This window comes from Halobellus litoreus (genome assembly GCF_024464595.1).
In the GTDB taxonomy this organism is placed as follows: domain Archaea; phylum Halobacteriota; class Halobacteria; order Halobacteriales; family Haloferacaceae; genus Haloquadratum; species Haloquadratum litoreum.
Genome location: NZ_JANHAW010000001.1, coordinates 729,276 through 781,990, shown reverse-complemented (window position 1 = coordinate 781,990; position 52,715 = coordinate 729,276). Strand labels below are relative to the sequence as shown.

General features: G+C 65.6%; 70 protein-coding genes and 1 tRNA gene (2 of these 71 cut by a window edge). 26 read left to right on the top strand and 45 right to left on the bottom strand.

The window, feature by feature from the left end; translation table 11 throughout:
- The 27 genes from NO360_RS03985 to NO360_RS03855 form a co-directional block, all read right to left on the bottom strand.
- Positions 1-118, bottom strand: partial view of a hypothetical protein gene (locus NO360_RS03985; protein WP_256306180.1) — the 5' portion only. Its footprint begins 89 nt before the window's first position; only the first 118 of its 207 coding nucleotides appear in the window; the start codon lies at positions 116-118; its stop codon lies off the left edge, out of view.
- Complete coding sequence (locus tag NO360_RS03980; RefSeq protein ID WP_256306178.1) at positions 115-348, bottom strand: hypothetical protein; 234 nt, start codon at positions 346-348, stop codon at positions 115-117. Before NO360_RS03980 ends, NO360_RS03985 begins: the two co-directional genes overlap by 4 nt.
- A gap of 459 nt (positions 349-807) precedes the next feature.
- Positions 808-2,277: a preprotein translocase subunit SecY gene (gene secY / locus NO360_RS03975; protein WP_256306177.1), complete on the bottom strand. Its 1,470-nt coding sequence runs from the start codon at positions 2,275-2,277 to the stop codon at positions 808-810.
- 3 nt (positions 2,278-2,280) lie between these two features.
- Positions 2,281-2,781 carry an uL15m family ribosomal protein gene (locus NO360_RS03970; protein ID WP_256306176.1) on the bottom strand — a complete coding sequence of 167 codons (501 nt, stop codon included), beginning with the start codon at positions 2,779-2,781 and terminating at the stop codon, positions 2,281-2,283.
- Positions 2,778-3,242 carry a 50S ribosomal protein L30 gene (locus tag NO360_RS03965; protein ID WP_256306175.1) on the bottom strand — a complete coding sequence of 155 codons (465 nt, stop codon included), beginning with the start codon at positions 3,240-3,242 and terminating at the stop codon, positions 2,778-2,780. The genes NO360_RS03970 and NO360_RS03965 overlap by 4 nt, the downstream gene beginning before the upstream one ends.
- Positions 3,242-3,892, bottom strand: coding sequence for a 30S ribosomal protein S5 (locus NO360_RS03960; protein WP_256306174.1), 651 nt, complete (start codon positions 3,890-3,892; stop codon positions 3,242-3,244). Before NO360_RS03960 ends, NO360_RS03965 begins: the two co-directional genes overlap by 1 nt.
- Positions 3,889-4,443 (bottom strand): 50S ribosomal protein L18, encoded by a 555-nt coding sequence (locus tag NO360_RS03955; protein ID WP_256306173.1) that lies wholly within the window; start codon positions 4,441-4,443, stop codon positions 3,889-3,891. Before NO360_RS03955 ends, NO360_RS03960 begins: the two co-directional genes overlap by 4 nt.
- The gene (locus tag NO360_RS03950; protein WP_256306171.1) at positions 4,443-4,898 is read right to left on the bottom strand and encodes a 50S ribosomal protein L19e; all 456 of its coding nucleotides are present in this window, start codon (positions 4,896-4,898) and stop codon (positions 4,443-4,445) included. Before NO360_RS03950 ends, NO360_RS03955 begins: the two co-directional genes overlap by 1 nt.
- A 2-nt stretch (positions 4,899-4,900) precedes the next feature.
- Positions 4,901-5,605 carry a 50S ribosomal protein L32e gene (locus NO360_RS03945; RefSeq protein WP_256306170.1) on the bottom strand — a complete coding sequence of 235 codons (705 nt, stop codon included), beginning with the start codon at positions 5,603-5,605 and terminating at the stop codon, positions 4,901-4,903.
- Position 5,606: 1 nt separating this feature from the next.
- Positions 5,607-6,143, bottom strand: a complete 537-nt coding sequence (locus NO360_RS03940; RefSeq protein ID WP_256306169.1) for a 50S ribosomal protein L6 — start codon at positions 6,141-6,143, stop codon at positions 5,607-5,609.
- Positions 6,144-6,147: 4 nt separating this feature from the next.
- Complete coding sequence (locus NO360_RS03935; RefSeq protein WP_256306168.1) at positions 6,148-6,540, bottom strand: 30S ribosomal protein S8; 393 nt, start codon at positions 6,538-6,540, stop codon at positions 6,148-6,150.
- A 2-nt stretch (positions 6,541-6,542) separates the two neighbouring features.
- Positions 6,543-6,719 carry a 30S ribosomal protein S14 gene (locus tag NO360_RS03930; RefSeq protein ID WP_049985035.1) on the bottom strand — a complete coding sequence of 59 codons (177 nt, stop codon included), beginning with the start codon at positions 6,717-6,719 and terminating at the stop codon, positions 6,543-6,545.
- 1 nt (position 6,720) lies between these two features.
- Positions 6,721-7,245: a 50S ribosomal protein L5 gene (locus NO360_RS03925; RefSeq protein ID WP_256306167.1), complete on the bottom strand. Its 525-nt coding sequence runs from the start codon at positions 7,243-7,245 to the stop codon at positions 6,721-6,723.
- Positions 7,242-8,003, bottom strand: a complete 762-nt coding sequence (locus tag NO360_RS03920) for a 30S ribosomal protein S4e (RefSeq protein WP_256306166.1) — start codon at positions 8,001-8,003, stop codon at positions 7,242-7,244. The genes NO360_RS03925 and NO360_RS03920 overlap by 4 nt, the downstream gene beginning before the upstream one ends.
- Positions 8,000-8,362, bottom strand: a complete 363-nt coding sequence (gene rplX / locus NO360_RS03915; protein ID WP_256306165.1) for a 50S ribosomal protein L24 — start codon at positions 8,360-8,362, stop codon at positions 8,000-8,002. The genes NO360_RS03920 and rplX overlap by 4 nt, the downstream gene beginning before the upstream one ends.
- Before the next feature lie 4 nt (positions 8,363-8,366).
- Positions 8,367-8,765 (bottom strand): 50S ribosomal protein L14, encoded by a 399-nt coding sequence (locus NO360_RS03910; protein WP_256306164.1) that lies wholly within the window; start codon positions 8,763-8,765, stop codon positions 8,367-8,369.
- The gene (locus NO360_RS03905) at positions 8,765-9,091 is read right to left on the bottom strand and encodes a 30S ribosomal protein S17 (RefSeq protein WP_256306163.1); all 327 of its coding nucleotides are present in this window, start codon (positions 9,089-9,091) and stop codon (positions 8,765-8,767) included. The genes NO360_RS03910 and NO360_RS03905 overlap by 1 nt, the downstream gene beginning before the upstream one ends.
- Complete coding sequence (locus NO360_RS03900; protein ID WP_256306161.1) at positions 9,082-9,633, bottom strand: ribonuclease P protein component 1; 552 nt, start codon at positions 9,631-9,633, stop codon at positions 9,082-9,084. The genes NO360_RS03905 and NO360_RS03900 overlap by 10 nt, the downstream gene beginning before the upstream one ends.
- A 4-nt stretch (positions 9,634-9,637) precedes the next feature.
- Positions 9,638-9,844, bottom strand: coding sequence for a 50S ribosomal protein L29 (rpmC, locus tag NO360_RS03895; protein WP_103990657.1), 207 nt, complete (start codon positions 9,842-9,844; stop codon positions 9,638-9,640).
- A 3-nt stretch (positions 9,845-9,847) separates the two neighbouring features.
- The gene (locus tag NO360_RS03890) at positions 9,848-10,777 is read right to left on the bottom strand and encodes a 30S ribosomal protein S3 (protein ID WP_256306159.1); all 930 of its coding nucleotides are present in this window, start codon (positions 10,775-10,777) and stop codon (positions 9,848-9,850) included.
- Positions 10,777-11,247 (bottom strand): 50S ribosomal protein L22, encoded by a 471-nt coding sequence (locus NO360_RS03885; protein WP_256306157.1) that lies wholly within the window; start codon positions 11,245-11,247, stop codon positions 10,777-10,779. Before NO360_RS03885 ends, NO360_RS03890 begins: the two co-directional genes overlap by 1 nt.
- 3 nt (positions 11,248-11,250) lie before the next feature.
- On the bottom strand, positions 11,251-11,673 hold the full coding sequence (locus NO360_RS03880; protein WP_256306155.1) for a 30S ribosomal protein S19: 423 nt from the start codon (positions 11,671-11,673) through the stop codon (positions 11,251-11,253).
- The gene (locus tag NO360_RS03875; protein ID WP_256306153.1) at positions 11,673-12,407 is read right to left on the bottom strand and encodes a 50S ribosomal protein L2; all 735 of its coding nucleotides are present in this window, start codon (positions 12,405-12,407) and stop codon (positions 11,673-11,675) included. The genes NO360_RS03880 and NO360_RS03875 overlap by 1 nt, the downstream gene beginning before the upstream one ends.
- A gap of 2 nt (positions 12,408-12,409) precedes the next feature.
- The gene (locus NO360_RS03870) at positions 12,410-12,664 is read right to left on the bottom strand and encodes a 50S ribosomal protein L23 (protein WP_256306152.1); all 255 of its coding nucleotides are present in this window, start codon (positions 12,662-12,664) and stop codon (positions 12,410-12,412) included.
- Complete coding sequence (rpl4p, locus tag NO360_RS03865) at positions 12,661-13,407, bottom strand: 50S ribosomal protein L4 (protein WP_256306151.1); 747 nt, start codon at positions 13,405-13,407, stop codon at positions 12,661-12,663. The genes NO360_RS03870 and rpl4p overlap by 4 nt, the downstream gene beginning before the upstream one ends.
- Before the next feature lie 3 nt (positions 13,408-13,410).
- Entirely contained in the window at positions 13,411-14,427 is a 1,017-nt protein-coding gene (locus tag NO360_RS03860) for a 50S ribosomal protein L3 (RefSeq protein WP_256306149.1), read from the bottom strand.
- Positions 14,428-14,431: 4 nt separating this feature from the next.
- Positions 14,432-15,265 (bottom strand): RNA methyltransferase, encoded by an 834-nt coding sequence (locus NO360_RS03855; protein WP_256306148.1) that lies wholly within the window; start codon positions 15,263-15,265, stop codon positions 14,432-14,434.
- Positions 15,266-15,497: 232 nt separating this feature from the next.
- Here NO360_RS03855 and NO360_RS03850 point away from each other — a divergent pair.
- The 6 genes from NO360_RS03850 (at position 15,498) to NO360_RS03825 (ending at position 18,807) form a co-directional block, all read left to right on the top strand.
- Positions 15,498-15,568 (top strand) — tRNA-Gly (locus NO360_RS03850).
- Between the two features lie 547 nt (positions 15,569-16,115).
- The gene (locus NO360_RS03845; protein WP_256306147.1) at positions 16,116-16,562 is read left to right on the top strand and encodes a hypothetical protein; all 447 of its coding nucleotides are present in this window, start codon (positions 16,116-16,118) and stop codon (positions 16,560-16,562) included.
- A complete protein-coding gene (locus NO360_RS03840) occupies positions 16,563-16,823 on the top strand; it encodes a site-specific integrase (RefSeq protein ID WP_256306145.1) in 261 nt (86 codons plus the stop codon).
- Positions 16,824-16,959: 136 nt separating this feature from the next.
- Positions 16,960-17,118, top strand: a complete 159-nt coding sequence (locus NO360_RS03835; protein ID WP_256306143.1) for a hypothetical protein — start codon at positions 16,960-16,962, stop codon at positions 17,116-17,118.
- Positions 17,119-17,180: 62 nt separating this feature from the next.
- On the top strand, positions 17,181-17,705 hold the full coding sequence (locus NO360_RS03830; RefSeq protein WP_256306141.1) for a hypothetical protein: 525 nt from the start codon (positions 17,181-17,183) through the stop codon (positions 17,703-17,705).
- A 172-nt stretch (positions 17,706-17,877) separates the two neighbouring features.
- Complete coding sequence (locus NO360_RS03825) at positions 17,878-18,807, top strand: hypothetical protein (protein WP_256306139.1); 930 nt, start codon at positions 17,878-17,880, stop codon at positions 18,805-18,807.
- A gap of 794 nt (positions 18,808-19,601) precedes the next feature.
- Here the strand turns inward: NO360_RS03825 and NO360_RS03820 are convergent.
- Positions 19,602-20,336: a Yip1 family protein gene (locus tag NO360_RS03820; RefSeq protein ID WP_256306137.1), complete on the bottom strand. Its 735-nt coding sequence runs from the start codon at positions 20,334-20,336 to the stop codon at positions 19,602-19,604.
- Positions 20,337-20,457: 121 nt separating this feature from the next.
- Here NO360_RS03820 and NO360_RS03815 point away from each other — a divergent pair, with 121 nt between their 5' ends.
- The 6 genes from NO360_RS03815 (at position 20,458) to NO360_RS03790 (ending at position 24,192) form a co-directional block, all read left to right on the top strand.
- Positions 20,458-21,621, top strand: a complete 1,164-nt coding sequence (locus tag NO360_RS03815) for an AI-2E family transporter (RefSeq protein ID WP_256306135.1) — start codon at positions 20,458-20,460, stop codon at positions 21,619-21,621.
- 130 nt (positions 21,622-21,751) lie between these two features.
- Positions 21,752-22,171 carry a CBS domain-containing protein gene (locus NO360_RS03810; RefSeq protein ID WP_256306134.1) on the top strand — a complete coding sequence of 140 codons (420 nt, stop codon included), beginning with the start codon at positions 21,752-21,754 and terminating at the stop codon, positions 22,169-22,171.
- 120 nt (positions 22,172-22,291) lie between these two features.
- A complete protein-coding gene (locus NO360_RS03805; protein ID WP_256306133.1) occupies positions 22,292-22,606 on the top strand; it encodes an MTH1187 family thiamine-binding protein in 315 nt (104 codons plus the stop codon).
- A 292-nt stretch (positions 22,607-22,898) separates the two neighbouring features.
- Entirely contained in the window at positions 22,899-23,330 is a 432-nt protein-coding gene (locus NO360_RS03800) for a type IV pilin domain-containing protein (protein WP_256306131.1), read from the top strand.
- Between the two features lie 3 nt (positions 23,331-23,333).
- Positions 23,334-23,756: a type IV pilin domain-containing protein gene (locus NO360_RS03795; RefSeq protein ID WP_256306129.1), complete on the top strand. Its 423-nt coding sequence runs from the start codon at positions 23,334-23,336 to the stop codon at positions 23,754-23,756.
- A 4-nt stretch (positions 23,757-23,760) separates the two neighbouring features.
- On the top strand, positions 23,761-24,192 hold the full coding sequence (locus NO360_RS03790) for a type IV pilin domain-containing protein (RefSeq protein WP_256306128.1): 432 nt from the start codon (positions 23,761-23,763) through the stop codon (positions 24,190-24,192).
- Positions 24,193-24,284: 92 nt separating this feature from the next.
- Here NO360_RS03790 and NO360_RS03785 read toward each other — a convergent pair whose 3' ends face one another.
- Positions 24,285-24,473: a DUF8178 family membrane protein gene (locus tag NO360_RS03785; protein WP_256306127.1), complete on the bottom strand. Its 189-nt coding sequence runs from the start codon at positions 24,471-24,473 to the stop codon at positions 24,285-24,287.
- 116 nt (positions 24,474-24,589) lie between these two features.
- Between NO360_RS03785 and NO360_RS03780 the strand changes: the two genes are divergently transcribed.
- Positions 24,590-25,360, top strand: coding sequence for a competence/damage-inducible protein A (locus NO360_RS03780; protein WP_256306126.1), 771 nt, complete (start codon positions 24,590-24,592; stop codon positions 25,358-25,360).
- A gap of 72 nt (positions 25,361-25,432) precedes the next feature.
- Here the strand turns inward: NO360_RS03780 and NO360_RS03775 are convergent, their stop codons facing one another.
- Positions 25,433-26,608: a CBS domain-containing protein gene (locus NO360_RS03775; RefSeq protein ID WP_256306125.1), complete on the bottom strand. Its 1,176-nt coding sequence runs from the start codon at positions 26,606-26,608 to the stop codon at positions 25,433-25,435.
- Between the two features lie 147 nt (positions 26,609-26,755).
- Between NO360_RS03775 and NO360_RS03770 the strand changes: the two genes are divergently transcribed.
- On the top strand, positions 26,756-28,813 hold the full coding sequence (locus tag NO360_RS03770) for a DEAD/DEAH box helicase (RefSeq protein ID WP_256306124.1): 2,058 nt from the start codon (positions 26,756-26,758) through the stop codon (positions 28,811-28,813).
- An 89-nt stretch (positions 28,814-28,902) separates the two neighbouring features.
- On the top strand, positions 28,903-29,991 hold the full coding sequence (locus tag NO360_RS03765; protein WP_256306123.1) for a hypothetical protein: 1,089 nt from the start codon (positions 28,903-28,905) through the stop codon (positions 29,989-29,991).
- Positions 29,992-30,045: 54 nt separating this feature from the next.
- Here NO360_RS03765 and NO360_RS03760 read toward each other — a convergent pair whose 3' ends face one another.
- Complete coding sequence (locus tag NO360_RS03760) at positions 30,046-31,257, bottom strand: sensor histidine kinase (protein WP_256306122.1); 1,212 nt, start codon at positions 31,255-31,257, stop codon at positions 30,046-30,048.
- A gap of 123 nt (positions 31,258-31,380) precedes the next feature.
- On the bottom strand, positions 31,381-32,472 hold the full coding sequence (locus NO360_RS03755) for an aminopeptidase (protein ID WP_256306121.1): 1,092 nt from the start codon (positions 32,470-32,472) through the stop codon (positions 31,381-31,383).
- A gap of 142 nt (positions 32,473-32,614) precedes the next feature.
- Between NO360_RS03755 and NO360_RS03750 the strand changes: the two genes are divergently transcribed.
- Positions 32,615-32,965, top strand: a complete 351-nt coding sequence (locus NO360_RS03750) for a HalOD1 output domain-containing protein (protein WP_256306120.1) — start codon at positions 32,615-32,617, stop codon at positions 32,963-32,965.
- 7 nt (positions 32,966-32,972) lie between these two features.
- On the opposite strand, the gene NO360_RS03745 is transcribed toward NO360_RS03750, so the two are convergent.
- Together NO360_RS03745 and NO360_RS03740 are read right to left on the bottom strand one after the other, a co-directional pair.
- A complete protein-coding gene (locus NO360_RS03745; protein WP_256306119.1) occupies positions 32,973-33,671 on the bottom strand; it encodes a helix-turn-helix domain-containing protein in 699 nt (232 codons plus the stop codon).
- Between the two features lie 87 nt (positions 33,672-33,758).
- Positions 33,759-34,331 carry a DUF1684 domain-containing protein gene (locus tag NO360_RS03740; protein WP_256306118.1) on the bottom strand — a complete coding sequence of 191 codons (573 nt, stop codon included), beginning with the start codon at positions 34,329-34,331 and terminating at the stop codon, positions 33,759-33,761.
- A 194-nt stretch (positions 34,332-34,525) separates the two neighbouring features.
- On the opposite strand from NO360_RS03740, the gene cmk reads away from it, so the two are divergent.
- Positions 34,526-35,140 carry a (d)CMP kinase gene (gene cmk, locus NO360_RS03735; RefSeq protein WP_256306117.1) on the top strand — a complete coding sequence of 205 codons (615 nt, stop codon included), beginning with the start codon at positions 34,526-34,528 and terminating at the stop codon, positions 35,138-35,140.
- A 92-nt stretch (positions 35,141-35,232) separates the two neighbouring features.
- Here the strand turns inward: cmk and NO360_RS03730 are convergent, their stop codons facing one another.
- Positions 35,233-36,162: a DMT family transporter gene (locus NO360_RS03730; RefSeq protein WP_256306115.1), complete on the bottom strand. Its 930-nt coding sequence runs from the start codon at positions 36,160-36,162 to the stop codon at positions 35,233-35,235.
- Between the two features lie 218 nt (positions 36,163-36,380).
- The gene (locus NO360_RS03725; protein ID WP_256306113.1) at positions 36,381-36,902 is read right to left on the bottom strand and encodes a CBS domain-containing protein; all 522 of its coding nucleotides are present in this window, start codon (positions 36,900-36,902) and stop codon (positions 36,381-36,383) included.
- Positions 36,903-37,016: 114 nt separating this feature from the next.
- On the opposite strand from NO360_RS03725, the gene NO360_RS03720 reads away from it, so the two are divergent.
- Positions 37,017-37,709, top strand: coding sequence for a ribonuclease H family protein (locus tag NO360_RS03720; protein WP_256306112.1), 693 nt, complete (start codon positions 37,017-37,019; stop codon positions 37,707-37,709).
- A gap of 157 nt (positions 37,710-37,866) precedes the next feature.
- Here the strand turns inward: NO360_RS03720 and NO360_RS03715 are convergent, their stop codons facing one another.
- The 3 genes from NO360_RS03715 to NO360_RS03705 form a co-directional block, all read right to left on the bottom strand.
- The gene (locus tag NO360_RS03715; protein ID WP_256306111.1) at positions 37,867-38,211 is read right to left on the bottom strand and encodes a carboxymuconolactone decarboxylase family protein; all 345 of its coding nucleotides are present in this window, start codon (positions 38,209-38,211) and stop codon (positions 37,867-37,869) included.
- Positions 38,212-38,349: 138 nt separating this feature from the next.
- A complete protein-coding gene (locus NO360_RS03710; RefSeq protein ID WP_256306109.1) occupies positions 38,350-40,593 on the bottom strand; it encodes an NADP-dependent malic enzyme in 2,244 nt (747 codons plus the stop codon).
- A 172-nt stretch (positions 40,594-40,765) separates the two neighbouring features.
- On the bottom strand, positions 40,766-41,923 hold the full coding sequence (locus tag NO360_RS03705; protein ID WP_256306108.1) for a M24 family metallopeptidase: 1,158 nt from the start codon (positions 41,921-41,923) through the stop codon (positions 40,766-40,768).
- Positions 41,924-42,120: 197 nt separating this feature from the next.
- On the opposite strand from NO360_RS03705, the gene NO360_RS03700 reads away from it, so the two are divergent.
- From NO360_RS03700 to NO360_RS03685, 4 genes are all read left to right on the top strand, one after another.
- A complete protein-coding gene (locus tag NO360_RS03700) occupies positions 42,121-42,984 on the top strand; it encodes a COX15/CtaA family protein (RefSeq protein ID WP_256306107.1) in 864 nt (287 codons plus the stop codon).
- Between the two features lie 155 nt (positions 42,985-43,139).
- Positions 43,140-44,036: a basic amino acid ABC transporter substrate-binding protein gene (locus NO360_RS03695; RefSeq protein ID WP_256306106.1), complete on the top strand. Its 897-nt coding sequence runs from the start codon at positions 43,140-43,142 to the stop codon at positions 44,034-44,036.
- A 33-nt stretch (positions 44,037-44,069) separates the two neighbouring features.
- On the top strand, positions 44,070-44,897 hold the full coding sequence (locus NO360_RS03690) for an amino acid ABC transporter permease (RefSeq protein WP_256306105.1): 828 nt from the start codon (positions 44,070-44,072) through the stop codon (positions 44,895-44,897).
- A complete protein-coding gene (locus NO360_RS03685; protein WP_305149077.1) occupies positions 44,894-45,634 on the top strand; it encodes an amino acid ABC transporter ATP-binding protein in 741 nt (246 codons plus the stop codon). Before NO360_RS03690 ends, NO360_RS03685 begins: the two co-directional genes overlap by 4 nt.
- Positions 45,635-45,682: 48 nt before the next feature.
- Here NO360_RS03685 and NO360_RS03680 read toward each other — a convergent pair whose 3' ends face one another.
- Positions 45,683-45,904, bottom strand: a complete 222-nt coding sequence (locus NO360_RS03680) for a hypothetical protein (RefSeq protein ID WP_256306104.1) — start codon at positions 45,902-45,904, stop codon at positions 45,683-45,685.
- 194 nt (positions 45,905-46,098) lie between these two features.
- Between NO360_RS03680 and NO360_RS03675 the strand changes: the two genes are divergently transcribed.
- Positions 46,099-46,638: a hypothetical protein gene (locus NO360_RS03675; protein ID WP_256306103.1), complete on the top strand. Its 540-nt coding sequence runs from the start codon at positions 46,099-46,101 to the stop codon at positions 46,636-46,638.
- Positions 46,639-46,739: 101 nt separating this feature from the next.
- On the opposite strand, the gene NO360_RS03670 is transcribed toward NO360_RS03675, so the two are convergent.
- Positions 46,740-48,221, bottom strand: coding sequence for a replication factor C large subunit (locus NO360_RS03670; protein ID WP_256306102.1), 1,482 nt, complete (start codon positions 48,219-48,221; stop codon positions 46,740-46,742).
- A 120-nt stretch (positions 48,222-48,341) separates the two neighbouring features.
- On the opposite strand from NO360_RS03670, the gene NO360_RS03665 reads away from it, so the two are divergent.
- Both NO360_RS03665 and NO360_RS03660 read left to right on the top strand, forming a co-directional pair.
- Complete coding sequence (locus NO360_RS03665; protein WP_256306101.1) at positions 48,342-48,794, top strand: pyridoxamine 5'-phosphate oxidase family protein; 453 nt, start codon at positions 48,342-48,344, stop codon at positions 48,792-48,794.
- 152 nt (positions 48,795-48,946) lie between these two features.
- On the top strand, positions 48,947-49,543 hold the full coding sequence (locus tag NO360_RS03660) for a DUF7978 family protein (protein WP_256306100.1): 597 nt from the start codon (positions 48,947-48,949) through the stop codon (positions 49,541-49,543).
- A 45-nt stretch (positions 49,544-49,588) separates the two neighbouring features.
- Here NO360_RS03660 and NO360_RS03655 read toward each other — a convergent pair whose 3' ends face one another.
- Together NO360_RS03655 and NO360_RS03650 are read right to left on the bottom strand one after the other, a co-directional pair.
- Positions 49,589-50,161, bottom strand: a complete 573-nt coding sequence (locus NO360_RS03655; RefSeq protein WP_256306099.1) for a GNAT family N-acetyltransferase — start codon at positions 50,159-50,161, stop codon at positions 49,589-49,591.
- Positions 50,162-50,230: 69 nt separating this feature from the next.
- Positions 50,231-50,935, bottom strand: coding sequence for a metal-dependent hydrolase (locus tag NO360_RS03650; RefSeq protein ID WP_256306098.1), 705 nt, complete (start codon positions 50,933-50,935; stop codon positions 50,231-50,233).
- 158 nt (positions 50,936-51,093) lie between these two features.
- Here NO360_RS03650 and NO360_RS03645 point away from each other — a divergent pair, with 158 nt between their 5' ends.
- Positions 51,094-51,801, top strand: coding sequence for a helix-turn-helix domain-containing protein (locus NO360_RS03645; protein WP_256306096.1), 708 nt, complete (start codon positions 51,094-51,096; stop codon positions 51,799-51,801).
- A gap of 37 nt (positions 51,802-51,838) precedes the next feature.
- On the opposite strand, the gene NO360_RS03640 is transcribed toward NO360_RS03645, so the two are convergent.
- Positions 51,839-52,543, bottom strand: coding sequence for a hypothetical protein (locus NO360_RS03640; RefSeq protein ID WP_256306095.1), 705 nt, complete (start codon positions 52,541-52,543; stop codon positions 51,839-51,841).
- Positions 52,544-52,589: 46 nt separating this feature from the next.
- Positions 52,590-52,715, bottom strand: partial view of a hydroxymethylglutaryl-CoA synthase gene (gene hmgB / locus NO360_RS03635; RefSeq protein ID WP_256306093.1) — the 3' end only. The gene runs 1,212 nt beyond the window's last position; only the last 126 of its 1,338 coding nucleotides appear in the window; the start codon falls outside the window, past its right edge — the gene reads right to left on this strand; its stop codon occupies positions 52,590-52,592.

Here is a 52,715-nt window from a genome sequence, read left to right as displayed (position 1 = left end):
CGGGCTCCGCATCCGGAGCGACCTCGAGCACGTACTCGACCGTGATCGATCCGGGACTGTCGGCATCGAACAGAATGATCCCACCACCCTCCGAAAAGTGTTCGAACGACGGCGTCATTCTCTGCTCGTCACCCCGGCTCTGGACTCTCCCTCGGGGCTGAATGTCCACACCGACTCCCCCGTGGCGGCGTCGACCGCATACACCCTCTCCCCTGCCCCGAAGTAGACCGTTTTTTCTGTCGCGACGCTGTCGGAGTCCGGAGTCGCACCAGACGCCGTCCCGGTAAGTACGGCCCCTCCAGCGACCGTTTTCAGCAGCTTCCGACGGTTTACGGGGACGTGGCTCACGCAGTCACCTCGCTTCGACTACGGTCATAGTTGACGTTCGCCGGTTCATTGATCTTGAAATTCTTTTCAATTGACTTGTTCTTTTCGTATTTTAATTTTCTAGAGGGGATCATAGAACGGTTCCCATACTTCTCATCGTAATAGAGGCTCACCGTCCGATGACACCCTCGTACGTCGATTACATCTGGAGACCACTCTCATGACTGAACTCGGGGGTGCTTTTGAGGTTCTGTAACCGACGATGCGACAGTGTGAAGGTATGGACAGTCAGCGCGCCCTCGGATGGGAAGCACAAATTGGCCGTCGGTGCGGCAGTGATAGACGACATCGCCGTTTTCGGTGTTGCAGATGACGTGTTACTACTCGGTGGAAAACCACAACAGCGTATACGATTGAGTAGTTGAAGACGGAGCAGCCGCTGGAGGCTTATAAGGAATATAAAGAAGTGTAGCGCCGAGATTAGTTGTTGAACATCTCGCGCATCATCGGGTGCATCTCCATCAGCTGCTCCTCTGCGATCTCCTCGTACAGCTTGTACGTGATAGAGACCGTAAGCAGCAGCCCCGTTCCGGAGACGCCGCCGATAGTGCCGAGCATATTCGCCAAGACGGCCAGCAGGCCGACCAAGGCACCGCCGATGACGGTCACCTGCGGGATGTACCGTTCCATCACCTTCTCGATCACCTGCGGGTTCCGCCGGAAGCCGGGGATCTGCATCCCCGAGTTCTGGATCTGCTTGGCCGTCGCTTCGGGGCCCATCCCCGTCGTTTCGACCCAGAAGATCGCGAAGATCGCACCGCCGATGATCATAAAGATCAGGTCGATCGCGACCCGGGCGGCGATCGCCGCCGGCTCCTGGGAGGTGAACCCGAGGAACCACATCCAGTCCTGTCGGGACTGGATCGGCGCGAGGTACCAGAACAGGCCGCCGGTGACCTGTCCCTGGGTATACTGCCCGAGCCAGGCCGGCATCCCCGCCCACCAGTTGTTCAGGATCTGCCCGAGGAACTGGAGGTTCGCCTGCAGCGCGCGAACGAGGATCATCGGCAGGACGCTCGCGTAGATGAGCTTCACGGGGAAGCGCCCGCGGGCGCCCTTCACGTTGGCGTGCGAGAGTGGGATCTCGACCCGGACGCTCTCGGCGTAGACGACGATCCCGAAGATGAGAAGCGTCGTGATCAGCGCGAGGATCTGTCCCTGGCCGAGGAAGAGGTCCGAGAGACCCCCGGGCGTCAGCGGCGAGCCGATCTCGACCGCGCCGGTGACGATTCCGATCCAGGTGGGGAAGAAGCCGCTCTGTCCGCCGAGGCTCTGCCAGCTGAACAGCCCGGCGACGAGCTGCTGGCTCACGCCGGCGATGATGAACAGCCCGACACCGGAGCCGACGCCCCACTTGCTCACGATCTCGTCCATGAACAGGATGAGGACGCCGCCGACGAACATCTGTGCGAAGATGATGCCCTTGACGCCGGTGGTGCCGATCCCGAGCGACTGCCCGAGCGCCTCACTCGCCGGAAGGAAGTTGCCGGCGAACACCATCGGAAGCCCCGTCAGGCAGATCATCACGACCACCAGGAGCTTCTGGAGGCCCTGATACAGGATCTGGTCGCGAGGGTCGTTGGTGTCTAACCCGAGCAGATCCGCACCGCCGAGCAACTGCAGCACGATGCTCGCGGTGACGATCGGGCCGATCCCCAACTGGAGGATCGAACCCTGCGCACCCGCGAGGATGCTACGGAACTGCCCGTAGAAGTCACCGCCCGCACCGCCCGTCTGCAGACCGAACATCGTCACGTTCGTCAGGAAGAAATACAGCACGAGAATCCCAGCAGTCCAGCCGAGCTTCCGGCGGAACGGGACGTGCCCCTCCGGACGCGCGACTGACGGCATCCGCGTCAGCACCGGTTCGGCGGCCTCCTTCCATCCCATAGATTACTCCTCGTCGTCGTCTTCGTCTGCTTCGTCGGCTTCGGCCTCGGCGAGGAGTTCCTCGCCGCGCTCGGTGAGTTCGACGCTGCCGCCGGCGTCCTCGATGAGTTCGACGGCGCCCTCGGAGAAGGCGTCGGCGACGACGTGCAGTTCCTGTCGGACCTGCCCGCCGCCGAGCACCTTCACGAGGTCGGCGTCCTCGCCGTCCTCGGCGACGTCACGCACGTCGATGTGGTAGGCGTCGCCCTCGGTTTCGGCGAGACCGTCCGCCGCGAGGAGCGCCGCGTCCTCGTCCAGCGTCCGGACGTTGACCTCGGAGACAGTTCGCTGTGCGTCCTCGGGACGCTTGAAGCCGTGTTTGCCGATCGGTTCGTAGTTGTGGAACTCGTGTTTGTCCCGACCCGCGCGACCGCGGCCGCCGCGGTGACCGGCACCGCGCCGGTTCTTGTGTGTGCCGCCGCCGTGGGTCCGGGAACCGCGCTGGCGTCGCTTCTTCGACGTCATCGCATATCCTCCAGGAGTTCGTCGATGTCTTCGGTCTGGTGCTTGCCGATCTGACCGCCCTCGGTCGTCGGGTGCTTCTGACCGCGGTGACCGCCGCGCGGCGGGTGCAGTCGAAGCACCGGCGAGAGACCCTGCTCGCGCAGCGTCGTCTCCTCGTCGACGAGCGCCGACGCCAGCGCGCCGAAGTCGTCGTAATCGGTGTGCTCGGACAGCCACGCCTCGTCGACGTCGGCGTCGCCCTCGGCGGGTTCGGCGCGCGTCCGGAGCACCGTCTCGACGGCGTCGACGCTCGGCTCGCCGTGCGCGACGTAGTCGTTGACCTTCGTGATCATCCCGCGGTACGTCTCCGTCTCCGGGACGAACGCGCAGTGGTTCACGTGGTGGATGTTGAGCATCTTGAGCGTGTCGTGGACGCCCGTGCTCATATTAACGTCGCCGCGGAGCTGAACGACCGCCTGCATCACTCGCTCACCTCTTGCTCACGCTGCTTGGCGGCGGCGCGGCGCGGCGTCCGCGACTGCGACGCGTTCCGCAGCGCGTTGTACGTCGCCTTCGCGAGGTTCACCGTCGTCCGCGTGTTCCCGTTCGAGCGGGTCCAGGCGTCCTGGACGCCCGCCAGTTCGAGGATGTTGCGGACGGTCGGCGCGGCCGCGAGGCCGAGGCCCTGCGGCGCGGGCATCACTTCGACGGTCACCGACCCGGCCTTGCCCTCTGCCTTCCGCGTGAGGGAGTTGAGGCCGCCGGCGGAGTCTTCCCACGAACCGGAGCCGCGGTCCACCGAGATGATGTTGAGCTTCGCGACGTCGATCGCCTTTTGGATCGCCGATCCGACCTGGTCGTCCCGTCCCTCGGCGTAGCCGAGGAAGCCGTCGCGGTTACCGATCGCGACGACGCAGCGGAACTTCACCCGACGGCCGGAGTCGGTCATCCGCTGGACCATATTGATGTCCAGCACCTCGTCGTCCAGCCCCGGGAGGAGCTGATCGACGAGTTCCGGCTCTTTGAGCGGCAGCCCGGATTCGAGGGCCTGCTCCATCGTCGTGATGTCGCCGTCCTGTACCATTCGGCCGAGCCGCGTGCGCGGCGTCCAGCCATCGTTGCGTTGGCTCATGCGTCCTCCTGTAGTTGCTCGAGCACTTCGTCGAAGTGCTCAGGGAGTTTCGTGGCGTCGAAATCCCCCGAATAGAGGGGCTCGTCGAGCTGCTCGGCGTACTCGGCGATGTGCTCGCCGCGGTTGCGCGACCAGTCCGCGAGAACCGACTCGCTGTGCGGGATCTCGAGGCCAGCGTCTATTGCTCCTTCCTGCACCGCGAACACCTTGTTACCGGGCGTCGCAGTGTTCAGTCCGATGTCGAGGACGGCCTCTTCGAGACCGGCCTCGACGGCTCGCGTTCCGGCGAGGAATCCCGTCAGGTACGCGCTCGGCAGGTTCCCAGTGGGAGCCTCCCAGCCGTACTCGGCGAGGTCCTCGGAGGACGCGGCCGCGTGCGTTTCGTCTCCGTCGGGTCCGGGGGTGATCAGCTGCGCCCTGACGTGCTTGTTGCTCGTGCGAGCAACGAGGCGGGGCTTGCCCGATTTCAGCAGGCGCAACCTCTGGTGGTAGTCCGTCCGGACCTCGCGGCGACGCCGCATCGGCACCTTGTACCGTGGTCCTGTTGCCATTATTCTATCTCCACGTCGTAGTTGTTCCGAATGTATGCTTCGAGCCGTGCCACGTCGTCGAACTCGCCACCCGACGCCTTGTTGTACACTTCGCGGTACTGCGTCGCGGTGAGCGGGCCGTCGTCGCGCAGTTCCTTCAGGCGACGACGCTGTGCGCGGATTCGGCTGACCCATTCGTCTTTCGAGTTCTTCCGACCGCCGGACTTCCCCTTGCGGGAACCGGGGCCCTTGCGGTGGCCGTACGCGCGCTTCTCGGCGCGTTCGCGGGCGCGACCCTTGGAGTTGCCCTTCGCGTCTGTCGCGCGAATGGTCCCCTGATCGACCAGGTCACGGATGTCCTCGCGGGTGATGGCCTCCGCAATCTCGGACTGTTCGTCTGGATCGAACCAGACGCGGCTTTTGCCGACGTCGAGGACGTCGGCCGCCATACGCTTCTGTGCTCTCAGATCCGTCATCGTTATTCTTCGACCTCCACTTCGACGTAGGTCGGGTTGAGGACGCGGATCTCGCGGTCCTCAGCCACTTCCTCGATTCGTTCGCGCTTGCGCGCGCCGACTTTCGAGGCGATGCGAACGGCCTGGGTGTCCCCGTCGACGCCGTCGAGATCGTCGACGTTGTGGACGCGAACCTCCTCGAAGCCCGAGGGGTGCAGGCCGCGTGCGGCCTTCGGCGAGCGGAAGCCCGCCTCGACCATATCGCCCTTTCCTTTGATGCCGCGGCGCTGCTTCGAGAGGTTGCCGCGGGGCTTCCGCCAGGATTCGGGCACGCGCTTCTTCGCGTGGTACTTCTGCCGACGGAACGCGGGCTTGCCCTCTCGGTGCTTCTGTCCGAGGGCGCGCGCGGTCTCGTCGTCGAGTTCGGGCGTCTTGTCGGCGTGGCCGCGGGGACGGAGTTCGGTCTCGACGTCCTCGTCGGCCTCCTCTTCCTCGGTCTCGTCTTCGACTTCGGCCTCGGTCTCTTCGGAGACCTCGAGTCCGCCCACGTCGGCCTTGATACGGGCCGCGAGCGCGTTCCCGACGCCGTCGACCTCGGCGAGTTCCGACTGGCTGGCCGCCTTGACGTCGTCGACCGACTCGTAGCCGGCCTCTCGGAGCGCGTCCGCCTTCGAGGGACCGACGCCGCTGATGTCTTCGAGTGTTTCGATGTCGTCTTCGTCAGCCATCTCAGGCACCTCCGGTCTGCGGCTTCTGCGTGATGTAGACGCCGTCCTGGAAGACGCGCGTGTCCTTGTCCGTCACGCGAGTGAGCTGTTCGATGTCGGCGGCGGTCTGCCCGACATCCTCTTTCGAGGGACCCGTCAGGGTGACCACTTCGCCGTCGATCTGTACCTCTGTGTCTCCGCGGATCGGCGTCCGTCGCGAGGACTTCTCGCCGAGGAAGTTCGTGATGACGACTTCGTCGTCCTCGACGTCGACCTGCATCGGGAAGTGGGCGTAGTAGACTTCCATCTCGTACGTCCAGCCTTCGGAGACCCCGTGGATCATGTTCGACACGTGGCTCTCGAAGGTCCCGACGGTGGCGTTCGTCTTGGCGTCCGCCTCCTCGGAGGCGATGACGACCTGATCGTCCTCAACGCTCACGCTGACGGAGGGGTACCACAGCGTCCGGGTGACGCTGCCCTCTGGTCCCTCGACCGTCAGATCGAGGTTGGACACCTCGGCGGAGACCTCGTCCGGAATTTCGATTTCTACTCTGGTCATGGTCTCAGTACACGTAGGCGATTACTTGGCCACCGATTCCCGCTTCGCGGGCCTCGTAGTGGCTCATGACGCCGTGGCTCGTCGTGACGATGAGCGTCCCGTAGTCACGGGCGGGGAGGTATCGCTTCTCCCACTTCTCGAACTCGTCTGCGCCCGCGGAGTAGCGGGGCTTGACGGCACCACATTCGTTGATTGCGCCGCTCAGTTCGACCTCGAAGCGTCCGGCCTTGCCGTCGTCGACGAACTCGAAGCCGTCGATGTACCCGCGGTCGTAGAAGACCTCGAGGACGGAGCCGATGACGTTGGAGGCGGGCTGTATCTCGTGGGACAGGTGCCCGACGCTCTCGGCGTTGTCGACGCCGGCGAGCGCGTTGGCGAGTGGATCGTTTCCTGCCATAGTTATCGGTACTTCTTGAATCCCATCTCGCGGGCGACCTCGCGGAAGCACTGTCGGCACAGGTAGATCTCGTACTTACCGACGAGTCCCTGGTTACGACCGCAGCGGCGGCACTCGTGGCTCTGGCCCGTGCGCCGGCTCGCGTGTTCGCCCGTCTGTTCGGTCTCTGATTCGCTCATTTTAGTCTGTGACCTCCACGTCGACGTCGAAGGCGTCTTCGACGAAGACGATCGCGTCCTCGGGCGTCAGTCGGTGTCGGTTCGGGATCGACTGCGACGCCTTGTCGCGCTTTTTCACCCGGTAGCCGGGACGGACGAGGTTGACCGTCACGTCCAGTCCGTAGATCCCGATCTGCGGGTCGTACTCCTGAGAGGGGAAGTCGGTGTGTTCTTCGACACCGAAGCTGAAGTTCCCCGTCTCGTCGAACTGCCGCTCTTTGAGGTCGGCGATCGGCAGCGACTTCTCCAGGAACGCCTCCGCGGCCTCGCCGCGAAGGGTTACTTTCGCACCGACCGGGTCGCCGACGCGGGACCCGAACTGGGTCGCCGCGCGGGTCGCCTGCGTCCGAACGGCCTCCTGGCCGGCGATCTCTTCGAGGATCTCCTCGGCGTTCGCGAGTTCGCGACCGCCCTCGCCGACGCCCATGTGGACGACGACCTTCTCGATCTGCGGTTCGCGCATCTCGTGGAACTCCGCGTCGCTCATTCGTCGTCACCCCCGTCGGCGGACCCCTCGTCGGCGTCCGCTTCGGTGTCGGCGGCGGCGTCCTCGTCGTCGACGAACTGCTCGTCGATGACGACGACGTACTCCTCGATCGTCTCGAAGGAGCCCTCGTCGCCGTCGACGACGACGGTGTTGTTGCCGCTACCGGCCGTCACGACGATCTCGTCGATCTCGCCGATCTCGCCCGAGTGCGAGCCGTCGACGGCCGTGACCAGGGCGCCCTCCTCGTAGGAGAAGTGGGCGACGATGTCCTTCGTCTCGTTGTCGACGACGAGCGAGTCCTTCGTGGCGTACTCGCTCGCGTCGTCGACGCGGAGGTTCGAGCCGTCGTGCAGCGTCAGTTGCGTGTCGCCGCCGCTGACGTCCTGCTTGTTGACGATCTTGCCGAGTCGACCGTCTGCCGCGTCGGCGTCGATGGGCGTCAGCGCCAGGCGTCCGCCCTCCTCGGGGAACACGCGGTAGTACTCTTCGCGCTCGGTGAACGCGAGGATGTCGAACATCCCCACCGGGCGCTGCTCGTCGGAGACGGCGTCGCCGTTGACGAGGACCGAGCCCTCGTTCAGGGCGTAGCGCGCCTCCTTCTTCGAGTCGACGTAGCCGAGCACGTCCCGCAGGAGGATGAGCAGGGGAACCCCCGCCTCTCCGTGCGGACCCGCGCCGGCCTTGACCGTGAACGTGCCCGTCTTCCGCTCGACGGGCCAGGCGTTCGGGGCCGAAAGTCGCTTCTGGTGTCGGGTCATTCTTCGTCCTCCGTCGCTCGCAGTCGCGCCTCGCGGCGGTCGTCTTCCAGATCCAGTTCGGTCACGCGGAGATTCGAGGCGTCGAGCGGACGAGGCACTTCCTCGCCGTCGGCCTTCTCGACCGTCACGTCTTCGACGTGCACGACCGTGTCGCGGAGGTCCACCTCGACGACTTCGGCTTCCGTGCCGGCGTAGTCGCCGCGGAGCACCTCGACGGTGTCGCCCGCGTTGACGCGAACGTTCCGCTGTCCGTACTCCTCGCGGAGGTCGTCGGACAGCGTCGCGCGGACCTGGTTCTGCCGTTCGTGCAGGGGCGCGTTCTGCGTCCGTGTTCGCTGTTTGCGTGGTTGTTCGGTCATTGATTCAAACGATCATCGTCGCCGTCGAGGCGATGCTCCCGAAGCGCTCGGCCACTTCGCGCGCGATGGGACCCTTGATTTCGGTCCCGCGAGGCTCGTCCATCTCGTCGATGATGACGGCGGCGTTGTCCTCGAATTTCACGCGCGTCCCGTCCGGCCGGCGGATCGGCTTCCGCTGGCGGACGATGACGGCCTGCAGCACCTGGCGGCGCATCTCCGGCGTCCCTTTCGTCACCGAAACGGTGATCTGGTCGCCGATGCCCGCCTTGGGGTGTCGGTTCTTGGTTCCTGAGGAACCCTTCACGCTGATGACCTTCAACTGGCGCGCGCCAGTGTTGTCGGCACACGTGATGAGCGAGCCCCGTTCGAGGCCTTTCGTGACGTCGGCTTTCAGGGCCTCCATCACGCCTCACCTCCGAGGGTCTCGACCACGACGTGCGCCTTGGTCTTCGACAGCGGTCGGGTCTCTGCGATACGCACCGTGTCGCCTTCCTCGAGGTCCACGCACGGTGGTGCGTGGGCCGGAATACGACTACGCCGCTTCATATAGCGGTCGTACTTGGGAACGTGAACGTCGTATTCACGCTCCACGATGACGGTTTTCTCCATGTCGGTGGAGGCGACCGTTCCTTCGAGCGTCTGTCCGCGTACGGAAAGCGTTCCGTGGAAGGGACAGTTCTCGTCGGAGCAGGTCTCCTCCGGTTCTTCTACGTTCAGTCCTATCGCCATAATGTGTCACCTGCCTTCTCGGTCCGCAAGGCGGGTCGTGAGAGCAGTCGTGTGCCATCCACCGTAACGTAGGCCACGTCCTCGCAATTCCCGGCGGAACGCCGAGAAGCCGCCGCGGTGTCCGCAGCGGGCCGACCAGACTGACCGGCATCGAATCCGCCGGCAGTTTCCGATCGAAGTTTGGACGCGGTCCCCGACGCCTTCGCGGCGTCGGCGGCTTCATCTGTGCGTCCGGGCCTTTCATCCCGGGTGGGGAGCGCGAACTCGAACGTCGTGCCTCCCTTCGGCACCTGTTTCACCCGAGCGCGACGCGCCTCGGTCGGGTCGGCGTCGCTTCCGACAGCGACCGCGTCGGTGTCGGCGGTCGCGTCGCTCTCGACGTCGACCGCCTCGCACTCGCTGACGTCCACGTGGAGCGTCCGCATCGTCTCGACGACGACGCGCCCCTCGATCCCGACGAGGTCGGGGTTGGGCGCGTCGACGACGGCCACGCGGAGGCCGTTGAGTTCGTGTCGCGTCAGCGTCTCGGGTGTCAGTGCCATTGGTCTATTCGAGGTCGCCTTCTTCGGCCTGGATCGTCTTGATCCGCGCGATAGTCCGCTTGAGTTCGCCGACGCGACCCGGGTTCTCCGGGGCGCCGCCGGCGGCCTGCACGGCCTTCGTGTTGAGCAGTTCGGTCTCGAGCTCTTCGAGCTCGGCCTCGCGCTCTGCGGCCGTCATGTCGCGGATCTCTTCGGGGTAGAGGATCGCCATCGGTTACTCCTCCTCCTCTTCGTCGGCGTCGTCCGACTCGTCGGCTTCTTCCATCTCGTCGAGGAGCTCCTCGGCTTCCGCCTCGACCTCCTCGTCGAGTTCGTCGAGTTCCTCCTCGACGGCCTCGTCCTCGGCGTCGCCCGTCTCGACGGGCTCCTCCTCGGTCTCGTCGATGACTTCCTCGACGACGTCCTCGTCGATGACCTCTTCGGGGGCCTCGTCGGGGACTTCGACCTCCTCGTCGGCCTCGCCGACGTCGGGAACCTCCTCGGGCTCCTCTTCGAGGAGCGATTCGACGCCCTCGCTCTCGGCGACCTGCTCGACGGGCTCGACGTCGACGTCCTCGTGAATCTCGAAGTCGTCGGGCAGCTCCGCGCCCGGCGGGATGATCTTCACGGTCACGCCGATCGTGCCGAGTTTCATCACGGCGACGCCCTGGCCCTCGTCGACGATCTCCTGGGCGGGTTCGCCGTTGTGCTTGATGTAGCCGCGGTTGAACTTCTCGACGCGCGAGCGCGCACCCGTGACCTTCCCGCTCAGGACGATCTCGGCGCCGAGCGCGCCGGACTCCATAATGCGGTCGATCGTGGTGTGGCCCGCCTTGCGGAAGTACCAGCCGCGTTCGAGAGCGTTGGCCAGTCGGTCCGCGACGATGCGCGCGTTCAGGTCGGGTTCGTCGACCTCCTGCACGTCGATCTGGGGGTCGTCGAGGTTGAAGCGCTCCTCGAGTTCGCGGGTGACCTTCCGGATGTTCTTCCCGCCCTTGCCGATGACCATCCCGGGCTTTTCGGCCTTCAGGACGATCTGGGTGCCCATCGGCGTCTTCGCGACGTCCATCCCGCCGTAGCCGGCGCGACCGAGTTCGTCGGCGAAGAACTCGTCGATCTGAGAGCGCTGCAGTCCGTCCTCGATGAACTGGTGTTCGTCGGCCATTAGGCTTCGACCTCCTCGGGTTCTTCGACGATGAGTTCGACGTCACAGACCGGCGTGTTCCACGGATCGGCGCTGCCGAACGCGCGGGGCTTCCGGCCCTGTCGTTCGCCGACCTTGTGGGCGGCGACGTGTTTGATCGTCATCTCTTCGGCGTCGAACCCCTGCTCGTCGGCGTTCGACGAGACGTTCTCGAGGAGTTCGAGGAACGCCTTCGAGGCCTTCTCGGGGTAGCGCCCCGCGTCCCAGCCGTCGATGTCGGAGCGGTGTCCGACGCCGGTGTTGTGCTGTTTGAACGGGACCGAGCGCTTCTCGTCGACGACGTCCTGGAGGTAGTCCTCCGCGTCCGCGACGGTGCGGCCCTTGATTTCGCGCGAGATGGCCTTGCTGTGCTTCAGGCTGATGGGCCGATCGCGGAGCATCCCCTTGGCGGTGGTCTCCGGGTCGGCCTCGACGCTGTAGTTGATACCCATGGTTTATTTGAGCGGCACGAACTTCGAGGACCGGGTCGCGCCGATGCCGGCCTGACCGTGTTCGACCGACGTGCGTGTCAGCTGGAACTCGCCCAGGTAGTGCCCGATCATCTCGGGCTCGACGCGGACGCGCTCGAAGGACTGCCCCGTGTAGACCTCGAACGTCTTCTCGACGAATTCGGGCAGGACGGGCATATCCCTGAGGTGGGTCCGGATCGGATCGTTGGCCGTCTCCTGGACGCCGGCCTCGCGGGCCGTCTCCAGCAGTTTCTCCTGTTGGACCGAGAGTCCTCGTTCGATGGTTCGCCGCTGTCGGGCGGGGAGCAGTTCTGCGACCTCGTCGAGCGACAGCTCCTGCAGCTCGTCGAGCGTGTGACCGCGGTAGGTGAACTCACCCTCGCGGCCGGTGCGGTATTCCGAACTCATTAGTTATCCTTGCCTCCTTTGCCACCGCGACCGGTGCGCTTCGAGGCGATGTCGCCGACCTTCCGTCCCGGCGGGGCGTCCCGCGAGACGGACTTCGGCTGCCCGGGGTGCTGTCGGCCGCCGCCACCGAACGGGTGGTCGACGGCGTTCATCGCGACACCGCGGACGCGCGGCCACTTGATGCCGCGCGCTTTCATCTTGTGGTGCTTCTTGCCGGCCTTCACGAACGGCTTCTCCGTCCGACCGCCGCCGGCGACGACGCCGACGGTGGCGCGGCACTGCGGGTTCAGCCGCTTGACCTCCCCGGAGGGGAGCTTCACGACCGCGACGTGGCGGTCGTGGGTCATCAGCTGTGCGCTCGTCCCGGAGGCGCGAGCGAACTTCCCGCCGTCGCCGGGCTGGCGCTCGACGTTACAGACGGGAACTCCCTCGGGGATCTCCGAGAGCGGGAGCGTGTTACCGGGTTTGATCTCCGCGCTGACGCCGACCTGAATCGTGTCGCCGACGGCGACGCCCTCGGGCGCGAGGACGAGTCGCTGGTCGCCGTCCTCGAACTCGACGGCGACGACCGGCGCGCTGCGGGCGGGGTCGTGCTCGATGTCGACGACCGTCCCGGAGATGGTGTCGCTCGATTCGTCCTTCTTGTGCGAGAGCTCGGCCTTGTAGCGGTGCGACGGCGCCCGGAACGTGGACGTGCCGCGCCCGCGACGCTGGCCCTGAATTCGTCGTCCCATGTTCAGAACACCCCGATCCGCGAAGCGACTTCCTGCGCGTCGTCGTCCTCGTGGAGTCGGACGGTCGCCTTCTTCTCCGCTCTCGGTGTCACCTGCGTGTTCACGTTCACGACCGACACCTCGTAGCGAGATTCGATCTCGTCTTGGATCTCCGCCTTCGTGGCGTCGAGGTCGACGATGAACTGGAGCTTGTTACTGTAGTCCATCTCGTCCATCGCCTTCTCGGTGACGAGCGGGTGCTCGATGAGCGAACTCATCGGTCGGCCACCTCCGCGACCGCGCTCTCGGTGAACAGCGTGAGCCGACCGGCCTGCGTGCCGGGGGCGAGGTCCTCTGCGCCCACGTTGGCCGCAGTGACCACGTCGGCACCGGGAAGGTTCCGCGCCGCCTTCGAGGGCTCCTCGCTCGTGACGAAGAGGATCGACTTCGGCCGCGTGTACTTCCGTCCGCGGGTCTTCCCGCGGCCGGCCTTCACCTTCTTGTTCTCGTCGGAGTGCTCGACGTCGGCGTGGACGCCGAGCGATTCGAGCAGGTCGACGACCTCGCGGGTCTTCACGAGGTCCTCGAAGTCGTCGGAGACGACGAGCGGCAGTTCGACGTCGTCGTCGAACCGATGACCGCGCTCGCGGGCGAGTTCCGCGTCGGTGGTGGCGGCGATCGCCGAGCGCACGGCGAGTTTCCGCTCCTTGTCGTTGATCTCCTTGCCCTGGTCTTTCTCCGCCTTCGGCGGGTGCGCCTTCCGGCCCTTGATCGCGTGCGGAACGCGTCGGGCGCGCCCGTTCTCGCGTGGGACGTGCGCCATCCCGCGGCCGCTGCCGAACGATTCGGCCGGAGTTCGCAGCCCCGCGTAGGGGTCGGCACCGTACGCCTGTTTTCGATTGGCCTGCGCGGCGACCACGGCGCGCTCGATGAGGTCCGGACGGTAGACCGTCTCGAAGACCTCCGGGAGGTCGAGCGTGCCGGCGTCGTCGCCGTTCAGGTCGCGAATTGTTGCCTTCATTGGTTATCCCTGGTTCGATTCCGTCGACACGTAGCGCACCTCGGGGTCGAGACGCGGCTGGTCGCCGGGGCGGACGGCGGGACGGAACCGCAGGAGGCGCTTGTCCGGCCCCGGGAGGGAGCCCTTGACGAGCGCGTACGGTCCGTCGACCTCGCCGTAGCCGACGAAGCCGCCGTCGACGGTCGGTTCACTTCCCTCACCGATGTCGATGAGGCGCTTGTTCAGTTCGGTTCGCTGGTGGTAGCCCGTCTGCCCCTGCTGGGGGACGGTCGAGCGCACGCGGGAGGGGTTCCACGGACCGAGGTTGCCGATCCGGCGCCGCCATCCCTGGCGGGCGTGTTTGCCCTTCCGCTTCTGGACGCCCCACCGCTTGACGGGACCTTGGGTCCCTTTCCCCTTCGTGACGCCCGCGACGTCGAGGTACTCGCCGGCGCGGAAGACGTCGGAGATCTCGTGCTCGCCGCCGTCGCCGACGAGGTCGAGCGCGAAGTCGACGCGCTCCTCGACGGAGCCGCCGCCGACGCGAGTCTCCATCACGTCGGGCTTCTTCTTGGGGACGTTCTGCATCTCGCTCGGAACGGTGTGGGTGATGAGGCGGACGTCGTCGATTTCGCCGGCCTCGAGGGCCGAGCGAAGGTCGTCGGCGTCGTTCTCGAACGTGTCCTCGTTCGGGAGGTCGAGGGTGCGGTCGAGGTGCTCCTCGAACTCGCTGCCCCACACCTCGGTGAGCGGCTTTGCTCCGTACGGCGTGTCTTCGTAGGCTCGAAGGGCGACGGCGCGCATCGGCGGCGTCTCGACGACGGTCACCGGCACGGCCTCCTCCATCCCTTCGCGGGGGGAGTTGGCCTCGTCGTTGACCATCATCACCTGGGTCATTCCGGCCTTGTAGCCGGCGAAACCCTGGATTCCCGGGGACCCGTCGTCGTCGGGCCACGACCGGATGCGTGGGACCTCCTTGGCCGCACGCTTACGCGGGCTGAAGCCCATCGAACCTTTTCGTGGTCTGCTTGGTTGTGGCATATGATCACTCCGTGAGTGTCAGGGGCGAGAGGGAGGCGAACATCGCTTCCTCGGTTCGCACCACCTCGCTGCCCTGTCGCGGAATCGTATTCAGCCAGAGATCGAACCCCGGACCGTCCACGGGTTCGACCGCATCCTCGACGTCGACGCCGAGGATTGCCGGAAGCCCACGACCGGGCGACCCGAACGCGACTGTCGCGCCCTCGCGCTCGATACGCGAGGCGAGCTGCGGCAGCCACGAGGTGGTCAGCGCTTCGCCGTGGCGGGACGTCGCGATCGCGACGCCCGCGTCGGCGCGGCCGAGTGCTTCCTCGAGGTCCGTGCGGGACACGTCGAAGCCCGGAACGGGCTCGTCGACGATCCGCGCACGGACCGGTTCTCGCGAAGAGATCCTGATGGCGACGCGCGTCCCCTCCTCGACCTCCATCGACGGAGGCACGAGCAGCGAGACCGGGTGTTGCAGTTCGCAATTGACCCGAACGCGGCCGTCAGGTCCGACCTCGGTCACGATTCCCTGTGTTAACGACCCCGAACCGTCTGATTCGGAGCCGGTCATAGACGGGACGCGGAGGGGCGGGAGGACGCCGACGTACTCGAGTTCGTCGCGTCGACCCCACAGATCCTTTCGGAGGTGTGGGGGCGTGGCGGCGTACCGCAGCACCGTTTCGACGAACTCGCCCCCCCAGCGTCGCTCGCCTTCCCGGTCGGGGAAGACGGCGAGCCGATCCGCCCGGAACACCGTCGCCGCGCGGGCGACGTAGCCGAGTTTGCGAGTTGCCTCGCGTTTGTCTTCGGCCTCCCGGACGAGAGAGGACGGCACGAGTACGGTCAGCGTCATACCGGTCCCTTCAGCGTCACGTCTAGACTGTATCTCCGATACCGGAGCGGCCCGTAAAAGAGTAGCGAAAGCTAGCGGGGGCTGTGAGCCGTTCACACGGCCGTCAACGGCGGTTTCGTGGTCCGTCGACCCGTGGTAGATTTCCCCACGCCATCCGGCGGTTTTGCTCCCGGTTTCGCAAGTCTTATTTACGAATCCCGTCTTCTCAGGAATGCAGACGCAGACCACACACGCGCTGGTAGTGTAGTGGTATCACGTGACCTTGCCATGGTCACAACCTGGGTTCAAATCCCAGCCAGCGCATAATCGCTGCTACGCGGCGTTTACGCCTTTTTCCGTTGTCTTCAAACCTGAAAGAAGACAACGATGATTCCCTCGATTCGACTACAATGTTTCGGCCGTATAGGGGCTGAAAAATACACGCAGGAGGCCCGGGAATGAACTTTGAGCGGGGAGCGCGTAGTGCTTCCTTCGATTTCCCACTCGTCGCACAGGAAACCATCGAAGAGCTTGACGAACAGCACGCACGCGCACGGAGTGACTACGAGACGTGGAAGCGCGATCTCTTCGAATGGCTCTCCGTGGAAGGCAAAGACCCCGACCGACTACGCGGGGTACTCCGAAGACACCCTCCGGAACACCATCTACAAGATTGACCAGATTATGCGGTGGCTGTGGAACCAGCGCGGGTACACTACGGAACTCTCGCCGGAGGATGCCGACCAACTGATGCGGGAACTCGGTCGCTACACCGAGTACACCGACTCGAACCTCAACAACTCCGTGAAGACAATCAAGCGACTGTTCTCCTACTACAACCACGAGAAGGGCACGAACATCGAGTGGGAGTGTGGTCTCACGCTCACCGAACCGCGACTACTTCAAGAAAGGGGAGTTCCGGTTCCTATACGGAGCCGCGCTCGCTCACGGCACGGTCAAACACTACAACGCTTGTGAACCCGACGAACGAGACGAACTGAAAGCCCACCTCGCACAGCGTCTTGAGAAAGCTAAGGAACAGGTTGGGCCGGAAGATTTCCAGAAGGCGAACTCGATGAAGATGCCCTCCATCGTCTCAGTCTCGCTCGACTGTGGACCCCGTCCCGTCGAGGTCGGGCGAGCAAAGGTCGATTGGGTGAATTTCGAGGACAATACCCTCGATATTCCTCGTGAGGAATCCAGCAAGAACGAGGACAACTGGAAGTGTGTCCTCTCGAATAAGAGCGTGCGTGCGCTACGGACGTGGCTTGACGAGCGTTCGAGCTACGAAGTGTACAACGGACGCGATGAACTCTAGTTGAACGGGAAGGGCAACCCCTACGGTTCGACCTCGCTGAATTATCTGCTGAATCAACTCATCGAGCGTGGGAGCATCAAACCGGCCGGCCGCGACCTATCTTGGTACTCGATTCGCCACGGGTGCGCGACTGTATGGGTCGATGAGGAGAACGTCCACGATGCCCGCGAACAGTTCCGGCACAAGAAGGTCGAAACAACGCTCGGGTACGCGCCCTCGCGGGCGGAGAGTCGCCACAACAAGGTGAACTCGAAATGGTAGCGAAACGGGTGACGAGTCTCGCGTAAAACGTATTGTTACACTCCACCATCCCCCCACATCGAGGGGTCTGGAACCAACGCCGTGAACCTGGGCTGACCGCTACACGTAAGACCAGCTACGGTAGACGATCGGTTGGATGGCAGGAGACATTCACGCCGAACTTGACACGCTTGCGCTCCGAATCGAACGCAGTATCGTCGAGAACGAGCGGATGCTTGACGAGCTCCGGCAGGCCGAACCCTTCGGGGTGGGTTCAACCACTACGGAAGTTGACACCGAAGAACTGTTCGGCTAAACTGCTATCCGGTGGGTGAACCCACCATAATATTTTGTTGACCCGTTGATATTCTGTCACCGATGATTCAGACACAGATTGGCGAACTCATCGTCGGTGCGCACTTCCGACTCATCGAGGACTGCGAGTTCGTTTCCTACAACCAGCGATCAAAGGAGGCTGGCCGACAGATGGAGATAGACCGTATTCCCTCGCGCTTGGCGAAGGCTGAAATGTCTCTCGCGAAAACGCTCGTCAATTTCTACACAGACTTTCATGGGTGGCGTATCTTCGCCGAGGAGTATCTCGACGTCACGCTCGACGAGTTCTTAGCCATTATCCGCCCGCCCGAAGCGGCCGATTCCCCCCTCGACCCTTTCGCCCGGCCGGGTGGTGTTCCAGCGGTCGACGAGGAGCTCTGTGAAAATACTCTGTCGTACTATCGCGATCACCTCGAGGCGTATCAGTCTCTCCGCGAGGAGTACGCCGACCGCGCCGGGATAGACCGCCCCGACGCCCCGCCTCTTGATCTCGACGAGCGCGCCGAGGCGGTCGCTCAGGCGATAGGCGAGGCGGGTGTCGGACAGTATGAGGTGATTCAGCTATGAAACGACTAACCGACCTCTAGCGGGACGTCAAGAACGTACAGGACACCGTCCTCGCCGATTTTCGGCCCGACAAGCGGGTGTTACCGTTTCTGGGCGGGTTTGGAAATATGTTGGTTTTGATACATTCGTTTTTCCCTCTTGTCATCATCTACTCATATGAGAGCGTTAAGGGGTGAAGGAAGTGATCAAGAAAATAAAAAAAGGGCTTCGAAACCCGACTGAGGCTTATCAATTCGTAAGGAATAGAGCCAGAACCGTTAGAACCCACGACGCGGCCAAAATATACCACGACATTGTAACCGGACCTGAACGGTCTATCTGGGACGACAAATGGGACCTTCTGATCATATTAGATGCGTGTCGCCCAGACGTCCTCACTGAGTGTGCTTCCGACTTTGATTTCTTGCCGTCAGACATTCCAATACGTCGCTCTAACGCTGCGCAATCGCTCGAATTTATGAATACGAATTTTGTCGACAAGTACTCTGATCAAATGAGCCAGACGGTATATGTTACTGGAAACGTGTATACATCTTACGACGAAGTAAATACCGAAGCATTCGCTCAGCTACACGAGGTTTGGCAGACGGGGTGGTCAGACGAGTTGGGAACCATCCCACCTGAACCTCTTACTGACCGTGCAATAACTGTCGGACGTCGTGATGCCCCTAAAAAACTAATTGTCCACTATATGCAGCCTCACTATCCGAGCATACCTGTTGACCTCAATACTGGTATCGACATAGATCAATTCGGTGAAGGCGGGAGTACAGATGTATTCAAGCGTCTTAAAAATGGAGAGCTAACGCACGAGGAAGCGTGGTACGCTTATCGGGAGAACTGCCGCGTTGTGCTGGATAGCGTTAGGACACTAATATCAAACTATGACGCCGACAAAGCCGTGATTACGGCTGACCATGGTAACGGATTTGGGGAGAGTGGGGTCTACCGTCACCCCGCCGGCTGTCAAACCGCTGCCGTTCGGATGGTTCCTTGGGTTGAGATAACTGGTGTGGATCATAGGAATTATTATCCAGCGGAGACAGTTAATCACACTAACCGTAACGTTGAGGACCGGTTGGAAAGTTTGGGATATAAATAGCCGTCAAAAATTCACAGCTTGATTTGATTGACGAGGAGGTTCTGCCGTACTTCGGTAGAATGGTAACCCATCTTATTGAGTCCCACCGAAGAAATTATATCAGATGAGTGAAAAAAATCCGAATCTACACTTTTAGAAATTAAAACACCCTCTGAAAATGGCGATTGAGTTCGACGACGCGATTTGTTTTCACCTCGGGACGAGGTGGCTGTATATTTGGTCGGTGGTCTGATCGGTTCGTATGTCGTAACCGGAGTTGTACGTCCTCGAGGCGGTCGCCGTCGACCTGGATAATCCTTTCAGTGTTTTACCGCATCGAGTCGTTTGTCCAACTGGGAGTTAACCCCCGCTCGATACGTTAAACCACTTGGAGTCGGACTGCGATGTGAAACTCTTGGTGTGGCCCAGCCAGTGCATTTCTCTGAATTCCACACGGAGAGCGACCGCCCTGCGTGTCGCTCGCCACGTCGGATTCAGTGTGGCGGCACGCGGGGATTTGACCCCGACGAGTCGCAGCCCGCGCAGCGAGCGAAGTGAGCGAGCAGGACCGTCTCGGTTCGGTTCACAATCCCCGCCAGCGCACTTCCACCGTTTTCCGCCTCGGGTTCGCTTCGCGAACCACTCGGCGCAAAAACCTGGAGGGAAAAAGAGCCGCGAGGCTCGCTACCGTCGCCGGCGCGGAGCGCCGGCTTCCAGCGGGACCTCCGGTCCCGCCCGGCTCGCCTCGCGGTACTACTTCTGGAATTGTTGTCCAGTCAGCAAACGTTGCTCTGTTTTGTCTCCGCGCCGAACGCTCACAGCGCCCCTACCACGAAGAAGATCACGAGCGGAACGCCGACGGCGACGGCGGCGGCACCGCGGGAGATGTCCGCGTCCTCGCTGAGTCCGGCGGAGAGTATCGACCACTGCCAGCCGAGCGTGAGAAGCGAAACGACCAGCAGGATCGGTTCGACGGCCGCGAGCGCCGTCTCCAGAACCGCGGCCCCCTGTTCGGGACCGGTGATCGTGAGATCCCGGAGGGCGTACCAGAGCCCTGCGAGGCCGGCGACGACCCGTAGGAACTCCGGGAGCGCCGCCCATCCCGCGAGCGCCGCCGTGCCGGCGAAGGAGGGGTCGCCGGCCGCGAGCTGTCCGCCGGCGAACAGGACGAGGGTCCCGAGGAACCACAGGACGAACGGGCTGACAACCCCGATCCAGAGGTAGTCGTTGACGGCCTCGCGGAGCAGTTGCCCGGCGTCCCGTTCGACCGTCACCGGTTCGTCGCAACCCTCGCCGAACGGCGAGTCCGGGTCGTCTTCGTACTGCTCGCAGAAGGTCTCGGGCGGCCGGTCCGGGTTGTCCATCGTGACCGTGGCGTCGACCGCGCCGGCGAGCATCGAACCGACGAGGAGCAACGCGGCGGTGAGGGCGACCGCGAAGAAGACGACCAACCCCGCGGCGACGGGAAGCGTGTCCGACGGCGGACGCTCCTCGAAGAACCGCGTCGGCGACACGGCGAGCTGTCGGAGGGGGCGAACGAGGGAGACCATCTTGGCTACGCGTTGGGTCGGATGACTGGTAAATGTCTTTCCGCCTCCGAATCTGACTCAGTTACTCGTCGCGCTCTACAGAGCTACGTTTTAGTACCGAACCGTGGAAACGTCAACGCGTATGAACGGAAACCGCTTCGCCGTCGCCCTCTTCGGTCTCCTCGTCGCAGTCGTCATCGGCTTCCTCGCGTACCAGTTCATCGCCCCGCTGACCATCTCGGTGTTCCTGTACTATTCGACCCGGCGGTACCACCAGGCGCTCAGGCGGTTCCACCTTCCCGCGAACGTCCGGGCGGCCATCGTGATGACGTCGCTCGCGGTTCCGTTGCTCCTCCTCGTGAGTTACGCCACAGTCCTCCTCATCATCGAGGCGCGGCAGTTCATCGAAGACTACGCCCTGATCGACGTCGCGAACGAGAACCTCGAGTGGTTCGGCGGGGTCAACGGGCTCCCCGAACTCACCGTTCAGGGGCTCTACGAGGCGTACCAGTCGGGCGATCTGGCACCGTTCATCGATTTCGCCACCCAACACGCGGAGTTCCTCACGACGCTCGTCTCGGGGTTCTTCCTGAATATGTTCATCGTCGTCATCGTCACGTACTACCTGCTGGTCGACGGCGACAGGATCAGAGCGTGGCTGCACGGATTCGGCGAGGACGCCATCGTTCGGGAGTACCTCGACGCCGTCGACGAGGAACTGGAGGCGGTCCTGTTCGGCAACCTCCTGAACGTGCTCGCCGTCTCGCTGATCGCTATCGGCTCGTTCAGCGTCTACAACACGTTCGTCCCCGCCGCCGCCGAAGTCCCGTATCCAGCCCTCGCAGGGGCGCTCACCGGTATCGCGAGCCTGATCCCCGTCGTCGGGATGAAGATCGTCTACGTCCCGGTGACGCTGATCACCGCGATCCCGATCGTGCTCGGCGGCGACCCCGCGAACCTGGCGTACGTCGGGGCGTTCTTCGTCGTCGCCGTCGTCGTCGTCGACACGATCCCCGATCTGGTGTTGCGACCGCTGCTGTCCGGCAAGCGGACGCACGTCGGCCTGTTGATGCTCGCTTACACCCTCGGCCCGGTAGTTCTCGGCTTCTACGGGCTGTTTTTCGCGCCCATCGTCCTCGTGATCGGACTGACGTTCGCGGACACGGCGCTCCCTCCGCTCCTCGACCCGGAGAAACGACCGAACGCATCACAGCGGGCGAACAGCGGGCGAGAGCCCGAAGCGGCCGCCGCAGGAGAGGAGGGCGGAACGCCGGGTGCCGGTGACGACGTCGGAGATCCACTGTGAACGAGCGAGACTTCACTCGACTACCCCAGTACCCACCCCGAGGTATAGTTTCTTTTCTAATTCTCAACATATAGGAAGAACGGGCGGGAAATTAGCTCGCCGAGCCCGGTGGTACATACGGTGGGAGCCAATGCCAATCGAAGACCTCGCCCGCAGCGACGTCGTAACGGCCGACACTGACACACCGGTCGCCGCGCTCGCGACCACGATGGAGGATCAGGAGGTCGGGAGCATCGTGATCACCGACGGCGACACGCCGGTGGGGATCGTCACCGATCGAGATCTGACGGTGCGCGTTCTGGGGGCCGGGATCGACCCCGCAGGACAGACGGCCGCAGACGTGATGACAGAAGACCTCTGTCTGATCGATCGCGGCGCCGGGTTCTACGAGGCGGCCGACCTGATGAGCGAACACGGGATCCGACGGTTGCCCGTCCAGGACGGGGATTCGCTCGTCGGTATCATCACCGCCGACGACCTTACCGAACTGCTCGCCGACGAGCAACAGAAGCTCGCGGAGGTCATCCGGGGCCAGCGACCGGCCTACTGATTCGGAGCCGCGGAACGGTTCGCCGCGTCCTGCCCGGAGTCACGGACCGGTCCGTCGCGTTCCCGCCGAATCACCGATCTCCGAGCAAACGTTTTGCGCCCGGACGTCGAACCGGCGGGTATGACCGTCGTCGCACTGCTGAGCGTCGCGCCCGTGATCGAGGGGAGTATGTCCGCGGAGGTCGCCAAAGCCGTCGACGTCTTGGAGGCCTTCGACGTCGAGTACGAGACAAATCCGATGGGGACCGTGATCGAGGCCGACGACGTCGGGACACTCTTCGCGGCCGCCGAAGCGGCCCACCGGGCCGTCGACGCCGACCGAGTGAGCACCGTGCTGAAGATCGACGACAAGCGGGCGAGCGACGCCCGGGCCGGAGAGAAGGTCGAAGCCGTCGAGAGGCACCTCGGACGACCCGCCCGCAGCGACGGCGAGTGAGCGCACGCGATTGACTCCGCTGGGGTTTCTCGGGCGCGTGTCGACGGCTATTTGCACACCTGCCCATTCTGGCGACGTAGCGATCCGTAGCGGACCGACCGCGATCCCGTAATCGTCCGCGAGAGGCGATCTAACGTTATAGAATTTGATAATTAGGACAGTAGGTTTATTAGAGGGAACTGGTAATCGCGAAGTAGGCGTCTCACGACGAACTCGCGAATCCGGGCGATACGCGAACTGGGGGGGAGGGGAAACGAACCGCCCTGTCGTGGGATGGCATCCAAGATCAAATATGAAACTAAAACAACTGTTCACGGACGATTCGGCTGTTTCACCGGTCATCGGTGTCATCCTGATGGTCGCGATTACGGTCATCCTCGCGGCCGTCATCGGTACCTTCGTGCTGAACCTCGGTCAGGGGATCAACCAGAGCGCACCGCAGGCCAGTTTCGGCTTTGACTACGATGACGCGGAGAGCAACGTCACGATCACACACCAAACCGGTGACTCGATTGAGGCCAACCAATTAAATACAACCGGCGTTGGGTGGAATGACGGCAATTCTGAGGTGTGGTCAAGTTACGACACGGTCAGCGCCGGGGATGCGATAACTAAAAATGCTGATAGTGGGTTCTCTGGACAAACGATCCGCGTTGTCTGGACCTCCCAGAACGGCGAAACGTCCGCAACCTTGAGTCAATCGACCGCTCCGGGGGGAACATAGCGTATGAGACTCAAAGAATTCTTCACTGACGATGACGCCGTTTCACCGGTTATCGGCGTCATTCTGATGGTCGCGATTACGGTCATCCTCGCGGCCGTCATCGGTACCTTCGTGCTGAACCTCGGTCAGGGGATCAACCAGAGCTCACCGCAGGCCAGTTTTGGTTTCGACTACAACGATACCACTGAGGTCATAGTGACGCACCAGACCGGTGACTCGATCGACAGTAACCGGCTCAACGTCACAGGGTTCTCGGATGGAAACCCAGAGCCGTGGGGTGGGGACGTGACCGTTTCTGCTGGCGATAGTGAGACGTTCAACAACGACGGTAATTGGGAAAGCGAGACCCTCCGCGTCGTCTGGACTTCCCAGAACGGCGAAACCTCAGCGACGCTGAGTCAGTCAACCGCACCCGATAATTCGTAAAGTGATGAAATTTAAACAACTGTTCACGGACGATTCGGCCGTTTCACCGGTCATCGGTGTCATCCTAATGGTCGCGATTACGGTCATCCTCGCAGCCGTCATCGGCACGTTCGTGCTGAACCTCGGTCAGGGAATCAATCAGAGCGCACCGCAAGCGAGTTTCGGCTTCGACTACAATACGACTCCGAGCAGCAACGGAAACGTCACCATTACCCACGAAACTGGTGATTCACTAAACAGTGATCAAGTCAACGTGAGTGGATTCTCAGTAGATAGTCCACAAACGTGGCCTAATGATGAGACAATTTCCGCAGGCTCCAGTGGAACCTTCGAAAATGGTGAAGATTGGGGTGGAGAAACTATCCGCGTTGTCTGGACTTCCCAGAACGGCGAGACTTCCGCGACCCTGAGTCAGTCTACCGCACCGACCGAGTAATCCCGCGAACGCACCTCAGCTCGGCATTTTTTACGATTCCACTACTGACGAGTCGAAATCGTTCGCAACCGCGCAGAAAACGATGTCCCGCTTCAGACCGCCGGTGCGCCTTCGGACGTCCCGACGAGCCACGTGCCGTACGTGAGCAGTCCCGAACCCAGGACGAGCGCGTAGGTGAAAAGCTCCGTTGCGGTCGGCAGGGCGGCCGGCAGGAGTAGCAGCGACCCGACGATCATGAGCGCGATCCCCGCGAGCACGCGAGTGCTATCGATCAGTCCCATAGTCGAGTCTACGCCCCGCGGAATATGGACTTTCCGTTTCTCGCCGTGGGCCGGAGCGCGGCCCGCCCCGACGCTCCGGGACGGCGCTTAAGCCGTCGGGGCGCGAGTGTTCGGATATGAACGCGGCGATCGTCACCGTGGGCAACGAACTCCTCGCGGGCGACATCGAGAACACGAACGCGACGTGGCTCTCCGAGCGACTCACCGCTCGCGGCGTCGACGTCGTCCGGATCATCGTGATCCCCGACGACGAGCGCGTCGTCGCGGAGACCGTCCGCGACTGGAGCGAGCGCTTCGACGCCGTCGTCGTGACCGGCGGCCTCGGCGGCACGCCCGACGACGTGACGATGCCCGCCGTCGCGGCCGGGCTGGACAGGGAACTGGTGGTCGACCCCGTCGCCGAGGCCGACGTCCAGGACACGCTGGACCGCATCTTCGAGGAGAATCCCGACCTCGACTTCGAGTTGCGGGCGGAGTGGTACGCCTCGATGCCCGCGGGCGCGACGCCGATCCCGAACCCCGAGGGCCTCGCGCCGGGGTGCGTCGTCGAGAACGTGTACGTCCTCCCGGGCATCCCCGACGAGATGGAGGCGGTCTTCGGCAACGTCGCGGGCGACTTCGACGGGACGGTCGCCACGCGGACGCTGTACTCGCCCGAACCCGAGGGCGCACTCGCCGAACACCTCGGCGAGGTCGCGGACCGCTTCGGGGTCCGCGTCGGGAGCTATCCGAACCGCGCGGCCGAGGAGACGCGAATCAAACTCACCGGCGACGACGAGGACGTTCTCGGCGAGGCGGTCGCGTGGCTCAGGGAGACGGCCGACGTGTCGCTCGACGCGTCGCGCGGCGAGTCCACCGAGTCGGAACCGCCCCGGTCGGACGGGTAGAGCGTCCGGTATCGGTTCCGATTCCCGCTGCGGCCGCGGACTTCGTGTACCCGACTCGCGCGTCGAGGCGGTTCAGCGCGCGTTCGGAAGGCTGGACCGGTCGCTCGGCGTGATCGAGGAGAGCGCGCCGCGGGACTGGATGATGTTGAAGGCCGTGACGAGGTCCGAGCGGGAGATGAGCCCGACGACCTCGCCGGCGTCGTCGACGACCGGGAGGCGACCGACGTTGTTCTTTTGCATCGTCTCGATGGCCGCCATCGCGTCCGCGTCGGGCGAAATCGTCGTGAGATCGTTCGACATCACGTCGCCGACGCGGTAGGCGTCGCGTTCGACTTCCTTGATCGACCGGGCGTCGTCGAGCGTCACCATCCCGACGAGCCGGCCGTTCTGCATCACCGGATAGCCCGTGTGACGTTCCGTGAACATCCGTTCGAGCAGTTCGGCGACGCTCGTGTTCTCGCTCACGACGTCTAAGTCCTCCCGCGGCGTCATCACGTCTCGGACCGTCACGTCCTGGAACGCCGCCTTCATCACCGTCTGCTGGGCCTCCGAGGAGGCGCCGATGTAGATGAAGAAGGCGAGTGCGATGAGAAAGAGGTTGGTGAACAGCCCGAAGATGGCGAGCAGGAACGCGAACACCTTGCCGACCTCCGCGGCGATCTGGGTCGCTCGCGCGTGCGGTCGCGTCCGCGCGAGAAGTGCACGAAGGACCCGACCGCCGTCCATCGGGAACCCGGGGAGCATGTTGAACACCGCGAGGACGACGTTCGTCAGCGCGAGGTAGCCGACGACGAACTTCACGGGATCGAGCGCCGCTGGGAGAACCAAGAAGACGAGATACGAGAGCACCCCGAGCGCGACGCTGACGATCGGCCCCGCGACGGCGATCCAAAGCTCCTGCTTCCAGTCTTCGGGCATCTCGGTGAAGCTCGCGACGCCGCCGAAGAGCCACAGCGTGATCGAGTCGATCTCGTAGCCGTACCGCATCGCCACCAGCGAGTGGCCGAACTCGTGGAGCAGGACGCAGACGAACAGCCCGATCGCCGCCGCCGCCCCCAGGATCCACTGCATCGAGCCCGTCGTGAGCGGACCGGCGTCGATCGCCGACCCGAAGAGGTCGTTGACGACGACGGCGAGTTGGCCGACGTCGGCGCCGATGAGCCACGCGAACAGCGGCAGAACGATGAGGAACGTGAGATCGAGCTTGATCGGGATCCCGAAGGCGCTGCCGATGCGGATTCCTCGCATACCGTGCCGTAGTCGGGCACGGGACTTAAGTCCAGCCGCGGCACCGCCCGCGGAACCCCGTTCCGTCGTCGCTGGCGCGACGCCGACCGACCGAGGGCGGCGGTCGGAGACGAACCGCTGAAATACCTCCTCGACGTATCCCCCAGCGTGTCAAAACAGGTCGGCCGCGTCGACACGCTCTTCCTCCACGAGTCCGGCGACGACTTCCTCGTGGTCGTCGAGCGGGACGGCGAGCGCGTCTTCCGCGCGGTGCTCGAACTGAAGGAGACGGACGCCGGCCCTCGCCCCGCGAAGTTCCGCGTCAAACGCGGCTCCTCCGAGGAGCCACGTGACCCGAGTCAGTTCGTCGAACTCGCCCGCCGCGCCTCGCGGATCCGCATCTCCCAGCAGACATCCAAGCACCGCCGGAACGAGCTACAGGCGATGCTCGACGGCTACCAGCTGGAGGCGCTCGTCGTCCGGACGTGTCGCTACTGCGCTTCGGACGGCCGCTACTCGCCGATCACCGAGGACACGGCGATCAAGACCGACAGAGAGTACATCTGTCCGGACTGCGCCAAGCGGGAGTTAGAGCGCGAACTCGACTTCTCCGCGTCGGGGCGGCTCACCGGCGCGGCCCAGGACCGACTCGAAGACCTGCTGCTCGAAACGCAGGACCTCGATCGGATCTCGAACCTCCTCTCGGGCGGTCTCGACCCCGACCTCACGAAGTTCGACACTGTCAGCGCGACCACCGACGAGGTCGATCCCGTCGAGACGTCGACGCTGGACCTCCACCCCGAACTCCAGCGCCGCGTCGAGGACCGGTTCGATTCCCTGCTTCCGGTCCAGTCGCTCGCGGTCGACAACGGACTCTTCGAGGAGCGCGACCAACTCGTCGTGAGCGCGACCGCGACCGGAAAGACGCTCGTCGGCGAACTCGCCGGGATCGACCGGGCGCTGAAGGGGGAGGGCAAACTGCTCTTCTTAGTCCCGCTGGTCGCGCTGGCGAATCAGAAGCACGAGGACTTCGAGGAGCGCTACGGCGACGTCCTCGACGTGACGATCCGCGTCGGCGCGTCGAGAATCAACGACGACGGCAACCGCTTCGATCCGAACGCCGACGTCGTCGTCGGCACCTACGAGGGGATCGACCACGCGCTGCGGACCGGAAAGGACCTCGGCGACGTCGGCACCGTCGTCATCGACGAGATCCACACCCTGAAAGAGGAGGAGCGCGGCCACCGCCTCGACGGCCTCATCAGCCGGCTGAAGTACTACAACGAGGAGCGGGCGAGGCGGCGAGAGGGGTACGACGGCGCGCAGTACGTCTACCTCTCGGCGACCGTCGGCAACCCCGAGTCGCTGGCCGAGCGGCTCCGCGCGACGCTCATCGAGTTCGAGGAGCGCCCGGTGCCGATCGAGCGGCACGTGACGTTCGCCGACGGGCGGGAGAAGCCCGACATCGTCAACAAACTGGTCAGACGCGAGTTCGACTCGAAGTCCTCGAAGGGCTATCGCGGACAGACTATCGTCTTCACCAACTCGCGGCGGCGCTGTCACGAAATCTCCAGGAAGCTGGAGTACGACGCCGCACCGTACCACGCCGGCCTCGACTACGGCCAGCGGAAGCGCGTCGAGCGGCAGTTCGGCGACCAGGACCTCGCCGCGGTCGTCACGACCGCCGCCCTGGCCGCCGGCGTCGACTTCCCCGCCTCGCAGGTGATCTTCGACTCGCTGGCGATGGGCATCGAGTGGCTCTCCGTCCAGGAGTTCGAGCAGATGCTGGGCCGCGCCGGCCGCCCCGACTACCACGACCAGGGGAAAGTCTACCTGCTCGTCGAACCCGACTGCGTCTACCACAACTCGATGGAGATGACCGAGGACGAGGTGGCGTTCAAACTCCTGAAAGGCGAGATGGAGGACGTGCTGACCCACTACGACGAGACCGCCGCCGCCGAGGAGACGCTCGCGAACGTCGTCGTCGCGGGCAAGCGCGCGAAACGGCTGAACGACCGGATGGTCGGTGACGTCCCAACCAAGCACGCTCTCGGCAAACTCCTCCAGTGGGAGTTCATCGACGGCTTCGAGCCGACGCCGTTGGGGCGAGCGGTCTGCCGGCACTTCCTCTCGCCATCGGACGCCTTCCGCATCCTCGATCTGATCCGCACCGGAACGGACCCGTACGACCTGGTGGCGGAGATGGAACTGCGAGAGGAGTTCTGAGCGCTGTCCCCACCACCGCACGACGGCACCCGTCGATCGTGCACCACTCGACGGGACGCTTTTGCCTGTGACGCGCGAAACAGCACCCGATGAGTGCTCTCTTCGACGCCGTCGCCGACCTCCCGCTCGCTGTCGAATCGAGCGAGCGGACGCGACGCGAGCGCGACACCTCGAGCGGCTTCGTCCGGACGACGACCACGTTCCACCTCTCGGGGCCGGCGTCTCCGGACGCCGAAGCGAGCGGCTCGGCTCACACCGGCCGCGGCGAGGACGTCAGCTACGACACCGAGGACCACGACGCGCTCGCGGAGGCACCGGCCTTCGACTTCGCGGGCGAGTACACGTTCGCCGAGTTCTCGGCCCACCTCGACGACGTCGACCTGTTCCCGACGCGGGACCCCGAACGCGAGACGGCGCGGCACTACCGCCGCTGGGCCGTCGAGTCGGCGGCGCTGGACCTGGCGCTCCGGCAGAACGACCTGTCGCTCTCTACCGCCGTCGGTCGCGACCCCGACCCGGTCCGCTTCGTCGCGTCGATGCGACTCGGCGACCCGCCGACGACCGACCGGCTCGACGCGGTCTTGGACGCCTATCCGGACACCGAGTTCAAACTCGATCCGACGCCCGAGTGGGACGACGAGGTCGTGGACGCGGCCGCAGCGACGGATGCCGTTCGGATCCTCGATCTGAAGGGCCTGTACGAGGGCACCGAGGTCGACGCCGACCCGGACCCGGACCTCTACGAACGCATCCTGGCGGCGTTCCCCGACGCCGTCATCGAGGATCCGGGACTGACGCCCGAGACGCGCCCGCTCTTCGACGGCGAGGAGGGCCGGATCTCGTGGGACTACCCGATCACTGGCGTCGAATCCGTCGAGAATCTGCCGTTCGAGCCGGAGTGGCTGAACATCAAGCCCTCGCGGTTCGGGACGGTCGAATCGCTCTTCGAGACGATCGAATGGGCGGAGAAGCGCGACGTGGCGCTCTACGGCGGCGGCCAGTTCGAACTCGGCGTCGGCCGCGACCACATTCAGTTGCTCGCGTCCCTGTTCTACCCCGACGGACCGAACGACGTCGCTCCCGGCGGATACAACGATCCGGAGGTAGCTCCCGGGTTGCCGACGAGCCCGCTCGACGCGCCGTCGAATACGGTCGGGCTCTCGTACGACGGCGACTGAAGACGGAGCGTCACGGTGGAGAGACACTTCGCTCTCCGCTCGCGACGACGGTCCCTATGTGGCGGCGAACTCGACGTCCGTGATCTCGAACCGCGCCCCGCCGGCAACTCCGTCACGGGCTCGAATCGACCACCCGTGGGCGTCGACGATGCTCCGAACGATCGGCAGTCCCAACCCGGTTCCACCGTCGGTCGTGTACCCCCGGTCGAACACCGACTCGCGCCGTTCTTCCGGAATGCCCGCGCCGTCGTCCTCGATGTAGAACCCGTTCTCCACTGCCCCCGCGCGCACCGTCACGTCGTCGCCGCCGTGCTCGACCGCGTTCCGGAACAGGTTCTCGAACGCCTCCCGGAGTCTGTCCGGGTCGGCGTACACGGTCGCGTCGGATTCGAGTCGGATCTCGGCCGCCGGCGCCTCGACCGTCGCCCACGCGCTCTCGACGACTGTCCCGAGTCGTATCCGACGGGTGTCGCCGATGTCTCGGCCCTGCTGGGCGAGAGTCAACACCTGTTCGATGAGGTCCTCCATTCGCTCAGCGGCGCGCGTCGCACGGTCGATGTGCTCGGATCCGCCGCTCGCGTCGGCGAGTTCGAGTGATCCGGTCACGACGTTGAGCGGGTTCCGGAGGTCGTGAGAGATCACGCTCGCGAAGGTTTCGAGACGCTCGTTCTGTTGCTTGAGCAGCTTCTCGCGTCGAACGCGAGACAGCGAGTGGGCGATCATATCGGCGACGCTTCGGAGGATATCCACCTCCGACTCGTCCCACTGGCGCGTCGACTCGGCCAGATCGAACCCGACGAACCCCTGGAGTGACCAGTCTTCGACCATCGGCAGGAACACGGCGGATTTGACCTCTTCGGCGCGCAACGCCTCCCGGAGAGTCGACGTCGTCGGGAGGTCCCTCACGCTCGGGACGACCGCGTTCTCGAACTGCCTGAGGCGGCCGCCCAGCCACTCGAATCCGTCGAGCGCGAGGTGCTGGACCTCCCAGGGGTCGACTTCCTCGTCCGTCCACCCGGCCGTGCGCTCGAATCTCTCGTTCCGCGACTGGAAGACGTACCCTCGATCGGCGTCCACGTGCGACCCCACGCTTTCGAGCCCCCAGCGGAGTTTCGTCTCGAACTCGTCGGGTTCGGCGCTCATCAGACTCGTCGAGGTGTCGAGAGCGATGTCGTACAGGGTGCCGTACTGCGACGCGTCCGTCTGCCGGACCGCGCCGGCGAATCCCGACCGGTCGTCGCCTACCCCCTCGGGAAGCCCGTCCATACGAGCGATGAGCGACTACGTACCTATGACTTCTCGCCCCGAGTATCAACATTGAGTCTCGGAGGCGGACGAATTCAACCCCCGACGGCGTGGTTTCCGGGTACGCGGCTGGGTCCGCCTGGCTTATGCCTGGTCGAACCCGTCCTCGAAGACGAACGTCCCGTTGCGCTGCACCACTTCGCCGTCGACCTCGATGACCGAGTCCTCGCTCATATCGACGATCATATCGACGTGCTCGGCGCTCTCGTTTCGCTCGTTCTCCTCGCCGACCGTGTCGGGATAGGCCGAGCCAACGGCCATGTGGACGGTGTCGCCCATCTTCTCGTCGAACAGCATGTTGTACGTGAACCGGTCGATCTCGCGGTTCATCCCGATGCCGAGTTCGCCGAGGTAGCGCGCGCCCTCGTCGGTCTCGAAGATACCGTCGAGCACGTCCTCGTTGCGGCCGGCGCTGTAGGACGCGACTCGCCCGTCCTCGAAGCGGACGCGCACGTCCTCGATCTCCCTGCCCTGCCGGTACAGCGGCATATCGAAGTAGACCTCGCCGTCGACTTCCTCTCGCACGGGCGCGGTGAACACTTCGCCGCCCGGCAGGTTCTTCTCGCCGAAGTCGTTCAGCGTCTTGTTGCCCGCGAGGCTCATCGTGACGTCGGTCTCCTCGCCCGATCGGATCCGGATCTCGTCGGCGTCGTCGAGGATCTCGACCATCTGTTCCTGGTGTTCGCGCTGGGCCTCCCAGTCGAGGCCGACGGCGTCCCAGACGAAGCCCTCGTAGCCCTCCGTGCTCATCCCCGCGAGCTGGGCGTTGCCGGAGGTGGGATACTGCGTGAGACACCACGTCTTCGAGAGGCGCTCCTGCAGCACAGGCTTCATCGCGCGGCGGTAAGCGGCGTTCCGCTCGGGATCGACGTCCGAGGTCTCGGTGGCGTTGACGTCGCCGCGGACGGCGATGTAGACGTCCATCTCCTCGTACATCGCGAGCAGGTGTTCGGGCGTCTCGAAGTCGCCGTCGTGGTTCCGGAGGAACGCCCGCGTCGCCCGAGAACCGCTGTCGAGCGAGACCGGGTGCGCCCCGCGCTCGGCGCACTCCTCGTGGAGTGCGACCACCAGGTCTTCCGCCGCCGCCGGCGCGCTGATCACGACGCGGTCCCCGGATTCGATTCCCGTGGAGTGGTCGGCGATGGTCCGTGCGTGTTCGCGTATTCGCGGGTCCATACCGGACGGTCGTCCGTGCGGACCAAACGCCTTTCGCCCGTCCCGTCTCCGCGGGACGGACCGCTCCGCGCCCACCGTCCCTTGATGTGTAGGGACGTCTCCTAAACCGTTTCCGTGCTAAGGTTTGCTTATCGTTTCTAATATGATAAATCATTCCGACCCGCGGCCGCCCGACGACGCGGACGCCGACGCCGGAGTCGACAGCGAAGGGGCCGACGCTGACTCCGTCGTTTACAGGCGTTCGGATGGGGAATCGCCCGCCCACAGCGTCGTCCAAGCGGTCGCCGAAGCGACCCAGCGGGACCCGACGGAGCTCCGTCCCCTGTACGAGGTGATCGACACCGACGCCCTCGACGATCTGATCGACGGCGGCTCCGAACGGGTCCAGGCCCCCGACGAACTCCGTATCGACTTTCAGTTCGAGGGCTGCCAGGTGGCCGTCTACGCCGACGGTCGGACGGTTGCGTCGCGGCCGACGTCTGCCCCTCGGTGAGGGCCGCTCACTCCGTGTCCTCGAGCAGCGCCGCGAGGAGTTTGCGCTCGGCGGCGTGGATCTGTTCGGAGAACGTCGCGGACGCGATCCCGAGCTCCTCGGCGACCTCCTCGCCGGTCGCCTCCCGCGGCCACTCGTAATACCCCGCCTCGAAAGCGGTCTCGACGACCTCCCGCTGCTTGTCGGTCAACTGCGTCGACAGCAGTTGCCGGTACGTTCCTCCGCTGAACATCGGATCGATTCCCGCCTTCTCGCGCTTCCCCGTCAAGTCGGCGTCCGGATACGCGTCGAGGAAGTCGTCGACGATCGATCCGGTGTCGTACTGCGCCGGGACCTCCGCAACGATCCGACCCTCGCCGTCCGTCGCTCTGGCCGTCCGCGGGAGCCCGCCGAGCGTCCCGAGATACTGCGCTGGACAGCCGTCGGAGACGAGAAACTCGAAGAGAGCGATGTCGTCGTAGGCGCTGAGCAGCGAGGCTTCGACGGTCTCGTACTCATCGACGAGCGCGAGGACGCGCTGGGGGTCCGCCCCGTTCACGTTGAAAAACTCCGCGTACCGGTCGCCCTCGCGGGGGAGCATCCCGACGAGTTCGACCGCGCAGTTCTCGGCGTCCGAAAGGGCGACGAACGGGTACTTCGAGCCCCGGAGAGCGAACTCGATTTCGGAGACCGGGGCGTCTCGGTCGGCGGGAGGGTTGTTAGCCATCGACGATCTACCGGGAGTACTTCGAGCGACGTTATGTATTTTCGGTAGCAGGACGCGCTTCCGACGGATTTCACATCGGGTCCGGACTTACGGCTGCCACTCTTTCTCGCCGGCGCGGACGGCCGTCTCCAGCCAGTTCTCTTCGGGCGGCAGCGGACACTCGAACGTCTCGCTGAACGCGCAAAAGGGCGTGTACGCGAGGTTGAAATCGAGGAGGACCGTCTCGCCGTCTTCGAGTTCGCCCGCCGGATGGAGTTCGAGGTAGCGGCCGCCGCGGTAGGTCTCCTGCCCGGTGGTCTTGTCGCGGAACGGGACGAAGACCGGCTCCTCGTCGTCGTCCGGACGCTGCTTGTAGCCGTGCACCCGATGGGTCTCGTCGGCGAGGTCGAATTCGAAGGTGACGACGCGCACGTACCGAACCTCGTTGCCGGCGGTCGTCTCCATCGGCACCGGCTCCGGGTCGGCGTGCGTTTCGACGGTGGCGTCGACGCGGTACTCGGGCGCGGGCGCGAAGTACTCCAGGCCGTCGAACTCCTCGCGGTGCTCCGGCGGAACCGGCGACTGCGGGTGTGAGCCGAAAAAGTCGTCCTTCTCCTCGCGGTTCGTCCTGAGTTCCGAAACGTAGTCCTCGTCTGTCGACCCGGACTCGGCGTCGGTCATACCGGGTCCACGCGCGCCGCGCCGTAACGTTTGACGGTTCTTCGCCGCCTCGAACGCGTACGCCGGCCGCTGCCCACGCCCACCTGAAGCGGTCCGCGATCACCCGATGCGATAGTCCGTGAACTGCTCTCATCCGGCGAAGCGACGCTCAGTCCAGCGGCTTTTTGTATTTCGGTGGTAAGTCCTCAACGTCTATGACAGACGACGACGTCCCGACGGCGCGGTCGGTCGACAGCAACCTCTTCATCACCGTCTCGGGACCGCCAGGCTGCGGCGCGACGACGCTCTGTGATGGGCTCTCGGCCGCCCTCGACTGCGGGTACGTCTCCGGCGGGGACATCTTCCGCGACCTCGCCGAGGAGCGGGAGATGTCGCTCTCCCAACTCATCGCGAAGACCGACGAGACCGACGAGATCGACCGCGCGCTCGACCGCCGCCTCCGGACGATCGCGGAGAAGTGGGGCGCGGCGAACAAGCCGTTCGTCCTCGAATCGCGGCTCGCCGGCTGGCTCGCCGGCAACCGCGCCGACCTCCGGATCTGGCTCGACGCCCCGGACGAGGTCCGCGTCGACCGCACGCGTGACCGCGACGAGATGGAAGCGGAGATGCGCGTCCGCGAGGTCAGCGAAGCCGGGCGGTACAAGTCGTACTACGACATCGACGTCTCCGATCAGTCCTTCTACGACCTCTCGATCAACACCGCGCGCTGGAGTCCGGAGGCGACCCTGGAGATGGTCCTCACGGCGATCGAGGAGTACGACCCGGAGGTCGACGAGGGCGCCTTCCCGACCGAAGACGTCGAATTATAATCGCCGCTTCGCCGCCCCGACCGCCGTTCGTCGCAGCGACCGCCGCTCCCGAGCGGCCGCTGGGTCGCTTCACCGGCCGTTTCTCGTCGCCGCTACGGGCGCGACACCAACTTCCTGATCCGCGGCACCTCCGCGCGGATTGCGCGTCGCTTCAGGAGCAGGAAGCCGACGAAAATCACCATAAAACCGACCACCGTGTGGACGGTCGGCACCTCGTCGAGGACGGCCCACCCCGCCAGCGCGGCGGAGACCGGCGCGACGTAGGAGACGAGGTTGATCTCGATGGCCCCGAGTCGTTCTAAGAGGTCGAAGTAGATGAGGAAGCCGAGGGCGCTCGCGACGACCGAGAGGTACGCGAGCGCCGCCAGCGACTCGACGGTCCAGACGACGTCCGCGAGCGACTCGCCCAGCCCGAAACTCACGACGTGCATAATCAGCGCGCCGCCGACCATCGACCACGCTTCCATCGTCTCGATCGGGAGTTCGGCGTCGACCCGCCGGGTCAACACCGACCCGAGCGCGAACGCCGCGGCGGCCCCGAAGATCAGAAGCTTCGCGACCGCCCCACCGGTCAGGAGGTTGTCCGGATCGGGGTTCGAGAGGATCACCACGCCGACCAGCCCGAGTAGCAAGCCCGCGATTCCGACGGCCGTGAGGCGCTCCGTGGGGAGGAACAGCCGCGCGAAGCCGGTCGTCAGCACCGGACTGAGGCTCACGATGACCGCCGCGGCTGCCGAGGTGACGGCCGGGTCGGTCTCGCCGATGAAGAGGAGCGTGTGGTAGCCGGCGATGAGGAGCGTCGCCCCGATGGCGACTAGCGTCCACTGCCCGCGCGTCCGCGGGATCGGGTCGTCTGTGGCGTAGAACGCGTACGCGAGCATCAGCACGCCGGCGACGTCGTAGCGGAACGCCGCGAAGAGCACCGGCGGAATGTACGCCAGGCCGGCCTTGATCGCCATAAAGGCCGAGCCCCACGCGGCGGCGAGGAGGAGGAACAGGAGCAGGTTTCGATACCGGGTCACAGCGAACCTGTGGCCCCGTGTGTCCTCAACGTTTCGTTCGCCGACACGGTTGTCCGTCCGCGGCGCGCACGCCACGACCTTTTTTGAGGCCGACTGTTGCCTCTTCGGAGGCCGACTCCCCCGCTCTCTTCCAGGACGACACCTCACCCGCGAACGGCACGACCACCGAGCGGCCGGACGAATCGGTCCTGTGTGATGGTCATCCGAGTCCGAATCCGCTAGCTCGCTCCGCCCTCCCGACGCTCGTCCCGGATCGCGCGGATGACGTCCTGTCGGGCGACGATGCCGACGAGTCCACCGTCCTCGACGACCGGCAGCCGGTTGATGTCGCGCTCCTCGTCGGCGAGGAGGTCGAGAATCTCGTCCAGCGACGCCTCGGGTGCGACGGTCACGACGTCCTCGGTCATCACCTCCCGGATCGGCCGGTTCGTGTTCCGCAGGAGGTCGATCCCGAGGTCCAGGTCGTCCCAGGAGATGTCGACCGCGTACGTGAGCGTCTCCAGGAACGGCGGGAAGCCGACGGGGATCCACAGCGTCCGATCCTTCGTCTGGAACAGACCGACGAGGTCGTGCTGGGTGACGATGCCGACGACCGCGTCGTCCTCGTCGACCACGGGGAAGCCGTTGAAGTCCGCGCGGGCGAGCCGGCCGAGCACCTCGCTCACGTCGTCGTCGGGCGAGACGGTCTCGACGTCAGTCGTCATCAACTCCCGCGCCGTCAGCGACTGGATTCGGGCCATACGCGTCGGTTCGTCGCCCGGCGGTCTAATTATTCCGCCCGAATGGGGGACGCGGCGGTATTTCGGGGGTGTCGGCTGAGTTATCTTTAAGAACGCGCGCGAACTAGCGGGGGTATGGCCGCTCACGGCCGTCCGACGCTCCGTGACCTGTTCGACGACTCGCCGACGCCGCACATCGCGCACCCGCCGCGCACCCACCACCGACACTTCTACGTCGCGACCGACGGGTCGTATCGCCGCGACGGCGGCGGACTGGGCGCGGTGATCGAAACGCGGGACGGCACCCGCGTCGCGCGCATCTCCGTGCCCGACGCCGCCCCGAACAACAACGTCGCGGAGTATCGCGCGCTGCACCTCGGTCTCGACGTCCTCGCGGCCAGAACGCCGGCGAACGCGCGCGTCGGCGTCCTCGTCGACCACGACCACCTCGCGGCCGCGGTGAACGGCGAGGTGCTCGCCGCGTCGGGCGGCGACACCGAGTGGCGACCGAACGGCCGCCAGCGGGTCCCCTCGGGCAGCGAATCGCACTGGCGCGGCATCCGCGCCCGCATCGCCGGCTTCGAGGAACTCCGCGCGGCCCGCATCGACGGCCGCGAGAACCCCGCGCACCCGCTCGCGAACGCCCCGGGCGACTACGCGCACGTGAACCGTCGCGCCGACCACTGCGTCCTGCCCGATCCGATCGACGCCGGAACGGGGCGGGCGAACGGGGCAGCGACGGACTCGGAGGCGCCGGGAACGGGCGCCGAGGAGCGCGACCCGCAGTATCCGCCGCCGTCGCGGTTCGAGGGACGGGCCAGCGACTGAGTGCTCGCGGGCGGCCGGCGACGCGGGAGTCGCGAAAACGCGGACGCGACACCGGTACGGCGGTACGCCGGTCGGACCCCGGAAACCGTGCGGGACACCGAGCCTTACTACGCGTCCCGAAAATTCGTTGTCGATATGCTGTCGATCGGCTTCGAGGCTATTCGGCCCGTTCCGCTTCGAGCGCTTCGAGCGTTCGGTAGGCCTCGACGGCATAGGTCATCGCCGGGCCACCGCCCATCACGACGGCGATTTTCAACGCGTCGACGATCTCCTCGTGCGTCGCACCGGCGTCCAGCGCCGCGTCGGTGTGCCAGAGGATGCAGTGATCGCACCTGACTACCACCGAAATCGCCAGCGACATCAGTTCTTTCGTCTTGTTGTCGATGGTCTCAGTCGCCTCTGCGGACTCCACGAACCCGACGAACGATTCGAGTTCCGGTGCTTCCTCGATCAGGTCGCCCAACGCTCCCTTGAGGTCGGCGAGGTCTTCCGTGCGTGACATCACCGAGGAGTTCGCACATATCGTGTATATATTCTAACTGAAATTCCCACGGCGTGACAACGGACTGGGGTCACTCCTCCCTCTCACCGTGCTCCCGCTCCACCCTTCGCGACTGTTCTGCAGGGGTTGGGGGCGTCGTTACTCCTGCGCGTCGACGACGGCGACGCCGGCGAGGTTGACGATGTCCTTCACCTCGTCGCCGCGCTGGAGGACGTGGACGGGCTTGTCCATCCCGACGAGCATCGGGCCGATGGCCTCCGCGCCGCCGAGGCGCTGCAGCAGTTTGTAGCCGATGTTCCCCGCTTCGAGGTTCGGGAAGACGAGCACGTTCGCGGGCTCGTCGAGTTGCGAGAACTCGTAGGTGCCTTCGAGGATGTCCTCGACGACGGCGGTGTCGGCCTGCATCTCGCCGTCGACCGGGAAGTCGACCTCCGCGTCGCCGTGGAGTTCGGAGACGGCGTCGCGGATCTTCCGCGTGCCCGCGTTGTCGACGCTCCCGAAGTTCGAGTACGACAGCATCGCCGCGCGCGGCTCGACGTTGAACCGTCGGGCGAGGTCCGCGGTGTGTTTAGTTATCTCCGCGAGCACGTCCGCGTCGGGGTCGAGATTGACCGTCGTGTCGGCGGCGAAGATGACCCGGTTCTTGAACGTCAACATATAGACGCCGGCCGCGTAGTCGGCGTCAGGCGCGGTGCCGATGATCGACAGCGGCGGCCGCAGCGCCGAGGGGTAGTGGTGGGTCAGCCCCGTCAGCATCGCGTCGGCGTCGCCCTGCTCGACCATCACGCTCGCGAGGTAGTTGCTGTCGCCGCGAACCAGTTCGTGCGCCTCGCGCTTCGTGACGCCCTTGCGCTGTTGCAGCTCGTAGAGGCGGTCGGCGTAGTGGTCCCAGTCGCCGGCCCAGGGGTCGGCGACCTCGGGGGCGAACTCCAACCCGAGGTCTGCGGCGGTGGCGGCGATCTCGTCGGCGTCGCCGACGAGGACCGGCTGGGCGATCCCCTGCTCCTGCATCTGATAGGCCGCTCGGATCATCTTCTCGTCGCCGCCCTCCGCGAGCGCGACCCGCTTGGGGTCGGACTTCGCCTTGTTGAGGACGACGCGCATCATCTCCCGGGACTTGCCGAGCCGCGCCTCCAGTCGCTCCTCGTAGTCGTCGAGGTCGACCTCGGTCCGGGCACAGCCGGAGTTCATCGCCGCCTCCGCGACCGCGGGCGCGACCTCGAAGAGGACCCGCGGGTCGAGCGGCTTCGGGATGACGTAGTCGGGGCCGAACTGCAGCGGTTGGTCGCCGTAGGCCTTCACGACCGCGTCGGGGACGTCCTGGCGCGCGAGATCCGCCAGCGCCTCCGCGGCGGCGCGTTTCATCTCCTCGTTGATCTCCGTCGCGCGCACGTCGAGCGCGCCGCGGAAGATGAACGGGAACCCGAGGACGTTGTTCACCTGGTTCGGGTAGTCAGAGCGTCCCGTCGCCATGATGACGGTGTCGTCGCGGGCGGCCTTCGCCTCCTCGTAATCGATCTCCGGATCGGGGTTGGCCATCGCGAAGACGATCGGGTTGTCGGCCATCGAGGCGACCATCTCCTGGGAGACGATCCCGCCGACCGAGAGGCCGACGAAGACGTCCGCGCCCGCGAGCGCGTCCGCCAGCGTCTCGTCTTCCGTCTCGGAGGCGAACTCGGCTTTGAACTCGTTGAGCCCCCCGCGATCGGTCCCGATGACGCCCGAGGAGTCACACATCACGATGTTCTCGCGCTGCACGCCCAGCGAGGTGTAGAACCGCGCGGTCGCGATGGCCGACGCGCCGGCCCCGGAGAAGACGACGTTCAGGTCGTCGAGCTCCTTGTCGACGACGTCGGCGGCGTTCAGGAGCGCCGCCCCGGAGATGATCGCCGTCCCGTGCTGGTCGTCGTGGAAGACGGGGATGTCGACCTGCTCGCGGAGACGGGATTCGACCTCGAAACACTCCGGCGCTTTGATGTCTTCGAGGTTGATGCCGCCGAATGTCGGCTCCATCGCCCGCACCGTGTCGACGATGTCGTCGGGGTCCGCCAAGTCGAGCTCGATGTCGAAGACGTCGATGTCCGCGAAGCGCTTGAACAGGACGCCCTTCCCCTCCATCACGGGTTTCGAGGCCTGCGCGCCGATGTCGCCGAGACCCAACACTGCAGAGCCGTTCGAGACGACGCCGACGAGGTTCCCCTTCGCGGTGTACTCGTAGGCGCGGGTTGGGTCCGCGTCGATGTCGCGGCACGGCGCGGCGACGCCGGGCGAGTACGCCAGCGAGAGGTCCCGCTGGGTGTTCGTCGGTTTCGTCGTCGAGATCTCGATCTTGCCGGGCGGTTCCTCGCGGTGATACTCCCTCGCGTCGTCGTCCAGTCCCATAGCGGCGGCGAGGATACCGGCACAAAAAAAGCTATCTGTCGAACGGTGATTCGACAGACGACGAAGAACTACTCGAAGTCGAGTTGTTCGTCCGCCGGGTCGAAGCCCCGCGGCGCCGCCGATTCGACGGCGTCTGAGTCCGTCGATTCGGCCAACGGACGACGGGCCGCGGTCACTCGTCGGCGAGCGAACGGACCGCGTGTCGTTCCATCTCGAAGCCGTCGTCGACGCAGGAACGCACCGACGCGGTCGGCCACTCGCCCGTCGTCGTCAGCACCTCGGCGCCGTCGTCCGTGAGGAGCACGGTGTCTTCGGACTTCGCGCCCCGGACCGTTGGGTTGTACGCGTACGCGAGCGGGGCCTCGACCGCCTCGTCGCTCTCGGGCGTCGCGATCCACTCGCGGCCCGCGAAGCCGGCCGCTCCGCCCTGGTGGTGGTGCTTCCATTCGTCAGGCTCCCCGACCGCGTCGTAGGCGGCCGCGATATCGTCGAAGACGTCCCCGGCGGTCCCGGCACTCTCGGCCGCGCGCCGCGTCGCGTCGAGCGCCGTCGCCTCGACGCGCATCGCCTTCCCGTGTCGGTCCGCGAGCCACGCGGGCGCGTCCTCGAAGGACACCGTCCGCGTCGCGCTCGCGTAGAGGCCGCCGCGTTCGGCAGTCACGGACAGCAGCGCGTACTCGCCGAGCTCGCTCCGCGTCGGCGTGTAGTGCCGATACCGCTGCGCGCGTTCGCTCCCCCCGACGAGCACCACGGGGGCCTCGATCCCGCGCGTCGCGAGCGAGACGCGAAGGCCCGCGGCGACCTCGTGTTCGGTATCGTCGGCGTGCAGTTCGCGGGCGACCCGTTCGAGCGCGTCCGCGACGTCGCGTCCCAGCGTGCGGTAGCGCTCGACGTCGCTCGGCGCGAGCGGACGGCGGAGGCGACTCGCGTCGAGCGCCTCGAATCCCGGCACCTCGAAGTCGGCGGCTCCCACACCCTCTGTGGCCTCAGCGACGGCCGACGCGAGCGACGACTCGTACCACGGGACCGACGTGACGTCGAACGCCGCGGGCACCTCCTCGGTCGCGAGGCGCTCGGCCTCGATGTTGTTCGTGACGACGACGAACCCGTCCGAACGGGTGTATCCGGCGGCGGCGACGCCGACGTCGGCGTCGCGGTCGACGACGTTGCTGCCGCCGGTGAGCCACGCGAAGGAGTTCGGACGGCCGAACCAGACGGCGTCCAGTTCCTGCGCGTCGAGGACGTCCGCGAGTCGCTCGCGGCGGTGTTCGAGGTGTTCCTCCGTCCGATCGATCACGCTGTCTCCCCAGTCGGCGGCGTCGTCGGTCATACCCTCGCGTTCGGTCGATGGCCTTTGAAACGTGTCGAATCGCTGCCGACGCCGCCCCCGAAGCGGTCGAATGATCACGAACCGGCCGCAGAGGCGACCGCGAATCTGCGCCACCGAGCGACCGCTGACTGGCCGCAGACCGTCACGCTGGCGCGGCGAAGGATCGATTCAAGTAGCTCCGACCCCGAGGCTGTAGTATGGACGCGCGTCTCCGCCGGTTCGTCGGCGTCTCCGCCGCGCTTACGGGTCTCCTGATGGTGCTCGGCGTGTACACCGCGGCGACGGGCGCGGGACTGACCTGCGCCGGTCGCTGGCCCTTCTGCGACGGCTTCCTCGGTCTGTTCCCGGCGAACTGGAGCAGTTTCGTCGAGTGGTTCCACCGCCTCGTCGCGATGATCACCGGGTTCGTCGTCCTCGGGACGACGATCCACGCCTGGCGGACGGGGGCGGATCGTCGGATTCGACTCGCGCTCGCCGGCGCGACGATCCTCCTGCCCTCGCAGATCATCCTCGGTGCGCTCACGGTGACGACCTACGAGTGGGCGATCCTGCTGGCGCACTTCGGGACGGCGTCGATCATCTTCACCGGCGTCGCGCTCGCGGCCGCCTGGACGTACGGACCGTCCGGCGACGAGACGGCCTCGGGCAGAAGTAGCGCGGATGCCTCCGACGGGACCGACAAGGCGCTCGCCGCCGCGGCCGCGGCGCTCCCGATCCTGCTCGTGTTGACCCCCCACGCGTTCGTTACGTTCGGGCCGCCGATCCAGGCGGTCTACTACTTCCTCGGCCTCGGGACCTACGCGGCGCTGCTCGCGGCGGCCGTCTGGACTTCGCCGTCGACCGGGCCGCGGTCCGGCCGCCGCGTCCGCCGATTGAGTGCGGCCGCCGCCGCCGTCGTGGTCTCGCTCCTCGTCACCGGGCGACTGGTGTACGGCGGGACGCTCCAGCGCGTCTCCTTCGCGGGCGGACTCCTCGCCCTCGCTCTCGTTGTCGCGGCGTGGTACACGCTTCGTCGGGACGCCGGTGTCTCCGGGTCTCGCGGCGTTCCCGGCGGCGACTGAACGCGTCGCCGGCGATGGTTCTCGCGGTTCCACTCGGGTGCGCCCCCGGGAACAGCTCTGACGCCGGACGACCGTTCATAATCCCTTCAGACGGGTGAACGGACGTATACCGAAGCGACACGTTGTTATATTCCTCTCTACAATTGGACGATGTTATGGACAGACGGACGTACGTGAAGACCGGTGCTGGCGTTCTGGCCGGCGGTCTGTTCGCCGGCTGTACCGGTGGCGGGTCCGGCGACCAGGCAACTGAAACGACGAGCGACGGCGACTCGGGATCCGACGCGACCGAGACGGCGACCGAAGCGGCGACGACCGAATCGGTCGTCCCCTCGAACGTCGTCATCGGATCGGACATCCCGTACCGCCCCTTCGAGTACGAGACCACCTCCGGGGAACTGACCGGGTTCGACGTCGACATCGCGGCGGCGATCTTCGAGGAGCAACTCGGCGTGTCCTACGAGTTCAAGCCGACGAGCTTCGACTCGATCATCCCCTCGCTCAACAACAACAACTTCCGGATCATCATGTCCGCGATGACGATCAACGACCAGCGGGCCGAGCAGGTCGACTTCTCCGATCCCTACTTCACGGCCTACCAGACGGTCATCGTTCGCGCCGACAGCGAGATCTCCTCGAAGGAAGACCTCCGCGGCAACCCCGTCGGCGTCCAGAAGGGGACGACCGGGGCCGGCGCGGCCGAGGAACTGAAATCGGAGTTCGACGGCGAACTCGACATCAAGAGCTACGACCAGATCAACGGCGCGTTCCAGGCGCTCATCAACGGCCAGGTCAACGCCGTCATCAACGACAACACCGTCAACGCCGGCTTCGCCAACGACCGCGACGACGTCGTCTTCCTCGAAGGCGAGGGCGTCGCCGCCGAGAGCGACCAGGAGGCGCCGCCGTACCTCACGCTCACGATCGAGAACTACGGCATCGCGTTCCGGCAGGACGACGACGAGTTCCGCGAGCGCGTCAACGAGGCGCTCGCTGCGATCAGAGAGGACGGCACGTACGACGAGATCTACTCGGAGTACTTCTCCGGATAATATAACTCGGCTCCGCACCACAACCTCGCAACTATGGCTGATTCATACTCGGGGGCGTCACCCGAAGCCAACGCTGCGGCCGACGGGTTCTTCGACGACCAGACGCTGAAGTACCTCGGCGTCGGCCTCTCGAGCCTCGTCGCGCTCGGGATCGTGCTGCTCGTGCTCTACATTCTGGCCGTGCAGGTCGACTACGCGCTCATTCCGACGGTCCTCCCGCAGTTCATCAACGCCTACGTGTTGGTACTGGGAATCGTCGTCACGGCCAGCGTGCTGTCGGTGACTTCGGGGATCTTCGTCGGCCTCGCCCGCGTCTCGAAGACCTCGATCACGAGCGGGATCTCGGCGGCGTACGTGCAGTTCTTCCGCGGGACGCCGCTGCTCTTTCAGATCTTCGTCGTCTACTTCGGCATTCCGACCCTGTGGCCCGGCACGTTCCCGATCTCGAACTGGGGGATCCCGACGGCGATCATCGCGCTGACACTGAACCACGCGGCCTACGTCGGCGAGGCGGTCCGCGGCGGGATCGGTGCGGTGCACGACGGCCAGATGGAGGCGGCCCGCTCGCTGGGGATGGGCTACGTGCAGGCGATGCGCGAGGTCGTGATCCCGCAGGCGTGGCGCAACGCCCTCGCCGCGGTCGGCAACGACCAGATCATCCTGGTGAAGGACACCTCGCTGCTGACGGTCATTGCGGTGCCGGAACTCATCCAGCAGTTCCGCGACGTCAACAGCGCGACGTTCGATCCGTGGACGCCGCTGGTGCTCGTCGCCATCGCGTACCTGTCGATCACGATCCCGATGGGACGACTCGTGGAGTACCTGGAAAACCGCGCAGACTGGGGGGGTGAGTCGCAATGAGTACCGACCACTCGCTGCTCGAATTCGACCACGTAGACAAGTACTTCGGCGAGACGCACGTCCTCAAAGACGTCTCGCTGGACATCGAAGACGGCGAGGTGTGCGTCGTCGTGGGTCCCTCCGGATCGGGGAAATCGACGCTGCTCCGGTGTGCGAACCGCTTAGAGGAGATCCAGAACGGCGAGATCAGACTCGACGGTCGATCGATCTCCGATCCCGACGCCGACATCAACCGCCTCCGACAGCGCATCGGGATGGTGTTCCAGTCGTTCAACCTCTTCCCGCACAAGACGGCGCTGGAAAACGTCACGCTCGCGCCGCGGAAAGTCCGCGGGATCGACGAGGCGACCGCCCGGCAGCGCGCGGAGGAACTCCTCGCGGACGTCGGGCTGAGCGACCAGGCCAACTCGTATCCGAACCAGCTCTCCGGCGGCCAACAGCAGCGCGTCGCCATCGCTCGCGCGCTCGCGATGGACCCGCGCGTGATGCTGTTCGACGAGGTGACGAGTGCGCTCGACCCCGAACTCGTGGGGGAAGTGCTCGAAGTGATGCGCGACCTCGCCGCCGAGGGAATGACGATGATGGTCGTCACCCACGAGATGGGCTTCGCCCGCGAGGTTGGGGACCGCATCGTGCTGATGGACGAGGGGCGCATCGTCGAGACCGGCGCTCCCGAGTCGTTCTTCGAGAATCCACAGACCGATCGCGGCGAGCAGTTCCTCTCGAAGATCCTCTGAGAGCGCTCGTTGGACAGCGGGGCCGCGGTTCCCATTCTGCGGTACCGCTCAGGGCCCGTGCCCGAGCAGTCCGAGAACGACGAGCGCGATCCCGCCCAGTATCATAAAGAACGCCGTCATCGATGCGTACGCGCGCTGTTCCTGCTTCGCGCTCTCGGGGTCCGACTCCCAGTGGTCCGCGCTCGGGTAGTTGCGGATCGACAGCGGGCGAGCCAGCGCGTATCCCCCGGCGAGCACGCACAGGACGCCCGTCGCTTCGGTGAGCACCATACGCCGATCGTGTGACCCCAAACGGAGGACGCGTTCTAAGTCTTCTGCCGCTGCGCCTCGACGACTCGACAGGCTGGCGACCCGATCAGTCGATGCGACGAACTGCGGACGGAACCCTCGTCGCGAACGCGCGCCGATGCCTGACGCTCGACCGCTCGACAAAGCACTTATCGCCCGTCCGCGTAGCGTCGACCGTGACCAACGTCCCCGGCGCCGGGTTCGTCGTCATCCTCGCGGCGATCGCGACGCTTCTCGCCCTCCCGCCCCTCGCGGGGCTGAGTCTGCTGGTCTCCCGCGTGACCGGCAGGCGGATCGAAGTGACGCTCCTCGCCGTCCACGCGCTCGCCGTGCTCGCGGGAGTCGCGGTCGCGGCTACCGGTCCCGCCAGCGGACTGGAGCAACTCACGCTCGGCACCGTCGTCGGACTGGCCCGGTTCACGGCCGTGGTGCTCGCCGCGGGACTCCTGCTCGCGGCCGTCGCCGAGGGGATTCCGATCGCGCTCGGCGCGGCGCTCATCGTCGTGTTCCGAAACGTCTCGTGGGGGTCGGCGCTCGGCTACGCCACCGCCGGCTACGCCCTCGGCGGGGTCGGCGGCGCGGTCGCCGGCATCGCGCTCACCGGGGCGGTCGAGGCCGCGGCGCTCGGCGCGCTCATCGCGGGGCCGGCCGCCGTCGGCAGCGTCCTCATCGAAGTCGCGGTCTCGACGCTCGACCGCCCCGCGTCGGCTCCGTAGCGTCGGGCGTGTCGGTCTCGCGGCCGGGTGACGGGCGTTGCGGTCGGCCTCGCGGTTCCGACGCGTTCACGCGAAAGCTTCGGGCTTGACCCCGAGGCAATTTACATAAAGTCCGACAGGCCCGCCTGTCCGTCGTCCTCGTCGGCCGCTTCGGGGTCGTCTGCCTCCGAACCGCCTTCGTCCGCGCCCTCGCGGTCCAGGACGTCGGAATCGAACGTCTGCTGGTCGTCGGCGTCCTCGGTCCCCGACTCCTCGTCCACGTCTCCCTCGGTTTCGCGTTCCCCGAACGCGTCGCCGGCGTGATCCTCGACCGCCTCCGCCCGCAGTTCGCTCGCGTCCTCGACGATCGACTGCACCTTGTTCGTCGTCTCGCCGCTGCCCGTGACGTAAGAGACGCCGGCCTCGTCGAGGTCGTACCACGCGGCCATCGCGACGGTCAGCTCTCGGGGCTTGCAGTGGTGCGTCATCGCTGCGAGGAACGGCAGCACGTCCAGGCGGGCCGTCGCCATCGAGAAGCCGCCGGACTCGGCGATCGAGCGGACCACCGCGTCCCGGGTCGCATCGCGCGTCGAGCGGTAGGGTGCGCCCCCGTACTGGGTCCACCCGCCGCGGGTCCGGTCGCGCGCGGCCGCGACGCCCCCGGCGAGGTTGTCGGTCGCGTAGCGCCACCAGCTGTAGTCGAAGTCCGTCGTGTACACGCGGGACGTCCAGACGTCGGCGTTCGAGAGGAACTCGTAAGCGCGGGCGAGTTCCTCGCCCTCGTAGACCAACGACACTTTGTCCTCAACCCACTTGAGGAGGTCGTCGGGCGTCTCGTCGACGTCGTAGGCGGTCCGAAGCGCCTCCTCGGCGGGCTTCTCTTTCAACACCGCATCGAGGAACTCGAAGAGGCCGACTGTGCGGTTTCTCGATCCCGTCGTCACGTCGTCGAGCGTCACTTTCTCGAGGCCTTCGGCGGTCGCCTGGAGGTCCTTCACCGCGGCGCGGAGGTCGCCGCTGTTGGCCTCGGCGATCCGCTCTAACGCCTCCTCGTCGAACTCGACTCCCTCTTTGCGGAGGATGTCGCGGAGGACGGGCACGATCGACCGCGCTGAGACGTCGCGGAACTCGATCTCCCGCGCGGCGTTGCGCAGGCCGTTCGACATATCGTAGTACTCGTTGGCGATGAGGACAATCGGCTGGTTCGCCTCCTTCAGCAGGCTGGTGACTGCCTGTTTGCCCCCGCGATCGTACTGGTAGTGGATGTTGTCGGCCTCGTCCATCACGACGAGTTGGCGGCCGCCGCTGCCGTCGCCGACCGATCCGGCGAGCGTCGTGTTGCGTGACGCCCGGCCCGCGAACCGCTCGATGGCGTCGGCAGTCCGCTCGTCGGAGGCGTTGAGTTCGACGACTTCCCAGCCCAGATCGTTCGCCAGCGCGTGGGCCGCGGAGGTCTTTCCCACGCCGGGCGCACCGTGGAGGACGACCGGCTCGCGGTGGTCGGGCCACGTCTCGGCCCACTCTTTCAGGGCGTCGCGGGCCTTGTTGTTGCCGCGGACCTCCGAGAGGGTCGACGGACGGTACCGTTCGGTCCAGTCGGTCATTGTCGGGCGAAGGGGCGAGACCCGTTTAGCTTCTGCGGGTCGGATGCCCGCCGGCCGCGACGGTGGACAATTTGGTACACCGAGCGATGGTTTATGAGTCAGTAGACCGAACAATTAGGTATGACCGACGAAGAGAGCGCGGTCGTGATGGACCGCGATGAGATCGACGAACTGCTCGGGACCGGCGGCGTCGGCGTGCTGGCGCTCGCCGAGGAGAACGATCCCTACGCGATTCCCGTCTCGTACGGCTACGACGGCGACGACGTGTACCTCCGCCTCGGATTCGGCGAGGACTCCGAAAAGAAACAGTATCTCGCGAACTCCGAACGGGTCGTCCTCGTGGTCACCAACGAGGGCGACCTGGGATGGGAGTCGACGGTCGTCCGCGGAACGCTCTCGGAGATCCCCGAGGCGAGTATCGACGGGACGGTGGTCGAGGCGATTCGATCGATCGACATTCCGTTCTTCACGATCTACGAGGAGGCCCCGCGGGAACTGGAGTATCAACTCTACCGACTCCACCCGGACGAAATCACGGGCCGCCGGGAGAAACCGCCCGTCGGAATCGAGTGACGGCGGGCGGGCTTCGGCCCCGGCCGGCGGCGGTCGGCGGCCTCCGCAGTCGACGCCCGTCGGAGCTCCGCCGTCGATAGGCGCTTCTGAGCGATTGCCGCTCGACGGTCGGGACCAGAAGATACCTATGTACCCTTGGCCACGTGGAAACGATGTCTCGCTCCGAATCGGCCCCGGCGTCCGGCGACGGAATCGCTCCGGATCGACGAACACTCGGTACCGCCGCAGTCGGCGGCGTACTCTCGTACCTCGTCGCGTACGCGATCACGTACGCGGTGACCGGCCAACAGATCGCGAACTCGCTGGCGGCCCGCGTGCTGGAAATCGCCACGGGCGATCCCGGGACGTGGAAACTCGTCGGCTGGGTGTTCTACAGCGCCCACTACGTCACGAGCGAGATCCCCGGACTGTTCGGCTCGACGGCGGTGAACCTCGTCGGGCGCGGCGACACGTTCCCGGCGGCGCTCTTTCTCCTCCCGCCGGTCGTGCTCGTCGTCGCCGGCGCTCTCGTCGCCGTCGTCGGCCGGTCCGAAACGGCCGTCGCCGGGGCCGTCGGCGGCGCATCGGTCACGCTCGGCTACCTCCCACTGGCCGTCGCCGGCGCGTTCCTCTTCTCGATCGCCGTCGGCGACTCGACGGCCGGCCCGACGCTCGTGACCGCAGTTCTCCTCGCAGGGCTCGTCTACCCGCTCGTCTTCGGGGCGCTCGGCGGTGCCGTGGGCTCGTTCGCGTCCGGCAGTCGGGCGTAACCCGCTCGCCGCCGGCGTAACGCGCTCACTACCGACGATCCCTCGCTACAGCTCTCTCGCGACCATCTCGCCCCAGTGTTCGAAGCCGTAGCGCTCGTAGAACGCCCGCGCCCTGTCGTTTTCCCGATCCACGTCGAGCACCATCCGATCGAGCGGGAGGTTCTGCGATCGAGCGCACTCGACGGCGGCCTTCATCAGATCGTCGGCGACGCCCGTTCCACGCTCCTCGGGAGCGACGAAGATCTCGTTGAGGACGGCGGCGTCCCAGACGAACGACAGCGACTCCGGCAGGACGAACGCGTATCCGACGAGGTCGGCGTCCCCACGCCGCTTCGAATCCGCGGGGGAATCGCCCACCGTCGCCGTCGAATCCGCGGGGTCGGCCGCGGCGACGACGACGCATCCCGGGTCCTCCTCCACGCAGCGGTCGACCCACGCGAGCCACCGCTCGCGGTACTCGTCGGTCAACTTCTCCTCGTAAACCGCCCCCTTGTCGTCGCCGCCGGTTCCCTCGCCGATTCCCGTCTCGAAGCCCCGTTTCAACTCCCAGAGCGCTTCGCGGTCGGTTTCGCGGTCGTACGGACGGACGCGTCCGTCGGCGGCTGCCTGCTCGCTCATCGATGTAGTTCCACGGGGAAGCGACAAGAACGCTGTCATCGGTCGCCGCCGCGACTCGAGCCCCTCGATTCATCGGCCGCCCGCGTCGCCGCCGGACGTCCGGTGGGCCCGCCACAGTCGAGTCACCGTCACGAACGCCGACAGCGGGAGCAGCCACGCGCGAAAGCCCGTCATCGCGACCGGGAAGAGGCGCTCGACGCGCTGGGACCCGCCGTCGCCGCCCGCTCCCGATCCACCGGAACCCGACTGCTCGACGCCGAGCGTCGGTTCCGCGTCGAGCACGGTCCGGAAGTCGAAGTTGCCCGTCGTCCGCCGCTCCGTCGGTTCGTCGGGCGAGAGGTCGACGAACGTCTGGACCCACCCGCGGTCGGTCGAGTAGAACAACCGTCCGTCGACCGTATAGAACGTGTCGTGCAGCGGATACAACGCGTTCACTCCGCCGACCACGAGGTCCGGAACGATCGCGGCCCCGAAGAGACAGAAGACCGCGACGAACGCGACGCGGACGCCGCGGGCACCGTACCGACGCCGGAGGGCGGACGCGGTCCCGCGTCGGGAGTCCCACAGGAGCGCCGCGAACAGGATCGCCGGAAGCAGGAACGTGTGGCCGACGGAGCGATGTGCGCCCGACAGCACGGGTTCGAGCGCGACGTCGAGGTCCGGGATCACGGTCACCGCCGCGACGACGAGCGCGCTTCGGGCGTCGAACTCCTCGCCGAGGAGCCCGGCGGCGAGCAGTAACGCGAGCGAGACGTGAACGAGCGTGGAAGGCACGCAGGTATCTGCGCCGTGATCGGACTTGAACGTTCGTGCCCCCTTCCCGTCGGGTATCGGCGTTCGTCGAACCCCACCTTCGATACGCTTTTGCGGCCGCCTCTCCCACGTTCCACCAGTATGTGCCGAGAGAGCCCGATACCGGAGGGGTGCCGGTCGTGACGACTGTTCCCAGAGAAGACCTCGCACGTCGGATCGCGGGCGAAATTACGTTGAGTGACGATCCGGGCGCGACGCTCCGGAAGTGGCGGACGGACTTCGACGTCTCTCAGACCGCCCTCGCCGAGCAACTGGACGTCTCCTCCTCAGTCATCTCCGACTACGAGAGCGGCCGGCGCGAGAGCCCCGGTATCGGCGTCGTCCGGCGGATGGTCGAGGCGCTGCTGGACATCGACGAATCCCGGGGCGGCGGCCGCATCCGCCAGTACGCCCGGGTCATCTCCGCGGGCTTCGAGAGCGACATCGTCCAGGACCTTCGGGAATACCCGACCTCGATCCCGCTGGAGACGCTGTACGAGGCGATGGACGCGACCGAACTCGTCCGCGGCGATCAGGACCGGATCAGCGGGCACACGGTGATCAACAGCATCGAGGCCATCACTCGGCTGTCCTCCGAGGAGTTCTACCGCCTCTACGGTCAGTCGACGTCGCGAGCCCTGGTGTTCACGGGCGTCACCCGCGGTGAGTCGCCGCTCGTGGCGATGCGCGTCGTCAACCCGACCCCGAACGCCGTCATCCTCCACGGTCTCACCGAGGACGACCTCTGGGAGCACGCGCCGGCGCTCGCGACGATCGACGGGTTTTCGCTCGCGATATCGAACCGCGACCTCGAGGAGATGTTGGAGGACCTGCGGCGACTCCCCTGACCGGCGCGTCGTCGGTGACACACCGGACCGGCCCGATTCACGCCCGTGCGACGGACTCCTCGGTGATCCGGTCGGCGTCAGAGTCGGCCGACCGCGTAACTCGCAACGCGTACCCGCACACGGGACAGGTATCGTCACCGGGCGACACCTGGGATCGACAGTCCGCACAGAAACAGACGCCGCTCTTCGTCACCATCCGATATTCGGGCTCTTCCTCCGGTTCCTCGGGCGCATCGAGATCGATGCCCCGGAGTCGGAAGATCTCTCTGGCCTCCCGACGGGCCTCCGCAGTCGAAAGCGAGAGGCTCAACTCCCGCTCGTCGTCCGAAACGACCGAGCGGAGGCCCCCGTCGGTCCGGTGTTCGATCGTGAGCTCTCCCGCCTCCTCGTCCAGCGTGATTCGTTCGACGTTCGAGACGGGGATCGTGGTCTCCCCCACGTGGTTCGACCAGAACGCGTACGCGAACAGCGCGAAGGCGACGAGGTGCGGCGTCGACGCCAGTCCCACGCCCGTCACCCCTGCTTGGAGGGCGTCGGCGGCGTGGAGCGCGAGTCCCCCCAGCGACCAGAGCAACCCGGTCGCCTGAAACGCCATCCACCCCCGGTCCCGCCAGTCACCGGCCCACCACCGCCGCCGCTGCCCGGCGAGAAACCGACCGGGCGTCGATCGGACGGCGATCGCGTCCTCGCGGACGGTCACGAGTCCGCGGGTGGTTCGGAAGCGCCACGATCGCTCGCTCATCGACTCGACATTCGCGTCAGTACCGTAAAAACTGGTTCGGCAGCCTCTACTCGACGTATTCGTAGCGTCGTTCGTTCATCCGTCCCCAACCGGTGAAGACGAACTCGCCGGAGGGCTGTGTGAACTCGTCGACCTCGACCTCCTTCTCGTGGTTGTGCACGTCGTGAACGAG

Bases quoted from the DNA above. Each gene is read 5' to 3' on its own strand.
- NO360_RS03890 (WP_256306159.1), bottom strand. From the start codon at position 10,777: ATGGCCGACGAACACCAGTTCATCGAGGACGGACTGCAGCGCTCTCAG.
- NO360_RS03795 (WP_256306129.1), top strand. From the start codon at position 23,334: ATGAGACTCAAAGAATTCTTCACTGACGATGACGCCGTTTCACCGGTT.
- NO360_RS03805 (WP_256306133.1), top strand. From the start codon at position 22,292: ATGACCGTCGTCGCACTGCTGAGCGTCGCGCCCGTGATCGAGGGGAGT.
- NO360_RS03815 (WP_256306135.1), top strand. From the start codon at position 20,458: ATGAACGGAAACCGCTTCGCCGTCGCCCTCTTCGGTCTCCTCGTCGCA.
- rpmC (WP_103990657.1), bottom strand. From the start codon at position 9,844: ATGGCGATCCTCTACCCCGAAGAGATCCGCGACATGACGGCCGCAGAG.
- NO360_RS03705 (WP_256306108.1), bottom strand. From the start codon at position 41,923: ATGACCGACGACGCCGCCGACTGGGGAGACAGCGTGATCGATCGGACG.
- NO360_RS03830 (WP_256306141.1), top strand. From the start codon at position 17,181: ATGATTCAGACACAGATTGGCGAACTCATCGTCGGTGCGCACTTCCGA.
- NO360_RS03740 (WP_256306118.1), bottom strand. From the start codon at position 34,331: ATGACCGACGCCGAGTCCGGGTCGACAGACGAGGACTACGTTTCGGAA.
- NO360_RS03855 (WP_256306148.1), bottom strand. From the start codon at position 15,265: ATGACGCTGACCGTACTCGTGCCGTCCTCTCTCGTCCGGGAGGCCGAA.
- NO360_RS03950 (WP_256306171.1), bottom strand. From the start codon at position 4,898: ATGACGGATCTGAGAGCACAGAAGCGTATGGCGGCCGACGTCCTCGAC.
- NO360_RS03870 (WP_256306152.1), bottom strand. From the start codon at position 12,664: ATGAGTTCGCTCATCGAGCACCCGCTCGTCACCGAGAAGGCGATGGAC.
- NO360_RS03810 (WP_256306134.1), top strand. From the start codon at position 21,752: ATGCCAATCGAAGACCTCGCCCGCAGCGACGTCGTAACGGCCGACACT.
- NO360_RS03960 (WP_256306174.1), bottom strand. From the start codon at position 3,892: ATGAGCCAACGCAACGATGGCTGGACGCCGCGCACGCGGCTCGGCCGA.
- NO360_RS03715 (WP_256306111.1), bottom strand. From the start codon at position 38,211: ATGTCACGCACGGAAGACCTCGCCGACCTCAAGGGAGCGTTGGGCGAC.
- NO360_RS03780 (WP_256306126.1), top strand. From the start codon at position 24,590: ATGAACGCGGCGATCGTCACCGTGGGCAACGAACTCCTCGCGGGCGAC.
- NO360_RS03760 (WP_256306122.1), bottom strand. From the start codon at position 31,257: ATGGACGGGCTTCCCGAGGGGGTAGGCGACGACCGGTCGGGATTCGCC.
- NO360_RS03710 (WP_256306109.1), bottom strand. From the start codon at position 40,593: ATGGGACTGGACGACGACGCGAGGGAGTATCACCGCGAGGAACCGCCC.
- NO360_RS03690 (WP_256306105.1), top strand. From the start codon at position 44,070: ATGGCTGATTCATACTCGGGGGCGTCACCCGAAGCCAACGCTGCGGCC.
- rplX (WP_256306165.1), bottom strand. From the start codon at position 8,362: ATGACCGAACAACCACGCAAACAGCGAACACGGACGCAGAACGCGCCC.
- NO360_RS03680 (WP_256306104.1), bottom strand. From the start codon at position 45,904: ATGGTGCTCACCGAAGCGACGGGCGTCCTGTGCGTGCTCGCCGGGGGA.
- NO360_RS03925 (WP_256306167.1), bottom strand. From the start codon at position 7,245: ATGAGCGACGCGGAGTTCCACGAGATGCGCGAACCGCAGATCGAGAAG.
- NO360_RS03785 (WP_256306127.1), bottom strand. From the start codon at position 24,473: ATGGGACTGATCGATAGCACTCGCGTGCTCGCGGGGATCGCGCTCATG.
- NO360_RS03725 (WP_256306113.1), bottom strand. From the start codon at position 36,902: ATGGCCCGAATCCAGTCGCTGACGGCGCGGGAGTTGATGACGACTGAC.
- NO360_RS03655 (WP_256306099.1), bottom strand. From the start codon at position 50,161: ATGAGCGAGCAGGCAGCCGCCGACGGACGCGTCCGTCCGTACGACCGC.
- cmk (WP_256306117.1), top strand. From the start codon at position 34,526: ATGACAGACGACGACGTCCCGACGGCGCGGTCGGTCGACAGCAACCTC.
- rpl4p (WP_256306151.1), bottom strand. From the start codon at position 13,407: ATGAAGGCAACAATTCGCGACCTGAACGGCGACGACGCCGGCACGCTC.
- NO360_RS03905 (WP_256306163.1), bottom strand. From the start codon at position 9,091: ATGGCGATAGGACTGAACGTAGAAGAACCGGAGGAGACCTGCTCCGAC.
- NO360_RS03665 (WP_256306101.1), top strand. From the start codon at position 48,342: ATGACCGACGAAGAGAGCGCGGTCGTGATGGACCGCGATGAGATCGAC.
- NO360_RS03800 (WP_256306131.1), top strand. From the start codon at position 22,899: ATGAAACTAAAACAACTGTTCACGGACGATTCGGCTGTTTCACCGGTC.
- NO360_RS03700 (WP_256306107.1), top strand. From the start codon at position 42,121: ATGGACGCGCGTCTCCGCCGGTTCGTCGGCGTCTCCGCCGCGCTTACG.
- NO360_RS03885 (WP_256306157.1), bottom strand. From the start codon at position 11,247: ATGGGTATCAACTACAGCGTCGAGGCCGACCCGGAGACCACCGCCAAG.
- NO360_RS03930 (WP_049985035.1), bottom strand. From the start codon at position 6,719: ATGAGCGAATCAGAGACCGAACAGACGGGCGAACACGCGAGCCGGCGC.
- NO360_RS03940 (WP_256306169.1), bottom strand. From the start codon at position 6,143: ATGACCAGAGTAGAAATCGAAATTCCGGACGAGGTCTCCGCCGAGGTG.
- NO360_RS03860 (WP_256306149.1), bottom strand. From the start codon at position 14,427: ATGCCACAACCAAGCAGACCACGAAAAGGTTCGATGGGCTTCAGCCCG.
- NO360_RS03765 (WP_256306123.1), top strand. From the start codon at position 28,903: ATGAGTGCTCTCTTCGACGCCGTCGCCGACCTCCCGCTCGCTGTCGAA.
- NO360_RS03955 (WP_256306173.1), bottom strand. From the start codon at position 4,443: ATGGCAACAGGACCACGGTACAAGGTGCCGATGCGGCGTCGCCGCGAG.
- secY (WP_256306177.1), bottom strand. From the start codon at position 2,277: ATGGGATGGAAGGAGGCCGCCGAACCGGTGCTGACGCGGATGCCGTCA.
- NO360_RS03670 (WP_256306102.1), bottom strand. From the start codon at position 48,221: ATGACCGACTGGACCGAACGGTACCGTCCGTCGACCCTCTCGGAGGTC.
- NO360_RS03835 (WP_256306143.1), top strand. From the start codon at position 16,960: ATGGCAGGAGACATTCACGCCGAACTTGACACGCTTGCGCTCCGAATC.
- NO360_RS03875 (WP_256306153.1), bottom strand. From the start codon at position 12,407: ATGGGACGACGAATTCAGGGCCAGCGTCGCGGGCGCGGCACGTCCACG.
- NO360_RS03745 (WP_256306119.1), bottom strand. From the start codon at position 33,671: ATGGCTAACAACCCTCCCGCCGACCGAGACGCCCCGGTCTCCGAAATC.
- NO360_RS03695 (WP_256306106.1), top strand. From the start codon at position 43,140: ATGGACAGACGGACGTACGTGAAGACCGGTGCTGGCGTTCTGGCCGGC.
- NO360_RS03880 (WP_256306155.1), bottom strand. From the start codon at position 11,673: ATGAGTTCGGAATACCGCACCGGCCGCGAGGGTGAGTTCACCTACCGC.
- NO360_RS03640 (WP_256306095.1), bottom strand. From the start codon at position 52,543: ATGAGCGAGCGATCGTGGCGCTTCCGAACCACCCGCGGACTCGTGACC.
- NO360_RS03790 (WP_256306128.1), top strand. From the start codon at position 23,761: ATGAAATTTAAACAACTGTTCACGGACGATTCGGCCGTTTCACCGGTC.
- NO360_RS03775 (WP_256306125.1), bottom strand. From the start codon at position 26,608: ATGCGAGGAATCCGCATCGGCAGCGCCTTCGGGATCCCGATCAAGCTC.
- NO360_RS03755 (WP_256306121.1), bottom strand. From the start codon at position 32,472: ATGGACCCGCGAATACGCGAACACGCACGGACCATCGCCGACCACTCC.
- NO360_RS03935 (WP_256306168.1), bottom strand. From the start codon at position 6,540: ATGGCAGGAAACGATCCACTCGCCAACGCGCTCGCCGGCGTCGACAAC.
- NO360_RS03820 (WP_256306137.1), bottom strand. From the start codon at position 20,336: ATGGTCTCCCTCGTTCGCCCCCTCCGACAGCTCGCCGTGTCGCCGACG.
- NO360_RS03920 (WP_256306166.1), bottom strand. From the start codon at position 8,003: ATGACCCGACACCAGAAGCGACTTTCGGCCCCGAACGCCTGGCCCGTC.
- NO360_RS03900 (WP_256306161.1), bottom strand. From the start codon at position 9,633: ATGGCACTGACACCCGAGACGCTGACGCGACACGAACTCAACGGCCTC.
- NO360_RS03660 (WP_256306100.1), top strand. From the start codon at position 48,947: ATGTCTCGCTCCGAATCGGCCCCGGCGTCCGGCGACGGAATCGCTCCG.
- NO360_RS03750 (WP_256306120.1), top strand. From the start codon at position 32,615: ATGATAAATCATTCCGACCCGCGGCCGCCCGACGACGCGGACGCCGAC.
- NO360_RS03945 (WP_256306170.1), bottom strand. From the start codon at position 5,605: ATGGCTGACGAAGACGACATCGAAACACTCGAAGACATCAGCGGCGTC.
- NO360_RS03720 (WP_256306112.1), top strand. From the start codon at position 37,017: ATGGCCGCTCACGGCCGTCCGACGCTCCGTGACCTGTTCGACGACTCG.
- NO360_RS03970 (WP_256306176.1), bottom strand. From the start codon at position 2,781: ATGACGTCGAAGAAGCGACGCCAGCGCGGTTCCCGGACCCACGGCGGC.
- NO360_RS03685 (WP_305149077.1), top strand. From the start codon at position 44,894: ATGAGTACCGACCACTCGCTGCTCGAATTCGACCACGTAGACAAGTAC.
- NO360_RS03965 (WP_256306175.1), bottom strand. From the start codon at position 3,242: ATGCAGGCGGTCGTTCAGCTCCGCGGCGACGTTAATATGAGCACGGGC.
- NO360_RS03910 (WP_256306164.1), bottom strand. From the start codon at position 8,765: ATGGAGGCCCTGAAAGCCGACGTCACGAAAGGCCTCGAACGGGGCTCG.